This is a genomic window from uncultured Shewanella sp. (assembly GCF_947497935.1).
Lineage (GTDB): Bacteria > Pseudomonadota > Gammaproteobacteria > Enterobacterales > Shewanellaceae > Shewanella.
The window spans coordinates 402,905-460,575 of sequence record NZ_CANMIO010000001.1; the positions used below are offsets into that span (position 1 = coordinate 402,905).

A 57,671-nucleotide genomic window follows, 5' to 3' on the forward strand; every position below is an offset into this window, starting at 1 on the left:
CATTCAATGCCTACCACTTTGCCATCAAGGGTTTTAATTTCACTGGGTTGACGGTTAAATAGAAACTCTACGCCCTCCTCGCGAGCATTTTGCACTTCACGGCGAGAGCCTGGCATGTTTTCTTCATCACGACGATAGGCACAAGTGACTTGAGTTGCGCCTTGACGCACTGCTGTGCGAACGCAGTCCATTGCGGTGTCACCACCGCCAAGTACTACAACACGCTTGCCCTCGAGGCTAAGATACGGGTTATCAACACATTCGGTACCCATTACGTTATGGGTGTTACCGATAAGGTAAGGCAGAGCCTGATGCACGCCATCTGCGTCTTCACCTTTGAGGTTGGCTTTCATTGCGGTGTAAGTCCCCATTCCGAGGAATACAGCGTCGTACTCTTCAATCAATTGTTTAAAATCGATATCTTTACCGACAGTGACGCCAAGCTTGAATTCGATGCCCATACCCTCAAGTACATTGCGGCGAATCTGCATGACTTCCTTATCAAGCTTAAATGATGGAATGCCGTAGGTGAGTAGACCTCCTATCTGCACGTTTTTATCAAATACCACAGCTTTTACGCCATTACGGGCAAGAATATCGGCGCAGCCAAGTCCAGCAGGGCCTGCGCCAACAATCGCGACTCGCTCTTTACGCGGCGTGACTTTCGACATATCCGGGCGCCAGCCCTGTGAGATAGCGGTATCGGTTATGTATTTTTCAACATTACCAATAGTCACAGCGCCAAACTCTTCGTTAAGGGTACAGGCTCCTTCACAGAGCCTGTCTTGTGGGCAAACACGGCCACAGATCTCCGGTAGGGTATTAGTCTCGTGGACTAAGTCGGCCGCCTCCATAATGCGTCCCTGTTTGGCTAGTTGCAGCCAGTTAGGGATATAGTTGTGCAGTGGGCATTTCCATTCACAATAAGGGTTACCGCAATCTAAACAGCGGTCAGCCTGCTCTTTTACTTGTGGTTGGGCAAAAGGCTGATAAATCTCAATAAACTGCGTCGCACGCTGTTTGGCGGCGTGTTTAGTTGGGTCTTTACGACCAACCTCAAGAAACTGAAAATCATTGCTCATTTTGGTATTACCCCGCTATTACTGCTAGTGCAGGTTCAGGTTGTTCTAACTTCAACAGATCGCTCAGTTCAACATTTTTAGGTTTGACCAAGATGAAGCAATCCAGCCAGTTTTCAAAATCACTTAAGATCATTTTGGCATGTTCACTATTAGTCTCTTTAACATGTTGTTCAATCAAGTCGCGTAAATGTTGTTGCTGAATCGGCGACTGGACTTTATGGGTGTCGACCATCTCGGTATTAACCCGGCGGCTAAAGCGGCCAAATTGGTCAAATACGTAGGCGAACCCGCCAGTCATACCCGCGCCGAAGTTAACCCCTGTTTTGCCAAGCACGACAACGATACCGCCTGTCATGTATTCACAGCCGTTATCACCTAAGCCTTCAACAACGGCAATCGCACCTGAGTTACGTACGGCGAAACGCTCACCGGCTTTACCCGATGCGAATAATTTGCCGCCAGAGGCGCCGTATAAACAGGTGTTGCCCAGAATCGCAGAGCGTTCGCTCCTAAATGGGCTGCCTAGCGGCGGGTAGACACAAATTTTACCGCCTGACATGCCTTTGCCCACATAGTCGTTGGCATCACCGCAGAGCATTAGCTCAAGCCCAGGAGCATTCCACACCCCAAAGCTTTGGCCTGCGCTGCCGTTAAACTTCAAGGTGATAGGCGCCTTGGCACCGTCACGGCCAGCATGAGTGGCAATGAAACCTGAAAGGCTAGCGCCAACAGAGCGGTCGGTATTGTTGATATTAAACATCTCACAAATCGACACTCCAGCTCTTACTGCTTCTTTGCAATCGGCGACCAGGCGCTGATTTAGCAGGCCTTTGTCTGAAGGCTGGTTGATTTCACGCCAAGTGACAGCTGAGCTTTCTGGTACCTCAGGGCGATATAGAATAGGCGCTAAATCTAAGCTTTGCTGCTTGGACGTTTCGCCTTCAACTGTCGCTAACCAATCGCTACGACCGACTAGTTGTTCAAACTCGGTAACTCCTAGAGCCGCCATATATTCACGGATCTCTTGAGCGACAAACTCAAAATATGTCATTACCCGCTCAGGTAAGCCATGATAGTGCTCGTTACGTAGCTTTTGGTTTTGCGTCGCTACGCCAGTCGCGCAGTTATTAAGGTGACAAATACGCAGATACTTACAACCAAGGGCAATCATAGGCACGGTTCCGAAACCAAAACTTTCGGCGCCAAGGAGTGCGGCCTTGATAACGTCTTTGCCGGTTTTTAATCCGCCATCAACTTGTAGGCGGATTTTATGGCGCAGACCGTTTGTCACCAGTGCTTGATGAACTTCGGCAAGTCCAAGCTCCCAAGGGCTACCTGCATATTTAACCGAGGTAATTGGGCTTGCCCCTGTGCCGCCATCGTAACCGGATATGGTGATCATGTCGGCGTATGCTTTAGCCACACCAGTAGCGATTGTTCCGACACCGGGTTCAGAGACCAGTTTGACTGATACCAATGCCTTGGGATTGATCTGTTTTAAGTCAAAAATTAGCTGGGCCAAATCTTCGATGGAGTAGATATCGTGATGTGGCGGAGGAGAGATCAGCGTAACACCCGGGCGTGCATTACGCAGCGCGGCAATTTCTACACTGACCTTGTCACCGGGTAGTTGTCCACCTTCGCCAGGTTTTGCGCCCTGAGCGACCTTAATCTGTAATACTTCCGCATTGACCAAGTAATGTGCGGTAACCCCGAAACGTCCCGATGCGATCTGCTTGATGGCAGAGTTGCCTTCGGTGCCAAAGCGGCGCGGATCTTCTCCGCCTTCGCCGGAGTTTGAACGCCCGCCTAAGCGGTTCATGGCGACAGCTAAGGCTTCATGTGCCTCGGGGCTGAGTGCTCCAATGCTCATCGCCGCACTGTCGAAACGTGGGTAGAGGGTTTTAGCCACTTCTACCTCTTCAAGTGTGACAGGAGCAAGTTCACCTTTGACTTCAATTAAGTCACGCAATGTTGCTACCGGACGATTATCCACAAGCTCAGCAAATCGCTTATAGGCGGGGTAGTCCTGATCTCGCAAGCTTGCTTGTAAGCTATTAACTACATCTGGGTTAAAACAGTGATACTCGCCGCCTTCAACATACTTAAGTAAACCACCTTGAGACAATGGTTGATGGGCTCTAAAGGCATGCTTGTGGAGCAACTGCTGATCTTGTTCTATTAGTTCGAAGCTGGCCCCTTGAATACGGCTAATTACACCGTTAAAGCAGAGTTCAACTACTTCATCTGCAAGGCCTACTGCCTCAAACTGTTGGCTACAGCGATAAGATGCAACGGTACTAATACCCATCTTAGACATGATCTTACGCAGCCCCTTGTCTATGCCGTAGCGGAAGTTAAGCATGAGATCGCGGGTATTTTCGACACCGTTACGCTGAGCGAGATCGGAGATGCACTCATAAACAAGATAGGGATAAATCGCCGTTGCGCCAAAGCCGAGTAGCACGGCGAAATGGTGTGGATCTCTTGCCGATGCGGTTTCCACTATGATGTTGGTGTCACAGCGTAGACTATTATTGACTAAAACCTGCTGCACGGCGCCGACAGCCATAGCTGCTGGGATCACTTGCTTTGATTTGGCGGTAGCGCGATCTGATAACACTAGCAGCGTGGTACCGGAGCGAGCTAAGCGATCGGCTTCGTCACAGATGCGCTTCAAGGCCGCTTCTAGCCCTTCGCTGAGGTCATAATTCAAGTCAACTGTGTTGGCCCGATAATAAGTACTATCGAGAGCCATCAGCTGGTTGAAATCACTAAATAGCAACACTGGCGAATTAAACATTACCCGATACGCATGGCCTGTGGTTTCGTTAAATAGATTCTGCTCACGACCGGCGCAAGTGGTCAGTGACATCACATGCTTTTCACGTAAAGGATCGATAGGTGGATTGGTCACCTGAGCGAACTTTTGACGGAAGTAGTCATAGATGGTGCGAGACTTCTTGGAAAGCACTGCCATAGGAGTGTCATCACCCATAGAGCCTGTGGCTTCTTCACCCTTTTGGGCTAGCACCCAGATTATCTGTTCGAGCTCTTCCCGTGAGTAGCCAAATTGCTTTTGGTATTGCAGCAGCTGAGCGTCGTTAAACTCGCGCTTGCCTTGCTCATTTGGACCAAACTCTTCGGCAGGCTTGAGCACTTTACTGTTTTTGGCCATCCATTCCTTGTAAGGGTGGCGACGTTTGAGGTCGTTATCGATCTCAAACGACGAGTAAAGTTGGCCATTCAAGGTGTCCAGAACCAGTAGTTCTCCTGGACCGACACGGCCTTTTTCTATCACCTCATCGGGGCCGTAGTCCCAAATTCCGACTTCTGATCCTAAGGTTAAAATCCGGTCTTTGGTAATGACATAGCGTGACGGGCGTAGACCATTTCGGTCCACAGCGCAGGCCGCATGGCGGCCATTGGTCATTACGATGCCCGCGGGTCCATCCCAAGGCTCCATATGCATAGAGTTAAAGTCATAGAATGCCTTGAGCTCTTCATCCATCTCTGGGTTACTCTGCCACGCTGGTGGAATAAGCAGACGCATGGCTCGGTACAAGTCCATTCCGCCAGCTAGCAGCATATCTAGCATATTATCGAGTGATGAGGAGTCTGACCCCGTCTCATTTACGAAGGGAGCGGCTTGTTGTAAGTCGGCAAGTAGTGGCGCAGTAAACTTATAAGCACGGGCTCTTGCCCATTGGCGATTACAGGTAATGGTATTGATTTCACCATTGTGAGCTAAGTATCTCAATGGCTGAGCCAATGGCCACTTAGGTGAGGTATTGGTAGAGAAGCGCTGGTGGAATAAACAGATCGCACTCTGCAAGCGTATGTCTGCCAAGTCGCCGTAAAAAGCGGGCAGATCCGCCGGCATCATCAGACCCTTGTAGACGATGACTTGGCCTGAAAGACTGGCAACGTAGAAGTCTTTATCGTGGGTGAGCTGCTGCTCTACTCGGCGCCTTGCCATATATAGGCGGCGCTCTAAATCTTTTTCTCGCCAACCGATAGGGGCGTTAATTAACACCTGTACGATCTGTGGCTGGCTGGCTTTACCTATGGGGCCTAGTACGCTGCTATTAACAGGTACATCTCGCCAGCCCGCGACACTTAAGGTCTCTTTCTGCAGCTCCTGTTCTATTAGTTGCTTGGCTTGCGATGCTAAAATGGTATCTTGGCTGAGAAACAGCATTCCCACTGCAAAACGACGGCTAAGGTGCCACTCATTTTCTTCAGCAATCGCTTTGAAAAAATTAATCGGTAATTGCATCAATAGCCCGCAGCCATCGCCAGTGCGACCATCTGCTGCGATACCACCACGATGCTTCATTCGGTCTAGGCCGTGGATAGCGGTACGTACAATTCGGTGACTCGGTTCACCGTCCATCTGGGCGATTAAGCCAAAGCCACAATTGTCCCGCTCAAAACTTGGATGATATAAGCTCATTACTACACTCCCTAACCTCGACTGATACAACTCGGGAAATAAAGCAAAAATATCTATAGATATGCACCCGAATCAATCAAATTAACCCCATGAGTGGTAAAGGTCAAACCTATTTATTGCATAAAAAATAACTTAACGGTGCCGTTTCATACGCTCGTATTACTTGGTTTACCTTAACGTAAACTGTAAAATCGCACGTATAACCTTATGAATAAAAAGAATTTTAAATTAATGCCTTTCTGTTGTTTACGGTTTTGTAACAAATTGGTTGATTGTGCTTGATTTCAGTAAAGTGATTTTTATTGCAAATACAGTGAAATGATAATCACTTTGGCTTGTGAGTATTTATGCATTAGTGAGTGACTTAAAAGTCGCTAGTGTAATTGTTCGGTATTACGGTTATTTGAGCTAGCGCTAATTAATGTTTTTTAGAACTGGTTAAAATAGTGCAAATTCTTTGGCTAGGTGATATGGCAGTTGGGACTGGATAGTTACGTAAATACCTTCGGTGGTGTGTGTAAGCAAAAATATGGCGAGCGGATCCGTAAGCTGACAATTGATGCAAAGTTTACTTGCCCGAACCGTGATGGCACTTTGGGAAAGGGCGGTTGTACCTATTGTAATGTGGCATCTTTTAGTCACGAGCATAAGACCGAGCTATCTATTCAAGAGCAACTGGCTCAAGGCAGAGAGCGATTATCTTCTAAATCATCCAAGTACATCGCTTATTTTCAGGCTTATACCAGTACCTATGATGAGTACCTAGTATTAAAGCAAAAGTACGATGAGGCTATTCAAGATAGCGACATTGTCGGTCTTTGTGTCGGCACTCGCCCTGACTGTGTTCCCGATGAGGTGCTAGAGTTATTAGTTGGCTACCAAAACGATGGTGTTGATGTTTGGTTGGAGTTAGGGCTGCAGTCGGCTAATGATAAGACGCTGAAGAAGATCAATCGCGGTCATGATTTTGCCGCTTATGAAGATACGGTTATTCGTGCCCGTAAGCTTGGCATTAAAGTGTGCACTCACTTGATCTTGGGCTTGCCGGGAGAAGGCCATGAAGATTATCTGCAAACACTTGATAAGGTATTGAGCGTTGGTGTTGATGGAATGAAGATACATCCATTGCACATTGTTGAAGGCAGCACCATGGCTAAAGCTTGGCGCAATAATAAGATGAGCCTGCTTGAGCTAGAGGACTATGCTTATAGCGTCGGTGAGTTAATTCGACGAACCCCTAAAGAGGTGATATTTCACCGTGTGACGGCTTATGCGAAAAAGCCAATGCTATTAGGGCCAGATTGGTGTGCTTATCGTTGGAATGGCCTCGTAGCTATTGTTGACGATCTTGAAGCGAAAGGTGGTCAAGGGGCTTATCTTGAGATAGGGCAAGAGCCCGCGGCTTAACATTCTTGAGTGAAAAACATTCATCATTGGCTAGTAAATCGTAAGCCTTATAGTGATTTTGTTTAACTCAATGTTGTTAAATTGTTAAATTCGCGGGAATTTTAGACTCATGTGACACTTGTTGTTGCGCCTAAGATTTTAGCGGGTATTATGTGGTAAAATCGAGTTTTTGTATACACGACAATATTTTGAGAGGTGCCTAAATGGCAGCAGCTGAATTAGAATCAATCTTAGATCTTAATACACTGGAGCAATACTGCAGTGCAATTGGTGCAGGTACGCTACTTAAAAGCGTCGTTTTGTTTGAACAACTTATGCCTGAATACGTAGGCAATTTAGTGAGTGCCCAGCAGGCAAATGATAAAGATACACTTTGCAGCGAAGCGCACAAGTTTAAGGGCGCAGCGGGTTCAGTAGGTCTTAAGCGTATTCAACAGTACGCTCAGCTACTACAGCACGGCGAACAAGCGACTTGGGAACAAGAACACGCAGCATGGTTAAATGAAATTGTTGAATATGCATCGAAAGATCTACAGCAATTAAAAGAATATTTAGAGTCTAAGGTTTAACTAAACTGATTCTTATATTCGATAGCGCAGCTTGGGAACACCACTGCGCTATTTTTTTATCCAAAATTCGCTTTAGATAGTCGATTATCTTGTACATTTTTGATTCAGTTCACAAACTAATCAAGCCATCTCAAGGTTCACTTGGAGATTTATGGTAGAGTTAGATTGAACGATTAGATAAATAATGTCATTGGTAATCTATTTTATGAAACATCTCCCCAGTTTAAAAAACCTGTTCTATTTGGTGAACCTGCATCAAGAGCAGAACTTCAATAGAGCCGCCAAAATCTGCCATGTTAGTCAGTCGACCTTGTCTAGCGGAATTCAAAACCTTGAAGAGCAGTTGGGGCACCAACTTATTGAACGTGATCATAAATCATTTATCTTCACCGCTATTGGCGAAGAGGTGGTGATGCGTTCGCGCAAGTTATTGACCGATGTTGATGATCTTGTCGAATTGGTTAAACACCAAGGCGAACCTATGACTGGGGAGATCCGTTTAGGTTGTATTCCAACGATTGCGCCTTTTCTGCTGAGTAATGTAGTCCAACATTGCAAACAGGTTTACCCTGATCTGACGCTGTTTTTAAAAGAAGACACCACAGATAGATTGATAGATGCGTTGGGCAAAGGTGAGTTAGATCTGTTGTTGCTAGCCCTTCCTGTGGATACTAGCGGCTTTCATAGTATGAAGGTGGGTATCGACCCGTTCAAGATGGTGGTACATAAAGATTTAACCGATGAGATCCACGAGCCGATTGACTACCAGGATCTGCCCGACGAAAGCATCTTCCTACTGCAAGCAGAGCACTGTATTACTGGACATGCGATTACGGCATGCCAGTTAGGGGAGAGTGTTAAGATTAATCCGTTTGCGGCTACGAGTTTGCATACTCTAGTGCAGATGGTGAACTGTAAACTCGGAACCACCTTCTTGCCACAAATGGCGATCGATGCGGGTATTTTAAATAATACCGAACTGACGACCATGGCTCCTCCGGGCGAAACCCCTTATCGAGACATCGGCTTAGTTTGGCGTCAGACGTCGAGCCGGATCCTGACCTTTAGAACCTTGGGGTTAGAGATCCAAAAGCTGTTGGATCAAGACGACTCACAATGAAAACAAAAAAGCCGATATGATTATCGGCTTTTTTGGCTATATGTTTTAGGCATTGATGAATTAGGTATTTTTAGGCGAAACACCAAAGACTTCGATGGAGTGCTGCTTGCCCTTAAACTTAATAGGGCCTAGGCTGCTTAGGTTATATTGTGAGTCACTATATTCGAGTCTAGATTGTAATGACCCAGAAATAAGCATGCGCTGCCCTAGAGGGTTACACTGATCTTGTAGTCGCGCTAACGTATTAAGTACATCGCTAAAGAAGCTAATCTCTTGCTTCTGTACGCCCACCACTGCAGCAACGACTTGTCCACAGTGAGCCGCTGCCTTGAATTTAGGCACGAAGCCGTACTGCTCTTCAAAATACTGTCTCTGCCAACTAAGCTGCTGGCTAAACTCATGATAGATGTTGAAGCAGCGATCTTCTTTAATACCATCTTTTAGTGGCCAGTGGATCAATACCGCATCGCCCATATAGCGATATATTTCAGCTTCATTATTAGTGACTGTATCGGCTAAAAGACTAAAGCTATCTTGGATTAAACGGCTAAAACGATAATCACCAAGAGACTCGGCATGAGTGGTTGAGGCCACCATATCTAAATAAAGAAACAAGCGCTGCTCATATCTTGGTTTATGGTATTTACCTAAGCCGATATTAAATAACACTCTTGGGCCAACGAGTAGCGCCATCTGTTCAATAAAAGCGAGGCCAACACGAACCACAACCAAATAGACAATCAGTGCTTGGAATGAAGGACTGTAAAGAATGTGCGCAGTTAGCATTTGGCGCAAGGTTGTCATGTGATTCTCAATGGCCCACATGTTGAGATACTGGGTAATATAGGCCAGAGTCGTCGCACCGAGCAGTAAGAAAAGTCCTTTAAAGACGACAGAGAAAACGTAAGGTAAGCGATTGATAGCACTAAAGTCAGCGATCAAGTTCGACATCCAGTGAAGGCTGCCAAAAATAATACCCATATAAATAGAAAGCGTGGCTAAGTCAGCGGAACCAATGGCCCACTGTGGAAGTTCAGGAGTTTGTGCGTATCTAAAGAATACGAAAGCCGCCATGGCTACAGTCCAAGCGAACATAGCAAAGGCTAATTTCTTCGCTTGTATATGTGCTTTCACTATTAAGGGGGTATCCAAATGCTACATAATTTTAGGAGGCGCCATTTTATAGAATATCCCCCTACTTTTACCAGTAGTATTTGTGATCTAAGTCAAATGAGTGTGACTTTTGGAACAAAAACGGCTTAAAGCAGCTGTGAAAGTATTTTTTGGGTAAATTGGGTTTTTAAATAAAATCCTCTAGGGTTGGTTTGGGTGAGCTCCCCATCCCGTCCAATGCTATCCGTTAGTACCTGACTATTTGCTGCCTTTGGCCTTAGCTGCAACACTTCACCATGTCGAGCGGTGACCCTATCGACTTGTCCCATTGAGATAAACTCCATTATCTCTTCCCAATCCTGCTTGAGCAGCTCGCTCTCTTCAACCGATGGCTGCCATAGGATAGGTGAGCCGATTTGGCGTTCAGATAAGGGGATCTCCCGATCGCCTTGTACTGGGATCCACAGAACCTGTTGTAGCTTATGGCGAACAACACTTTTTTCCCAGGTCAGGCCTTGAATATTGGTAAGTGGAGCGACAGTGACATAGGTCGTTTCCAATACTCTGCCTAGACGGTTGACTGGAATCGTTTTTAGCTCTACACCCAAATGTACAAAATCTTGTTCAGGTTTTGAACCTGCCAAGGCACCGAGTTCGAGCTCTATTAACTGACCAACCCATCCTTTATGACGTTTTAAATCTTTAGGCATCTCGATGCCATGATATTGCGCGAGTTGGCCTAAGGTTAAACCTGCCATGGATTCTGCGCGTTGCATCAACTCTTCGATGCTGTTTGGAGAGTGGAGTGATTTCTTCATAGGGGTAATTTTACCTGAGTGGCGCCATTAATCAAACAGAGTGAAAAATGAACAGGCATTTATTTTATTGAGAATAACTTAAGAACTGTTGTCTAAACGTTTGAATTATTGAGTGTTCCTATTTTTGTGGCAATGCTTTTAGTCGTTTGCTGTAGAGTTACACCACTGCTTTCCCGCTTTTTCCAACATAGTTATCCACAGATTTGTTGGATAACTCCAATTTAATGAGTCGCTACTGAAATAAATGTGATCTGTCAATGCAATTATTTAGCGCATTTTGGCTTTTTTATAGGGTTAAACTATTGCACTTGTGAATAACACCTTTTACTCATTTGTCAGTTTATAGGATTTAATTTGTCTGTATAAAAAGTAACCATCAAGAGGCTTGTTAGCTATTCTCATTTTCTTTTGGTTGTGTAAGTGATTGTTTTTATGGTTTTAAGAGGGTGTTTGTTTATCTGCTTTAAATTAATAAATTCGAACCAAAAGTGTAAGTTATTCGACTTTAATCGAGTTTCCAACAGAGATATCCACAGTTTCTGTGGATATCATGAGTTATTCATTGGCCGCTCTGTTGATAAGGTTGGTATCAAAGAGGATTTATCCAAAGGTTTGGGACTAACAGATATTTGCCGCCGGACACGCTTTGTGAAACAATCAAAAGATTAATAGTTAATAGTTCGGAGTCCATGTGATTGATAGTGACGGCTTTCGCGCAAATGTGGGCATCATTATCTGTAATCGCTTTGGGCAGGTTATGTGGGCAAGACGATTTGGCCAACATTCCTGGCAATTTCCTCAGGGTGGCGTTGACGATGGAGAGTCAGCAGAAGAGGCCATGTATCGTGAGTTATACGAAGAAGTAGGATTAAAGCCAGAACATGTGCAAATTCTAACATCGACGCGATCATGGTTACGCTATAGGCTACCTAAGCGGTTAATCAGACAAGATAGTAAACCCGTGTGTATAGGGCAAAAACAGAAATGGTTTTTGCTACAATTGAAAAGTGCCGAAAATGCCATAGACCTTAACGCAAGTGGCCATCCAGAGTTTGATGATTGGCGTTGGGTGAGTTATTGGTATCCAGTAAGACAAGTCGTTTCTTTTAAAAGAGATGTTTACCGAAAAGTCATGAAAGAGTTCGCGGTGACCACTTTACCTCTACAGGTTAAAGAGTCGAATAACAGAAGACGAGGTATGCGTAGAAGTTAAATAGGGAGGTTTGCGTTAGTGCTCAAAACACTTAGAGATATCACTCAAGCAGTTGCTTCAGCTCGCGATCTTCAATACGCGTTAGAGTTGCTGGTTACGCAAACCAAACAAGCTATGAAGACCGAATGTTGCTCTATCTATATTATAGAAGAGCAACATCTTGTTCTCTCTGCGACAGATGGCCTAGATCCTTCGGCTGTTAATCGTGTCAAACTACCTATCACTCAAGGCTTAGTTGGGCTTGTTGCTCAGCGTGAAGAAGCCATTAACTTAGCCGATGCGGCTTCACATCCTAGATTTAAGTTACTCCCAGAAGTTGCCGAAGAAGCCTATAACGCCTTTCTTGCTGTGCCTATCGTTTATCAAAAATTAGTGATTGGTGTCATTGTTGTGCAGCAAGTTCAAGCGCGGCAATTTAGTGAAGGTGAGGAAGCGTTTTTAATGACGCTCGCGGCGCAACTCGCCGTGGCTATCAAGGGGCTGACTCATAGGGGGAAGTCTGGCGATAGTCTACAGCAGCGTTATTACACTGGTACTCAGGCATCAAAAGGTATTGCGATAGCTAAGGCGCTTGTGCTCGGCGGGCAGATCTCCTTTGAGCTTGTAGAGCAAAAAGCCCAATCAATCGCAGCGGAGTTGCTGCGTCTTCAAGAGGCCATGAATCGCTGTAAAGACTTATTGGTTGGTTTATCGCAGCGTTTTGATAGAGAGAAAGATGAAGAAGCCGCGTCAATATTTAACGCCTTGTTACTGTTGCTTGAAAAAGGAAGCCTAGGCGGCGAGTACATCAAAGACGTTAGTTCAGGTTGGTGCGCTGAAACGGCAGTTTGTCGTGTATCAAAACGCTATATCAAACACTTTGAGGCGATGAGTGATCTGTACTTAAAGGAGCGGGCTAGTGATATAAGTGATCTGGGGCAAAGAGTACTTAGGCAGCTGATTGAGCCTAACAAGATTTTTTTAGAGCCAGATACCCCAGTGATCCTCATCGCTCGGGAAGCTAATACCACGCTGTTAGCTGAATTTCCAAGGCAAAAGCTTGCAGGCATAGTAACCGAATTTGGTGGGGCTAACTCCCATGCCTCTATTCTCGCCCGCGCTATGGGAGTCCCTGCGATAATTGGTGTCGATGGGATCTTAAGCGCCAATATTGAACAGTCACAGATCATCATTAACGCGAATCGTGGCCAAGTGATTATCGAGCCGACTGCGTTTGTACTGTCTGAATATCAGAGCTTAATCGCAGCACAGGTAGAGCAGCAACGCCAGTATGCCCAAGAACTATCCTTAAAAACCGTCACCTCAGATGGTAAGCGAATCTATCTCTATATTAATAGTGGGTTACTCTCCAGTGTGGACTCTGAAACTGGCAGTGACTCAGATGGTATCGGGCTTTATCGTACCGAGATCTTATTTATGCTCAAGCAGTGCTTTCCGGGTGAGATTGAGCAACTTGAGATTTATAGAAAAGTCCTGAAAGCGGCGGGCGACAAGCCTGTAGTGATGCGAACTCTTGATGTGGGGGGGGATAAACCCCTCGACTACTTCCCTATCGTAGAAGATAACCCGTTTCTAGGTTGGCGTGGTATTCGGTTGTCACTGGATCACCCAGAGCTATTTCTGATTCAGCTTAGAGCTATGTTGCAAGCTGCGATAGGCTCACAGCAGTTACATATTCTTCTACCTATGGTCAGTAGCCTTGAAGAGGTGGATTTAGCGCTGATCTATTTGGATCAAGCCTGTCAGGAATTAACCGCCGAATTAGGCAAGCAAATTTCTATGCCAAAAGTGGGGATCATGCTGGAGGTTCCTGTACTCTTGTATCAGCTCGATGAAGTCGCTAAACGTGTAGACTTTGTCTCTGTGGGCTCGAACGACTTAACTCAATATTTGTTGGCTGTCGATCGAAATAATCCAAGTGTGAGCCCCTTGTTTGATAGCTATCATCCGGGGGTACTCAGAGCGCTTAAGTTTGCCGTTGAACGATGTAACGAGCATAAGCTACCGATTAGCGTCTGTGGAGAGCTGGCAGGGGAGCCTCTAGGTGCAATTTTGTTAATTGCCATGGGTTATGAGCAACTGAGCATGAACCAAGCGAGTTTGGCACGTATTAATTACCTTTTAAGGCGTGTTTCCCAAGCTGAGCTGAATCAGTTACTGGATGACGTATTAAGGCTTAATAGTGGCGAAGAGGTTAGAATACTCGTCAGCCAATATTGTGAGCAAAAAGGTCTGGCATCGGTGTTAAGTTAAAAGCGCCAATACTCTATGAACTCCAACTTGATTGCTTTAAGCTTGTTAAATAATAACGATTAAAGGTAGCGCTTGTGGAAAGCTGGCTATATATATTGTGCATTTGCCTAGTTTTAGGTGCTGGGATCGGCTTTATGGCCGGGCTACTAGGGATCGGGGGCGGTCTAATTGCGGTTCCTGCCTTGCTGCATATTCTCCCACAGATCGGCGTTGCGTCTGAGAGCTTACCCCATGTTGCGATAGCAACCTCTTTAGCCGCAATTATTCTGACTTCGCTTTCTTCTGCTCGTGCTCACCATAAGCGGGAAAACATTCCTTGGCCGTTATTTAAATCCATGCTGCCAGGCTTCGTATTAGGAGCAATGTGCTCAGGTTTTATCTCTGAAATGATACCCGCAAAATCATTACAGCAAATCTTTGCACTCTTCGTTATCTTGATGGCCGTACAGATGGCATTCCCGTTTAAAGCAGAATCGAATCGAGCCATGCCGGGCCCGATAAGCTTATTTTTTGCCGCAACAAGCATTGCGATTATTGCCGCGCTGATGGGGATTGGTGGTGGAGTACTCTTAGTCCCATTTTTGACTTGGTGCGGCCTACAGATGCGTTATGCTGTTGGTTTTTCGGCGGCAACAGGGTTGTTGATTGCCTCGTTCGGCAGTATTGGTTATACACTCGCTGGCTGGAATGCGACGAGCCTACCGGATTGGACTCTAGGGTATATCTATTTACCTGCCTTAATTGGTATTGTGTCGACGTCTATGTTGATGGCACCTGTGGGGGCGAGGGCTGCAACTAACTTGCCAACGGCTAAATTGAAGCGTTTTTTTGCCGTATTCCTTGCGCTTGTTGGCCTTAAACTTGTTTTAGCATAATGTTCTACTAAGCGATTATTGCTAGTATTTCTTCGTTTGGCGCTGGGAGTAAGCTCAGCAACTCTTTTTATAGGTAGATAATCATGAAACAGTATTTAGATCTTTGTCAGAGAATAATTGATGAAGGAACTTGGGTGGAGAATAGTCGAACGGGTAAACGTTGCCTCACCGTGATTAATGCTGATTTGGTCTATCATGTGGATAAAAATGAGTTTCCACTTATTACTACCCGTAAGAGTTTTTATAAGGCGGCAATTGCCGAGCTGCTTGGCTACATTCGTGGTTACGACAATGCAGCCGATTTTAGAAAAATTGGTTGTAACACCTGGAACGCCAATGCTAACGATAATCAAGCATGGCTAGATAATCCGCATCGTAAAGGCATCGATGATATGGGGCGTGTTTACGGTGTTCAAGGCCGCGCTTGGAGTAAGCCTGATGGTGGCTGCATCGATCAGTTGCGTAAAATTGTTGATGACTTATCAAAAGGTATTGATGATAGAGGCGAGATCCTAAGCTTTTACAATCCAGGTGAATTCCACATGGGCTGTTTGAGACCTTGTATGCACACGCATAACTTCTCGTTAGTCGGTGATACTCTTCACTTAACCAGTTTTCAGCGTTCATGCGATGTTCCACTAGGGCTGAACTTCAACCAAGTTCAAGTCTTTACGCTACTGGCGCTAATGGCACAAATTACTGGCCATAAGGCAGGAACAGCATTTCATAAAATTGTGAATGCACATATATATGAAGATCAGTTGGAGCTGATGCGAGATGTACAGCTTAAACGCGAGCCTTTTGCTTCCCCTAAACTTGTCATTAATCCTGATATTAAGTCTCTTGAAGATCTCGAGACTTGGGTGACAATGGATGACTTTGAGGTGACAGGTTACGAGCACCACGAAGCGATTAGCTATCCATTCTCTGTGTAGTTCTCTTTACCATAAACTAGGCTTTAAAAAACTCGCCCAATGGCGAGTTTTTGTTATCAACCTCTTAAGTTCTCAAAATCACCTCATATATATTCCAGCCTTAACCTTAATTTTGTCTGTAAAAAACTCCTATCATTTTGGTGGTTTAAGTCTGCTTTCAGTTTCGCTTCATCTATCCAGTGCTGGTAAATTGAACGATCGATCGTTATTTTCGAGTCCTTAAGAGTTTGTTATTTAAGCTCTCATTTTTAACGAAAAGTAGACTTGCGATATAGACGACCATTTTACTTGCTAAAAAAGTGTGATCTTCAGCACTTTATTGTTATTGTGAGTTTTTAAAACGTGATTATTCTGTTGATGTTTGATATTTATTCTTACTAGGACTAGACTCGATACTTCGGATATTCCGATGTTTGTAGCTGAAGCAAACGATTATTCAGGTTAATCGTATTCAGCTAAACTCGAAGTATTGAGATTTTATGGAGCGTATTAATGGAACGGGCAATTAGGAATTTTCTAAGCCAGGAATCGGCAGGCGGTATTCTTTTGATGATATCCGTCGTGATAGCGATGATTTTTGCAAACTCACCTTTATCGGGTATGTACCAAGGGTTTCTGGAAACAGAAATGCAAGTGCGTGTTGGTAGCCTAGATATCGATAAGACACTTATTCATTGGATCAACGATGGCTTAATGGCTATCTTCTTCATGCTTATCGGCTTAGAGGTGAAGCGAGAACTGCTCGAAGGCGCCTTGTCTAGTCGAGCACAGGCATCTTTACCTACGTTTGCGGCGATTGGCGGTATGGTTTTCCCTGCAGCCGTGTACCTTATTTTTAACTACTCAGATCCGATAACCCAAGCTGGTTGGGCTATTCCGGCTGCGACAGATATTGCGTTCGCATTAGGTATTATGGCGTTATTAGGTAGCCGTGTGCCTGTGGCGTTAAAAGTATTCTTATTAGCTCTTGCGATTATCGACGATCTGGGTGTCGTAGTGATTATTGCGCTTTTCTACAGCACAGATTTATCGACCATCAGCTTGATCATTGCAGCGGCTGCGATTCTTGGTTTGATAGGATTAAACCGTAAAGGGGTAACTTCTTTAGCGCCATATGGTGTTGTGGGTCTTATCCTCTGGATTGCAGTACTAAAATCAGGCGTACATGCCACACTAGCTGGCGTAATTATCGCCTTCTGTATTCCGCTTAGAGCGAAAGACGGCTCGTCGCCATCAGAGAGTTTAGAGCACAGCCTGCACCCATGGAGCACGTTTGTCATCTTACCGATCTTTGCCTTCTCAAACGCAGGTGTAGACTTGAGTGGTATGAGCCTAAGCTCACTATTGTCTCCTGTACCATTAGGCATTGCTCTAGGGCTACTCGTTGGTAAGCCACTTGGTATTATGTTGTTTAGCTTTATTGCAGTAAAACTTAAGTTGGCTGTATTACCTGAAGGTATGGGCTGGAGACACATCACCCCTGTCGCAGTGATGTGTGGTATCGGCTTTACTATGTCTATGTTTATCTCATCTCTTGCCTTTATCGGTGAAGGGCAGATGTACGGAGACTACGCAAGATTAGGGATTTTATTGGGATCACTAGCATCGGCACTCATAGGTTATTTTTGGTTGTCTAAGGTGCTACCTGAAAAAGGAGCAAAAGCATGAGATTAGGAATTGTTGCGTTAGTTATTGGTCTAGGTTTTTCCTCAGTCGCATCAGCAAAGCAGATCGACGTTTGTAATCAAGATATTAACAGTATTGTATGCCAAAACTATCTTGAAGGCGTGGTTGATGGTGCTTTGATGTATAAAGGTGCCGCCGTTGGCCAGAGACTCGAAAGTGACGGTTATGAGTCGCGAGCCCTGAAATATCGTGGTGGTAAGCGTTTCCAGGAAGCAAACCGAACTTTCTGCCAGGACAACCTACCTGACAGAGATGCATTGGTAGCGGGATTATCGGAGGCATTTTCTGCCAACGAAATCAAAAATGTAGATGATTTAGCCACCGCAATGTCAGGTTTATTAGACTGTCAGCGTCTTAAGTAAATCAAACTAAGTTAATGAGGCAACTGAATAAGTTGCCTCTTTTTTATTTATAAAACAGTAGTATTTATTATGGCTAATCTAAACTACAACCATCTCTATTACTTCTGGATGATCCAAAAGAAGGGAACTGTAGCTAAGGCTGCAGAAGCGTTATGCTTAACCCCTCAAACGGTAACTGGGCAAATTCGGGTATTGGAGGCCAGTCTTAAGGGAAGCTTGTTTAAGCGAGTCGGTCGTTCATTGGAGCCAACCGAACTGGGTGAATTAGTATTCCGTTATGCCGACAAGATGTTTAGCCTCAGTTACGAAATGTTAGATCTGCTGAACTATCAAAAAGATGAGAATATTTTATTTGAGGTAGGAATAGCGGCGGCGCTATCTAAAGCGTTAACGAGTAGAGTGTTATTATCTGTCGTGCCGAGTGATGGCTCAATGCACCTGGCTTGTTATGAGGCGACACACGAAGATCTGATGACAAGGCTGCGTGAGCATAAATTGGATATGATTTTATCGGATTGTGCTGGGGAAAGTTTGAAGTATCCTGAGATCTTATCCAAACAACTAGGTGAGTCTGGGGTCGCTTTCTTCTCTTCTGAAACTTACTCAAAACCCTTCCCGCAGTGTCTAGAACAGGGAAAGTTACTCATTCCTGGAAGACGTACTTCACTAGGGCAGCAGCTGGTGCGATGGTTCGATGAAAAAGCCTTAAATGTCAGTATTCTTGGTGAATTTGATGATGCGGCAATGATGAAATCGTTTGGATTCTTTAAGCAGGGGATCTTTGTTGCTCCATCGATTTATAAGCAGGATATTCTTGCTCATGGTATGACTTTATTGGGTGAAACATCCGAAGTGAAAGAGGTCTATCATGTGATGTTTGCTGAGCGTATGATTCAGCACCCTGCGGTTAAGCGCTTGTTAGAAACTGATTTTACAGAGTTGTTCGCAGGAAAGGATTTATCTGTTCAACAGTTATAGCATACTGTTGACCTGCGGGAGCGCTAGCTAATAGTAAAGTTCTAATATTCAATGATTGTAGTGAACGACTGTGACGCGTTATTTCTTAGCTTGTGTTATCAATATCGACATAAAGACTCGGCAACTGATACACTAAGGTTACTACAAAAAACGATAAAAAATTGGAGCGTTCACGTTGTCTGAATCAAGCCAAGAACCAATGAAGTTACCTAGAGTTAAGTGGGCTTGCCGCAGAGGCATGCTAGAGCTGGATGTCTTATTCCAGCCTTTTGTTGAGCAGCAATATGAAAGTTTATCGGTAGAAGATAAAACCGTTTTTGTTGAGCTGCTTGAATGCGAAGATCCAGAATTATTTGCTTGGTTTATGGGTCATGAACAGTGCCCAAATCCTGCGTTTGCCGAAATGATTATTAAAGTTCGTGGACGTCCAGCAGCATAGCTTTGACCTGAATTCATCAAACGGTCAGCGAATATCTCTGACCGTTCTTTCCCTTATCTGTTTAAGCTCTTTCCTTATTTGGCCTTATGCCGAAAATACCATTTATATCTTGCTCAAATTGCTATTGTTCAGTGCCTGCTGTGGCTTTTTTATTTGGCAGATTTATCGATTAAAGCACTGGCAATGTCAATTTATGCTTAAAGCTGATGGAGCTGGTAAATTTAAAAATGGTACAGAGTTTGTTTTACAGGGCAAGCCCATAATTACACCATTTGCGGTGATGTTTGATATCACTTTTACGGGGGGGAACAAAAGACTCGTGCTATGGGCGGATATGTTAGACGACACAAACTATCGACACCTGTGTCGTCTATTACAGTTAGCTAGTCAGAGATAAAAGATTACCTCTGATTAACGAACTACAGTTGTTACTACTGCTGTTAACCATGTGGTTAATCAGGCTGTAATATGGTTGGCTTTGGTGATGCATCCTTGTTTGGATGATCGATATTGTAGTGCAGGCCTCGACTTTCTTTACGCTCCATTGCACAGCGAATGATAAGCTCAGCTACTTGAACTAAGTTACGCAGTTCTAGCAGGTTATTACTGACTCTAAAGTTACTGTAATACTCTTGGATCTCTTGCTGCAACATCACGCAGCGTCGAAGAGCACGCTCAAGACGTTTATCAGAGCGAACAATGCCAACGTAATCCCACATAAACAGACGTAGCTCATGCCAGTTGTGAGCAATCACCACTTCTTCATCTGAGTTAGACACTTGGCTTTCATCCCAAGCAGGCAATGTGCCCGGCATAGGGATTTTATTTAACTGGCTTTCAATATCTTCGGCAGCAGCTCTGGCAAACACTAAGCACTCAAGTAGCGAGTTACTGGCTAAACGATTGGCACCATGCAGACCAGTATAGGCCACTTCACCAATAGCATACAGACCGTTAAGGTCGGTTTGACCGTGTAAGTCAGTCATCACGCCGCCACAAGTGTAGTGGGCTGCAGGTACGACAGGGATCGGGTCTGTGGTGATATCAATTCCTAACTCCAAGCAACGCTTATGGATAGTCGGGAAGTGCTTAATAATAAAGTCTGCTGGCTTATGGGTAATATCAAGGTAAACGCAGTCTGAACCTAGGCGCTTCATTTCATAGTCGATTGCGCGGGCAACGATGTCGCGCGGGGCGAGTTCTGCACGTTCATCGAAGTCTGGCATAAAGCGGGTTCCATCAGGGCGACGTAAAAATGCGCCTTCGCCGCGTAGTGCTTCAGTGAGTAGGAAGTTACGTGCATCAGCATGGTATAAACACGTTGGGTGGAATTGATTAAATTCCATGTTTGCTACGCGGCAACCTGAGCGCCACGCCATGGCAATGCCATCACCTGATGCGATATCAGGGTTAGAGGTATATTGATAAACCTTGGAGCTACCGCCTGTTGCTAAGGCGACGAAACGCGCCTTAACGGTTTCAACATGCTCTTCATTTCTATTCCAAATATAAGCACCCTGAACACGGTTACCAGGACGATTTAATTTTCGTGTAGTAATCAAATCGATGGCGTTGTATCTTTCAAGTACTTGAATATTTGGGTGGTTACGAGCTCGGTCTTGCAAGGTTACTTGCACTTCTTTGCCAGTTGCATCTGCGGCATGCAGAATACGTCGGTGACTATGACCACCTTCACGGGTTAAGTGATAAGGTGCTTCAGCGGTACTTCCGGCCGGCACTTCTTCTTTGTCGAAGGCGACGCCGCAAGTAATTAACCATTGCATTGCTGCTTTGGCATTCTCAGCCGTAAATTTAACAACAGGTTCGTCGCAAAGCCCTGCTCCGGCAACTAATGTGTCGGCAACGTGAGACTCAATTGTGTCACCTTCATCGAATACTGAGGCGATACCGCCCTGTGCATAATAGGTTGAGCCTTCGCTTAGTGGTCCTTTGGAAAGCAAAATAACTTTTGATTTTTCAGCAAGATGCAAAGCTAAAGTGAGACCGGCGGCACCACTGCCGATAACCAAAACGTCAGATTGGTGTTCAACTACTTGTTTCATCAGGTATCATAGAGTTATCTGGGAGTCCGACTATGTTAAACCATGACGTCGAATATGGATACTTTCATAGGTCGCATATAAAGAAATCAAAGATTCCGTAAAAGAAAATCACATCTTTGCAAATTTTTTTAGAACTTTTTTGAAACTCGCTAGTCTACATAAGTGAATATGATTCGAGCGGCTGAGAAATCAGTATTAGATTTAGGAGTAGTCGGCTCGGATGAGTGGACAAATAAGTGATCAACAATTAGTTGAGCGCGTACAGCGTGGAGACAAAAACGCTTTTAACCTTTTGGTGCAGAAATATCAAAATAAGGTCGCGAATCTGATATCTCGTTACGTACGAAATCAGGCCGATGTTGCCGATGTTTCTCAGGAAGCTTTTATTAAAGCTTACCGTGCGTTACCAAACTTTCGCGGTGAGAGTGCGTTTTATACTTGGTTGTACCGCATTGCAGTCAATACTGCGAAGAATCATCTGGTCGCTCAGGGGCGTCGTGCCCCAGCGAATGATGTCGATGCTGAAGAAGCCGAATACTATGATGGCAGTGACGCCCTAAAGGAGTTTGCCTCCCCAGAGCGTCTGGTTTTGTCAGATGAGATTCAAAAGGTTGTTTTCGACACTTTAGACACGTTGCCAGAAGAATTGAAGATGGCTATCTCTTTGCGAGAGCTCGATGGTATGAGTTATGAAGAGATTGCCAATGTCATGGATTGCCCTGTAGGGACTGTAAGATCACGGATCTTCAGAGCCCGAGAGGCAATCGATAAAAAGCTTAAGCCGTTGCTAGAACGTTAGCATCTTAATTAGATAGGTGAATAATGGATAAGTTAGGTCAGGAATGGGTATCTGCTGCTGTCGATGGTGAAATTGACGAGCACACGTTAGCTGAATTAGTCGCTGACGCAGATTCACATGAACAGTGGCGTGATTATCATTTAATTGGTGATGCGATGCGTGGTGAGTTACCAAAGGCAATGTCTTTGGATCTTAGCGCAAGCATTATGGCTGCCATCGATGATGAGCCAGCGATTGTGGCACCTCAGCCAACAACTGCGGTGAAAGCATCTGAGAGTGCGTCAAGTGGGAAGGTCATTCCACTATTTAAGCAATTTGGCCAGTACGCGATAGCTGCAACTGTCGCAATGGTGGCTGTAGTCGGTGTGCAGAACTACAACCAAGATACGTTAATGGATAATTCTCCATTACCTGTGCTTAATACGCGTCCATTAATTGGTAGTGCTTCACCTGTAAGCCTACAAACCGGTGCGGTACAACAGAGCCAAAGCTATACCAATGATCAGGTTGCTGATCAGCGCCGCCGTATCAATGCCTATATTCAAGATCATATGTTGCAACAAAGATTGAATAATGGAGTGAATATCGACGACAATAGCGAGGTCGATACTACACCTGTTGCTCAATAATGAGGAGTTAGCTTGCGTCTGATCCTATTGGCTATTATAGCCATGAGTTTTCCCGCGATGGCGCGGGAAGATATGCCCGCCAAAGCTTGGCTAGAAAATATGAGCCAAGCCCTGCGTGAACAAGAATTCAAAATTTCCCTTATCCAACTTCAGGCAGATCATATCCGCCCTCTGGTTTATATACACGGTAAAGTCGAAGACGAAGAAGTGGCCTTTTTAGAACACCTAAATGGACCACCTAAAAATGCTGTGCGTGTGGGTAATACCGTGACCTTTATTGAGCATGATCAACCTGCCTATAGCGTTCATTCTAATCGCATTCAGGGGGTTATCCCTGGAGCATTAGCGGGCGATGTGTCTAAGCTTGAAGAAGGCTATCAGTTCGTGTTGGGCGGGCGTAGTCGAATTGCCGGTCGACCAGGACAACTTGTACGCATTATTCCAACTGATGACAATCGTTATGGTTATCAAGTTTGGCTGGATATGGATACTTATTTGCCGTTACGTTTCGACATGATTAGTGACGACAAGCAGCTATTAGAACAGTTGTTAGTGGTCGAGCTATTAGTACTCGATGAAGTCCCTGCGATTTTAAAAGAAGCCTACAAGCAGGAGTGGCCTCCTGTGTTGTCACAATCCGACAGAGACGGCGGTGAAGATTGGCAGTTTAGCTGGTTACCAGCAGGTTTTAAGGTGCTGATTAAAGATCAACACAGACTGATTGGCAGTAAAGAAGCAGTTGAGTACATCGCCATTAGTGATGGTCTAGCTCATATCTCGGTTTATGTTGCCAAGGCGGGTGAGGCGCCACTGCCTGACGAATTAGTGACTCGTAACGGATTATCACTTGCTACAGAACGAGTCGGTAATGCAGAAGTGGTTGCAGTGGGTAAGGTTCCTGCTGAGACCTTGAGCCGTATCGCCAAGAGTATCATGTTACAGTAATGAAGGTTTCGTCATGATGGAAGAGGTCGCCAGAGTTGTCGCCAATAGCAACTCTGGTTGGGTAGTCGTAGAAGTTGAGATGAAGAGTGCTTGTAATCATTGTGAGAGCGGTGATTCTTGTGGCACATCTGCTGTTTCAAAAGCCTTCTCACCTAAGGTGCAACGTTTTTCTATTCAAAGTGATAGGCAGTTTGTTAAAGGCGAACGCTTAAAGCTTGGTTTGCCTGAGAGTGTTATCTTAAAAGCGGCAACTTTAGTGTATATACTTCCCCTTGTTGGCCTTTTTATTGGTGCATTTGGCGGAAATCAAATAGCAAACTTATTGGGTAACTATTCAGATTTATTATCCATTTGTGGAGCCGTTTTCGGCGCCTTTGTTTTTTGGAGTGTAGGAAAACGAGCGGCCAAGAAATTAGAAGTCGAGGCTCAGCCCGTTATCATTAAGTCTTTAGGTAGGCCTATCGAGATAGCGAGTTAGTGCCCTCTTAAGACACACTCGTTAATTTTTCCTCAGTTATCACATTATAAAAATTGGTATTAAAGCTGCAATCGGGTACAATTCTGCACTTTAAAATTTTTATCAACTTCGAGTTAAGTCATCCCAGCATAATGAAGCATATTAGAAACTTTTCAATTATTGCCCATATTGACCACGGCAAATCAACACTATCAGATCGCCTTATTCAAGAATGCGGTGGCTTAACCGATCGTGAAATGGCTGCGCAAGTTCTTGACTCAATGGACATTGAGCGTGAGCGTGGAATTACCATTAAAGCGCAAAGTGTAACTTTGGACTATTTAGCGAATGATGGTGAAACTTACCAGCTAAACTTCATCGACACCCCAGGTCATGTTGACTTCTCCTATGAAGTATCACGCTCACTTGCTGCTTGTGAAGGCGCTCTGTTAGTTGTCGATGCAGGTCAAGGCGTTGAAGCACAAACTCTAGCGAACTGTTATACGGCGCTAGAGATGGATATGGACGTTGTTCCTGTTCTGAATAAAATCGATTTACCGCAGGCTGACCCTGATCGCGTAGCGGAAGAAATCGAAGATATCGTGGGTATCGAGGCGACTGATGCGGTTCGATGTTCGGCCAAAACCGGTATCGGTATCAAAGATGTTCTAGAAGTGATCGTAGAACAAATTCCACCACCAGAAGGTGATACAGAGGGACCGCTTCAGGCCCTAATTATCGACTCTTGGTTCGATAGTTACTTAGGCGTTGTGTCGCTAGTACGTATTAAAAATGGCGTACTGAAAAAAGGCGACAAGTTCAAGGTTATGTCTACAGGACAAAACTATAACGCTGATCGTGTTGGTATTTTTACGCCTAAACAAACCGATACCACTGAGCTTAAAACTGGTGAAGTAGGTTTCGTTATCGCGGGTATTAAAGAGATCCATGGTGCACCAGTGGGTGACACCTTGACTCATTCTAAGCACGGTGCAGAAAAGCCGCTTGGCGGATTTAAAAAGGTTAAACCGCAGGTTTATGCGGGTTTATTCCCAATCTCTACCGATGATTACGAAAACTTCCGTGAAGCACTGAACAAGCTAAGCTTGAATGATGCGTCATTGTTCTTCGAGCCAGAAACCTCATCTGCGTTAGGTTTTGGTTTCCGTATCGGCTTCTTGGGTCTACTCCACATGGAGATCATTCAAGAGCGTCTAGAGCGTGAATACAACCTAGAGCTAATTACTACAGCTCCAACAGTAGTGTATGAAATCGTCCAGACGAATGGCGAGATTATTTATGTTGATAACCCATCAGATCTTCCTGCGGTTAATAACATTGCAGAGATGCGTGAGCCAATCGTTGAAACTAATATTTTAGTTCCAAAAGAATACCTAGGTAACGTTATTACGCTATGTATTGAAAAGCGTGGCGTACAAACAAACTTGGTATATCACGGCAACCAGGTAGCCTTGACTTACGAACTGCCGATGGCTGAAGTGGTCATGGACTTCTTCGACCGTCTTAAATCAACCAGTCGCGGTTATGCTTCTCTTGAGTATAACTTTATCCGCTTCGAACCTGCCGACATGGTGCGTTTAGATATCTTGATTAACGGCGACAGAGTCGATGCGTTAGCGATGATTATTCATAAAGGCTTGATCCGTACTAAGGGTCTAGCGCTTGTGAATAAGATGAAAGAGCTTATTCCTCGTCAAATGTTCGATATTGCGGTACAAGCAGCTGTTGGTAGTCAGATTATTGCGCGTTCTTCGATTAAAGCGATGCGTAAAGACGTAACGGCTAAGTGTTACGGTGGTGACGTATCTCGTAAGAAGAAACTACTGAACAAGCAGAAAGAAGGTAAGAAGCGTATGAAGCAGGTTGGTAACGTTGAGGTGCCGCAAGAAGCATTCTTAGCGGTACTAAAGCTTAATGATTAAGCTGAATCGTTAAGAATTGTTAATATATCGCTAGACTGAGCGCCGCAATTTGCGGCGCTTTCATTACTGGCGTATAACCATTAATGACTTTGGCGCTATCGCCATAAAACCGATTATGTTTGGCAGGAGTTTATTTAATAATGGCAGCCTATTTTTCTCTAATATTGGTGTTGGTTACCTTAAGTAGCGGCTTAGTGTGGATGGCCGACGCTCTGTTTTTTGCGCCTAAGCGCCGTGAGAAGTTGGCAATGGCTCAAGCTGCACAAGCAGATTTGAGTGAAGAGAGCGTCGAAAAGATTATGCGTGAATCCGCAATTGTCGAAACATCGAAGTCTATCTTCCCTGTTATCGCTTTTGTATTGATTTTACGCTCGTTTATTTACGAACCATTTCAAATTCCATCAGGTTCAATGATGCCAACTTTGCTTGTTGGCGATTTCATCTTGGTAGAGAAATTTAGTTACGGTATTAAAGATCCTGTCTGGCGTACTACGCTTAAAGAGACGGGTAAACCTGAGCGTGGCGATGTGGCAGTGTTTAAATATCCTGTTAACCCACAAGTTGATTACATTAAACGCATCATAGGTTTACCGGGTGACCGAATTATTTATCGCAACAAAGAGCTTTATATTCAACCGGCGTGTACAGAGGGGCAAAGCCCTTGCCCAGAGCTAAAGATGGTTGATAGAGCCTTGGTTAACCGTGGTGAGTTCTCGCAAAATGGTACGGCTTTGCTTCGTTATAAAGAACAGGTCGGAGACGTGAGTCATGACATTTTAATCAATCCATCTCGTCCAGATATGATCAGTCACTTTTTCCGTCAAGAAAATGTTCCTCTAACTGAATTTGTTGTACCAGAAGGTCAATACTTCGCTATGGGTGACAACCGTGACAACAGCCAAGACAGCCGATACTGGGGCTTCGTTCCAGAACAGAACCTAGTAGGTAAGGCTGTAGCTATTTGGATTAGCTTCGAGTTTGACAGAACGCCTGCAGACTTTTTACCGACTTGGATCCCAACAGGGGTTCGCTTTAACCGTGTAGGCGGAATAGTTTAATATGGAACCAATTAAGAACATTCCACGTTTGTGCCGAACTTTAGGGTATGAATTTAGTGAACAAGGCTTTTTAGACCAAGCCTTGACCCATAGAAGTGCCTCTAACAAGCACAACGAAAGATTGGAGTTTCTAGGAGATTCAATCTTATCTATCGTGATCTCTGATGCCCTTTATCATCAGTTTCCAGCGGCCACCGAAGGTGACTTAAGCCGCATGCGTGCAACACTTGTTTGCGGCAAGATGCTGGCTGAAATCGCTATTGAATTTAAGCTTGGTGACTACCTAAAGCTAGGTCCTGGAGAATTAAAGAGTGGCGGCTTTAGACGAGAGTCAATTCTGGCCGATGCGGTAGAAGCGATTATCGGTGCAATTTATCTCGACTCTGATATTGAGAATTGCCGTAAGTTAGTCCTTAACTGGTACGAATCGCGTTTAAAGGTTATTGAACCGATAAACCAGAAAGATCCAAAAACTTTACTGCAAGAGTATTTGCAGAAGTTTAGAAAACCACTGCCTGTTTACAGGGTGGCCCATACTGAAGGTGATGCTCACGAGCAGACTTTCACCGTTGAGTGTATTGTTGAAGACTTGAGCCAGGCCGTCGTTGGAGTAGCCAGTTCGCGCAGAAAAGCGGAACAGAGTGCTGCTGCTCAAGTGTTGGAGTTGATTAAGAAATGAGTGACAACAAAGATTTACCTGAAAGCCAAGAGCCAAGTTTAGACGAACTACTGGCTAATATGAACAATCCGTCGTCAGCGGTTAAGTACGCGGTGACCTATTGCGGCATGGTGGCGATCGTTGGTCGCCCAAACGTGGGTAAGTCAACGCTTCTTAATAAGCTCTTAGGCCAAAAGATTAGTATTACCTCTAAGAAGCCGCAAACAACCCGTCATCGTATCATGGGTATTCATACAGACGGTCCACGTCAGGTGGTGTTTATCGATACCCCTGGTCTTCATATTGAAGAGAAGCGTGCGATTAACCGTTTGATGAACCGCGCTGCGGCGAGTTCGCTAGCAGAAGTGAGCCTAGTGGTATTTGTTGTCGACGGTATGAACTGGACGCCAGACGATGAAATGGTGCTGCGTAAATTGCAGAGCCGTGATGATGGTCGTAAGACGATTCTAGCGATTAACAAAGTCGATAACATTAAAGACAAAGAAGCGTTATTCCCGCACCTTGAAGAGCTATCGAAGAAGTTTCCTTTTGATGAAATTTTGCCGATTTCAGCGACTCAAGGCACTAACGTACAGCGCATCTTAGATATGTCAGTAGCCTCAGTACCTGAGTCACCACATTACTTCCCAGAAGATTATGTGACAGACAGATCGCAAAAATTTATGGCATCTGAAATCGTGCGTGAAAAGCTAATGCGCTTTTTAGGTGACGAATTGCCATACGATTGTACGGTAGAGATTGAACAGTTTAAGATGATGGAAAACGGCGTTTATCAGATCAATGCTTTGGTGCTGGTTGAACGTGAAACCCAAAAGCGTATGGTGATTGGTAATAAAGGCGAGCGCATCAAGAAGATCAGTTCTGCTGCCCGTGTTGATATGGAAGTCTTGTTTGATAACAAGGTTTTCTTAGAAATGTGGGTTAAAGTTAAGTCTGGCTGGGCAGATGACGAACGCGCACTGCGTAGCTTAGGTTACGGTGACGAATAGTCGCAACTAGCTTGATAGCGAATAATGCCTCTTTTTAGTGATAAGAAGGGGCATTTTTATTAGTTATCATTTTTTATGTTTTTACTGCCTATATTGATCATAATAAGATGGTCTTACTGAATTGGAATCGTAAGTATGGAACGTGGCTACGTTCTTCATAGCAGGCATTTTCGTGATGGTAGCGTCATAGTTAACTTACTAGTAGATGGTAAGGGACGGGTTGATGCTGTAGCACGCTTAGGTGGCGCTAAAAACTCCATTCGTAGCATTATCCAGCCTTTCCAGCCGATTATTTTTCAACTGCAGGGTAAAACCGATCTCAAAAACCTTAAACAAGTTGAGGCGGCTAGCCCCGCAGTACCGTTAACGGGTGACTGCTTGTATTCAGGGCTTTACCTTAATGAACTGTTAATTCGTTGCTTAAGCGTGCAACACAGCGCCGAGAATCTGTTTTTTGATTATCATCGTACCTTAATTGCCATGGCGACTGAGTTTAATCAAAGCCAACTCAGATACTTTGAGCATGCGCTTTTGAAAGAGCTTGGTACTATGCCATCGCTGGATTTTGACCCGAGTGATGCACCGATAACAGCGAGTGGCTTTTACCGCTTAGATCAAGACCACGGCTTTACGCCTGTTATCGCGACAGCCTTTAATCAGCATAAGTTTTTTACCGGTGAGATGTTGGTGGCATTAAATCAGCGTACATTGACGGTAGAGCACTATCTAGAAGCTAAGAAATTAATGCGACAGCTATTAGCTCCAGTCCTCGGTGATAAACCGCTGCACTCCAGAACCTTGTTCGCTAAAAAACCTAAACTTTAGGCCGTAACAGGTAAGAGTCACTCACAATAAATTCATCACAGTTTAGTCGACTATACTGGCTAAACCGCAACCCTATCAGTACAATATCGTCTTTTATTTCTGCTTACTTTTTAAGGAACAATCATGAGCCGGATCTTATTGGGCGTTAACATCGATCATATTGCGACTCTACGTCAGGCACGCGGGACCAATTATCCAGATCCAGTTCATGCAGCAGCCGTTGCAGAGCATGCTGGTGCAGAAGGCATTACGATTCACTTACGTGAAGACCGTCGTCATATCATCGACCGCGATGTATATACACTGGCAAAAACCTTAAAGACTCGTATGAACTTTGAGATGGCGGTTACCGAAGAGATGCTTAATATTGCATGTGATATTAAGCCTGCTTACGTGTGTTTAGTGCCTGAGAAGCGTGAAGAGCTGACTACTGAAGGCGGTCTTGATGTGGCTGGTCAACAAGAGAAGATAGCTGCCGCTGTAGCGCGTCTGACTAAGCTTGGGATTAAGGTCTCTCTGTTTATCGACGCCGACCAGACTCAGATCGATGCAGCTGTTGCTGTTGGCGCACCGGTTATTGAAATTCATACCGGTTGTTATGCCGATGCAGAAACGGATAGCGAGCAAGCTGCAGAGCTTAAGCGCATTAGCGAAATGGCGACCTACGCTCATGGCAAAGGTCTAGTGGTTAATGCAGGTCACGGTTTGCATTATCATAATGTTAAAGCAATTGCTGCGATTCCAGAGCTTTATGAGCTCAATATTGGCCATGCGATTATTGCTCGCGCCGCTATCGATGGATTAGATAAAGCCGTACGTGATATGAAGCAGCTGATGCTAGAAGGTCGACGCGGCGAATAAGTTGTGGCTATTATTGATGCTATTAAGCCGAGACATGAGTGCTCGGCTTTTATTTATCCCTTTGAGAGCTGGTAAAAGTGATATTAGATAGAGAGTCATTATGATTGTAGGCTTAGGTACAGATATTGTGGAAATAGCTCGGATTGAAGAGCGTATTCCAACGGCAGGTGATGAAGCATTATTAAGTTGTCGCTTAGCCAAGCGTGTATTAACCGAAACAGAGTTCGCACTCTTTGTAGGCTCAACTCAACCTGGACGCTATCTGGCTAAGCGCTTTGCCGCTAAAGAAGCGGCGGCAAAGGCACTGGGTACAGGCATTGGTCGTGGGGTATCTTTTCAGCATATTGAGATCAGTAATAATGACAATGGCGCGCCACAGCTTGCCTTTACTAATGGTGCTGCAAAAAGGCTGACAGTACTTGGTGGTAGCCGGATCCATATATCCATCGCTGATGAGAAACATTACGCTACGGCTACCGTTATCTTAGAGAATTAAGCTATTTCACTATGTGTCTACTCGTGCTCAAATTGTGCTAAAAAAGTTTGAGATGGCATAAAGAATAAACAACCTGTCTTGGCTTCAACAAAGTCGAGTAAACGATCATAGTGGCCGTTATCATCAGCGTTAATCATTTGACTTAAAGAGGTTTCAATAATTGATGGTGTCGCGGCAAAGCCTACAAACATGGTGCCATGCTCCATTGCATTACCATAAGGGCGGTTTTGCCTAAGCATCTTTATCTCTTCTCCATCAATTTCGACTTTACTCTTAGCGTTGTGTGCCCAAGCAGGTTTGACGTCATCATTGAGCTCTACGTTATCCATTTTAGTGCGACCAACAACTTGCTCTTGATATTCAGTTGTCTGTTTGTCCCACAGGCCTTGACGGTCGATATAGCGCTGCACATGCAGATAGCTGCCACCACGGTGCAATTCAATATCATCAGTAACCAATACCGCTTCGACTCTTTCATCACCATCTGGATTCTCAGTACCATCGACAAAATCAATCATGTCGCGGTTATCTAGATATTTATAGCCTTGTATATCTTCTGTAAGAGTGGCGATATCAGCCAGGCTGTTACGTATGTACTTTGCCGCTTGGAAGTTTAGATCTATGCGCTCAGACTTAATCATCACAAAGATGTCGCCAGCAGTAGCAGGAAATACGCGTTCGCCATTACTCATGGCGGGAAAAGGGTGTAACTCAGCCGGTAAGGGATGGTCGGGGAAAAGTTGCGGCCAAGCGTTTACCGAGAACCCAACAGAGATATTGAGGCCAGCGCTGAGATCTTTGTGGTTTATAGACTTTTCAATACCGCCAATTGCAGCAATGCAATCGTCAATAGCATCAGAGGGTGCTGAGCTAGGTTTGAGGCAAAAAGTGAGGTACTCAACATGGGAGGTAGGATTAGATAACACCCCTGGTTGTGCGAGTGAGCAAAGCGCTGTCATTAAAGTTTCCCCGTCTGAAAAGGTTAGCTATGGTAGAACCGTCAATATCTGTTGCAGGAGTACATCCCAAATCAATACCTCTTGTTAAAGAGATGACAGAACTGACTGGAGTACTTAAAAACTATACGCCTTTAATTATAGATGTGAAATTAACTAGCGTTAATCATTGCCTAGAAGAGCTAGAGGGGAGGTATTTTGACTGGGTTTTATTGAATACAGTGACGTGAGTTAAGAAATTGGCAATAAAGTCAGCGCTGTTGGCAAGGTAATTTGAGAACCCAGTTAACTCTGTGTATTGTGCTGCTATTTAAGTTGATGTTTTATCTACGTGTTTTATTTTTTTTGCATTAGGCTTGCCAGCCAAATACCTCTAACCACATTGAGTAATGATTATGCTGTACACCCAAAGATTAAAGCGAGTAACGTCCCTATTCATGCTGCTGATAAGTGTTTGGTTACTATCGGCATGCGGCAATGATATACAGCTTCCGGTTAGTGAGGACGATTTAGATCAAACTCGCTGTGGCGAGAAATATCAAAGTGATTGCCCAGAGACTTATCGTGGCAAGTTGTTTACTGGTATTGCGACCAATTATGCTTATGGCAAGGCGTTTTATAGAGCGACTCAGTATCAAGATGGACTCGAGTACGGCTATAGCTTCTCGACGCTAAACAATCAACTCAATGAAACGGCTTGGTATAAGGCGGGTAAGTTAGATGGAAAACAGATCAGTTATCACTTTTCGACCACTGGAAAGCCGCAATGGGTGAGGCTTTACCAAGCAGGCGTAAAAACGGATCATTGGCTTTATGATGAGCAGGGCGTAATCCTCAGCTATAAGCGATTCGAAGGCGACAAAGAAGTCGAGAGTATCAGTTATGAAAAAGGCCGAGAATGGCGCCTGTATTATTTTGTTGATGGTGAAAAGCGCCAACGCCACAAGGACTATTATGCAGATGGCCTGCTTGAGAGCGAGAGTGAATTTATTTATGCCGATTATAAAAAGCTCAATGAGAAAACTTACTATCGTAATGGTCGCTTAAGAAGCAAATTTAACTACGACAGGGTAACCAATACCGGCATATTAGAAACCTACGGATCAGATGGCAAACGGCGATCAGAGCAGCATTATGGCTATAATCCACTCAATACCCGCCATGGGGTGCAGTTAACCTTTTGTGGTGAAAATGGTCGGGTTGATTCTCGCGAGCATTACAACATGGGCGTAGAAGATGGTGAGTTTGCTAAATATCACTGTAATGGCCAGTTAATATCCAAACGTACTTATGTAAACGGCGTAGTGACAGATAAACAGATTAAAGTCTACGATGAGAATGGCCTGGCAGTGGTGATAAAAAAGCTTGATGGCAAAGGTAACATCATCCAAGAAAGCTACTTTGATGAAGACTTATCTAAATGGGTCACTTATTCAACATCAGACTAGTTGCTAGTGGACAATCCTTTTGCGAAGAGGGCGGCAACTTGGCATAAGCTGCTTTATAGCAGAGTAATGCAGCTTAAAGGGCTAATTTGAACTTTTACTCTATTAAAATGCGACAAGATCCATTAGGTTAATATTTAGTTAAATCAGACGAGCTTTATAAGGTGGCAGTATTTTTGTTAGCTGCAACAGCGCTTTTAGCTACTGGCTAAGGTTGATAGCTTGTCAAATTACTGACTTAAATTGACTTTATGAAGTGCCTATAGAGAGCGCTTAAAATGGAGAAGAGCAGATGAAATCCGCCGAAGAACAGCTATCAACCTACAAAAGTGTGCATTTAAATCCGAAAAACATTAAGACCCATTTTGTCGGGATCCCGCTGATTATCTGGTCACTCTTTTTATTATTAAATCTAATACCATTAAACTTTGCCGTATCCAACGATCCTGTTGTTAGTTTTAATGTGGCCACTATTTTCACTGTTGGCGTGCTTATCTATTATTTTTTACTCCATGCGAGGCTGGCGGTAGGTCTAACGCTGTTTATTATTCCTGTGCTCTATACATCGGGCCTTGTGGCGCAAATGACCAATGCTATTTGGATAGCACTGGCGGTATTTTTTGTTGGCTGGATAATTCAATTTATTGGCCATCATTATGAAAAAGCCAAGCCTGCTTTTGTCGATGATCTGAATCAGCTGTTGATTGGACCATTTTTCTTGATGGCTGAAGTTTATTTTATGCTTGGTATGGAAAAAAAGTTGTTAGACGACATTACGCCAATGGCTCGAGAGAAGCGTAGAGCATTAGAAGCTGCCAAAAGTGCGGCTTAATAAAGGTGGGATAAATAAAGGCGCTAATAGCGCCTTTTTTTAATAGAAACTGACTTTAGTCCCGAGTTCTTTCGACATTATACTTCGGGCCTTTTAGGGGCTTTATAGTGTTGTGGCATGACTCTTACCGTTTTAATCATGTTGTCAGCAACATCAACCACCTCGAGTGGATAACCGTATAGACGCATTGAGGTATTAGGTTCTGGGATCTCCTCAAGGTATTCCAGCACTAAACCGTTAATCGTCTTAGGTCCGTCAATCGGAAAGTGCCAAGCCATCTCTTTATTTAGTTCGCGAATGTTGATGCTAGCCTCAACCAGATAGCTACCATCTTGTTGCTGATTGATATCTTCACTCGGTGTGGTCACCATAGAGGTGGTAAAATCACCGACGATCTCTTCTAAAATATCTTCTAGTGTTACTAAGCCCTGAATATCGCCATATTCATCGACAACCAGACCGATACGCTCTTTGTTCTGTTGAAAGTTGGATAGCTGCACATTAAGCGGTGTTGCTTCAGGAATAAAGTACAGCTCTTTAACTGCGCGCAGTAGGGATGACTTACTAAACTGACCTTTAGATTGCAGCCTTAATGCGTCTCTTAGGTGAACAAAACCTACAGCATCATCGATGGTGTCGCGGTAGAGCAACACCCTTGTGTGCGGGCTTTGGATCACCTGCTTATTGATGCTCTTAAACTCATCGTTAATATTGATGGCATAAAGATCAGAGCGTGGGATCATGATGTCGTCTACCGTTACCTTTTCAAGGTCCATAATTGATAGCAGCATTTCTTGGTGACGCTGGGGGATCAGGGCTCCCGCTTCATTTACAACGGTACGCAGTTCTTCTTGGCTTAAAGCATCATCGGCTTTAACCGAGCGAATACCCAGTAAGCGTAAAAACGTAGAGGTAATGAAGTTAACGACTTTGACTAAAGGAGAAAGAACAACTAACAGAACACGTAAAATAACACTAGAGGGGAAGGCGATACGTTCAGGATGAAGGGCGGCAACGGTTTTGGGGGTGACTTCAGCAAACACAAGGACGACGAGCGTTAACACACCGGTCGAGATGGCGACCCCCACGTCACCAAATAAACGTATACCAATAATGGTTGCGATAGCTGAGGCTAAAATATTAACTAGGTTATTGCCAATCAAAATCAGTCCAATGAGACGATCTGGGCGCTCAAGCATGACGATAGCGCGTTTAGCACCTTTATGGCCGCTATTCGCCAAGTGTCTAAGGCGGTAGCGATTGAGTGACATCATGGCGGTTTCTGAGCCAGAGAAGTAGGCTGAGAGCAGAATTAAGACGAACAGAATAGTTAAAAGTACGCCAGTGGATATATCGTCCAAACGTTGGAACTCCGCTGTTGTTTAAAGAAAGGGCGAATAGTAAAGCTGAAAAAGCACTATGAAATTAGTAATTACAGAACTTTCAAGAGGGTGTCAAGTTTGACCCACCACTATAGGATGGGTCAATTAACAATGTGTGCAGCTTAGTTGAGGATTAACTCTTTAACAACACGGGCACCAAAATAGGCTAATGATAACAAGACGCCACCGGTTAACGTGTAAGCTACCGCTGCTCTAATTCGACAGCCGACCCAATATTGCTGAGCTAACATGGCTATATAGACGCACCAAGCCATAATCGATAGTACAGCTTTGTGGCCCTTGCCTTCCTCAAACATATCATCGAGGAAGATAAAGCCCGTAGCCAATGACAAACTCAATAAAATTACGCCAACTATCACTAAGTGATAAAGCTGCTTTTCTACTGTCATCAGTGGTGGCATAGCAGAGGTCATCACCAGCTTCTTACTCTTAAGGCGGTTTTGAATAATGGCCAGTTGGATAGCGTAAAGAGCCGCGATCATCAAAGCACTATAAGCCATAAGTGACAATACCACGTGAACTAAGACGTCTGGGTGGAGCTCGAAATGAATAATGTATTCAGGAGGCACTAACCAAAGTAGAGCGACAGAAATGACCGAACAAGCATAAACCACAGGTAAAACCACAATGACTTTAAGCCTAAACAGCAAAATGGTGAAACTGAAAGTAATAATCCAGTTAACCATAGAGATAACATTGGTTAGGCTGAAGTTCTGGCCATCTGAGGTGACGATGGCTTGCGACAGTGCTGCTGCATGCAGTACTACACCAATCGCAGCTACGCCAGCAACTAATTTTCTGTTTGGACCGTCAGCGTGAAAAAGTCGGCTGGCGACGAGAACCAGAGCAATACTGTAAAACAACATGGCTGAAGCTGAAAAAATGACCATTGAGTATTAACCTATTTGTTTTTGAACTTGATGCGCTAACACATGCTCTTATGTATAAGTAAAACTGACCAACAACTTGCATACTAGCGTGATTCAAACAGGAGTTAAATTACTGAGTGAACAAATATATCGAGTCAATTTTAGGTACGAAAGTCATTTAGACTTTAAACGTTAAGTTAGCATGTAACATTATGGTGTAGAATAGCATGAGCTAATGGGCTTTGGGCAGTGACCTTGGTTGCAAAAATAGGTCGATTTTTTGTCTAATTACCAATTTTTAGTCACTTTTTACGTTTCACGACCCTTAGTTGTAAAAGTAACTTGCGTCATTCTGTAGCATAATATCTGGGCATCGCTATAATACAGCCCCATCAATGTAAATTTTAAACGGTAAAGAACTGGATAATGTTTGAGAACTTAACTGACAGATTGTCACGGACTCTGAAAAATATCAGTGGCCGTGGTCGCTTAACGGAAGAAAACGTTAAGGAAACCTTACGCGAAGTCCGCATGGCACTTCTTGAGGCCGATGTTGCCTTGCCTGTGGTTCGTGAATTCGTAAATAGCGTTAAAGAACGCGCTGTTGGACAAGAGGTTTCTAAGAGTCTAAGTCCAGGCCAAGCCTTTATTAAGATCGTTCAAAGCGAACTTGAAAATGCGATGGGTGAAGCGAATGAAGCTTTAGACCTATCTGCGCAGCCGCCTGCAGTGATCATGATGGCGGGTTTGCAAGGTGCGGGTAAGACCACCAGTGTTGCAAAACTGTCTAAATTCTTGCGTGAGCGCGAGAAGAAATCTGTTCTTGTTGTGTCTGCCGACGTTTATCGTCCAGCGGCGATCAAGCAGCTAGAAACCTTAGCAGGTGAAGTTGAAGTTCAATTCTTCCCATCAGACGTTAGCCAAAAGCCAGTCGATATCGCTAATGCAGCGATTGCTCACGCTAAGCTAAAATTCATTGATGTGGTTATTGTCGATACAGCAGGTCGTTTGCATGTCGATGAAGCCATGATGGATGAGATTAAAGAGCTTCATGCTGCAGTAAAACCAGTTGAGACTCTGTTTGTGGTTGACGCCATGACAGGTCAAGATGCGGCCAATACAGCTAAGGCCTTTAACGAAGCGTTACCGCTAACTGGTGTGGTACTGACCAAGGTTGACGGTGATGCACGTGGTGGTGCCGCGCTGTCGATTCGTCATATCACAGGTAAGCCAATTAAATTCTTGGGTGTGGGTGAGAAAACCGACGCGTTAGAAGCGTTCCACCCTGATCGTGTTGCTTCACGTATTCTAGGTATGGGCGACGTGCTGTCTCTTATTGAAGAGGTTGAGCGCGGCGTTGACCAAGAAAAGGCGATGAAGCTTGCTGCTAAAGTAAAGAAAGGCGGAAGTTTTGATTTAGAAGATTTCCGTGAGCAGCTGCAGCAGATGAAGAACATGGGCGGCATGATGAACATGATTGAGAAGCTGCCTGGTGTGGGTCAATTACCACCTGAGGCTTTAGCTCAAGTTCAAGACGGCAAGATGACAGGGCAGATGGAAGCGATTATCAATTCTATGACGCCAGGTGAACGCCAACGTCCAGATATCATTAAAGGTTCTCGTAAGCGCAGAATCGCGATGGGTTCAGGCACGCAAATTCAAGACGTGAACCGTTTACTTAAACAGTTTACGCAAATGCAGAAGATGATGAAAAAAATGTCATCGAAAGGCGGCATGAAAAAAATGATGCGTGGTATGAGCGGTATGCTTCCACCAGGCATGAAAATGCCGGGCCGCTAGGCTATCTTTCAATTCTGCAAAGCTAATTTTACAGACTAGAGTGAAACTCACCCTGGTCTGTTAATCGTTTTAGGCGTAAAAAACGCCGATTACGGTTGCATTCGTCGGTCAGTCAGGTAAAATCTGCCGGCTTTCTATCTGGGGCTCTCCGCGAACACGGAGTTTCAGTTTTTATTTTTGCTTGATAAAAAGCAAATCATTAGAGGATACCAAACGCATGGTTACCATTCGTTTAGCTCGTGGCGGCGCAAAAAAGCGTCCATTTTATAACATCGTTGTAGCTGACAGCCGTAACGCCCGTGACGGTCGTTTCATCGAGCGCGTTGGCTTTTTTAACCCAGTAGCACGTGGCCAAGAAGAAGCTCTACGCTTAGATCTTGACCGTGTTGAGCATTGGGTTGCTAACGGTGCTGCTACTACTGATCGTGTAGCAAAATTGATCAAAGACGCTCGTAAAGCTGCTGCTTAATAGCGTTAGGGTATAGATTGATGAGTAGTAAACAAGAACCCGTCATCCTTGGCAAAATCGGTTCAAGTTATGGCATTAAAGGTTGGTTGAAGATCACTACCTATACCGACTCTGTTGAAGGTATCTTTGACTATTCACCTTGGCTTATTAAAGAGCAAGGCGAATGGCGCGAGGTTAAAGTCGCCCAGTGGCGTTTCCAAGGTAAAGCAGTTGTTGCTTGTCTTGAAGGCGTATCAACACGGGATGAGGCACAAGCGCTTACTAATTGTGAGATTGCGGTGCCTGCTGAGCAGATGCAAGAGCTTCCAGAAGATGAATTCTACTGGCGAGATCTTATAGGCTGTGAAGTCACTAATACCAAAGGCTACAACATGGGTACAGTTCAGGAGATCGTGGAAACAGGATCGAATGACGTACTTTTAGTTAAAGCAAACGCAAAAGATGGCTTTGGCAAAGCGGAACGTATGATTCCCTTTGTTACTGACCAGTTCATCCAAAAGGTGGACTTGGCAGCAAAACAGATTTTAGTGGATTGGGATCCGGACTTTTAAGTCGAGGTACAACATATGTGGTTAGGGGTAGTAACCCTGTTTCCCGAGATGTTTCGTGCCGTAACAGACTTTGGTGTAACGGGTCGTGCAGTTAGTAAAGGGTTACTAGAGTTGCAAACGTGGAATCCTCGAGATTTCACCCATGATAAACATAAAACTGTGGATGACCGCCCTTATGGTGGTGGCCCAGGAATGTTGATGATGGTGCAGCCTCTACGTGATGCCATCCATGCGGCGAAAGCTGCAGCTGGAAAAGAGGCAAAGGTGATTTACCTTTCTCCTCAAGGCCGTAAGCTGACACAGCAAGGCGTTGAAGAGTTAGCAAAATCATCCAGTTTGGTTTTAGTGTGTGGTCGATACGAAGGTGTTGATGAACGCATTATTCAAACTGAAGTGGACGAAGAGTGGTCGATAGGGGATTACGTGCTTTCGGGCGGTGAACTCCCAGCGATGACTCTGATTGATTCAGTTTCAAGATTGGTTCCTGGCGTACTAGGAAAACAAGCTTCCGCAGAGCAGGATTCCTTCTCTGATGGATTACTGGATTGTCCCCACTATACGCGTCCTGAAAGTTTGGATGGACTGGATGTTCCAGCCGTATTGCTAAGTGGCAACCACGAACATATTAGACGCTGGCGTTTACAGCAAAGCCTAGGTAGGACTTTGTTGAGACGACCAGAATTACTTGAAAATCTAGCTCTGACTGGCGAACAAGAGAAGCTATTAGCCGAATTTGTTGACAACATCAAACAAGATGATTAGTCGAAGCGCAGTTATTACTAGTATGGAGTTTATTTAATGAATAACATCATCAAAATGCTCAACGAAGAGCAAATGAAAACCGACGTACCACAATTTGGTGCCGGTGATACAGTAGTTGTTAAAGTACGTGTTGTAGAAGGCGGTAAAGAGCGTCTACAGGCGTTTGAAGGCGTTGTAATCGCTAAGCGTAACCGCGGCGTTCACTCTGCATTCACAGTACGTAAAATCTCTAATGGTGAAGGTGTTGAGCGTGCGTTCCAGACTCACAGCCCAATCATCTCTAGCATCGAAGTTAAGCGTCGCGGCCGTGTTCGTCGTGCTAAGCTTTACTACCTACGTGATCGTTCAGGCAAGTCTGCACGTATCCGTGAGAAGCTTGCTACTAAGTAATTTAGTACTCGCTAAAAAAAAGATGCAGTGTTCGCACGAGAAACCGCCTATATGGCGGTTTTTTGTTGCCTAAAATAAGTTAAAACTAACAGAGCTGTCTGTTTTGGCTCAAACAGCCACCTCCTCGTTTTGTTCTCTTTCCTTTAGCTTGCACTGCTGGATTAGAATTTTTCATTTATTTAAATTGCACTTGATCTTATATCGCCGAATAGGCATAGTGCTTACAAGGTGTAATGGTGTACCGTTACAATGTTACTTTGGTAGTTTGATTCATATGAGTTGAGACGTTCTTCTGTGTAGAAAAGGTCGTTGACGCGGGAAGCGGATTAGAGATAAGCAGGTGGTTATTATGCAACAAGATACAATTAACAATGTCCATATCAGTTCAGAACAAGTGTTAGTGACTCCAGAAGAGCTAAAGCGTGAATTGCCTCTGTCTAAGCATGCATACCAATATGTACTGAATGCGCGTAAAACTGTATCAGATATCGTGCATAAACGTGATAATCGCGTATTGGTGATCTCAGGCCCTTGCTCTATCCATGATATTGATGCCGCAAAAGAGTACGCGCTTAAGCTTAAGAAGCTACATGATGAACTCGGTGGTCAGTTTTTTGTACTGATGCGTGTTTACTTCGAAAAGCCACGCACTACGGTTGGCTGGAAAGGCATGATCAACGATCCTGATATGGATGAATCGTTCGATGTAGATAAAGGCTTGAGAAAAGCTCGCGAACTGATGATCTGGCTGGCTGAACTTGAACTGCCTGTAGCTACAGAGGCGCTTGATCCTATTAGTCCGCAGTACATGTCAGAGCTTATTACTTGGTCTGCGATTGGTGCACGTACCACAGAGTCGCAAACTCACCGTGAAATGGCATCGGGCCTTTCGATGCCTGTAGGTTTTAAGAACGGTACTGACGGTAAGCTTGGCGTTGCCATTAATGCACTAGAGTCAGCGGCAAGTAGTCATCGCTTTATGGGCATTAACCAACAAGGTCAAGTCGCACTATTGCAAACCGCAGGTAATCCTGACGGGCATGTGATTTTACGTGGCGGCAAAACACCAAATTATGATGCTGAAAGCGTGGCTGAGTGCGAACAGCAACTACATGCTGCAAAGCTTAATGCACGATTGATTGTAGATTGTAGCCATGGCAACTCGTCAAAAGATCATAATAAACAAAAGCCAGTATGCGAAGATGTCTTTAATCAGATAGCGGCGGGCAATAAATCCATCATAGGTGTGATGCTCGAAAGCCACCTCAACGCGGGTAAGCAGAGTAGTGATTTACCTATGGATAAATTAGCCTACGGTGTATCGGTAACCGATGCCTGCATTGATTGGGCGACGACAGAAGCCTTATTACGGACAGGTGCTAGCGAGTTAGCATCGGTATTAGCGACAAGATTTGATATGCTCAAAGTAGCAAACGGCTGATGGAAGAAAGATTGATGAATGAGAAGAGTACAGCAGAGCTTGAAAACCTCAGAGGCTTGATTGACGGAGTCGATCAGCAATTACTGCATCTACTAAGAAAGCGTCTAGATCTTGTTGCACAGGTTGGTGCAGTAAAGCACGGTGCAGGCTTACCTATTTACGCGCCGCAGCGCGAAGCTAACATGTTAGCTAAAAGGCGTGAAGAAGCCAAAGCGATGAATGTGGCGCCGCAACTGATTGAAGACATTTTACGTCGCCTTATGCGTGAGTCCTATCTCAATGAAAAGGATGTGGGCTTTAAACAAGTCAAAGCTGACTTAGGCCATGTGGTGATTGTGGGTGGTGAAGGTAAGCTCGGTGGTTTGTTCTCACAAATGCTAACGCTTTCCGGTTACCAAGTGAAGACCCTCGATAAAGATGATTGGGTAAACAGCGAAAGCATCTTCGATGGTGCAGGTTTAGTCATTGTCACAGTACCAATTAATATTACCTGTGAATTAATTGCCGAGAAACTAACAAACTTACCTAAAAATTGCATCTTGGCTGATTTAACATCCATTAAGGGCGCGCCAGTTGAAGCAATGCTTACCGCGCATTCAGGCCCAGTGCTCGGCTTACACCCTATGTTTGGTCCCGATGTTGGCAGCTTAGCCAAACAAGTGGTTGTGGTGTGTCATGGCCGTGATAGCGATGCTTACCAATGGCTAATTGAGCAGATTGAAATCTGGGGCGCTCGCATTGTTGAAGCCGAGCCAAGCAAACACGATAAAGCCATGCAGTTAGTGCAAGCGATGCGACACTTCTCCTCATTTGTATATGGCTTAAACCTATACAAAGAAGAAGCCGATATTGAGTCATTACTGCAATTTAGTTCGCCAATTTATCGTTTAGAGCTGGCGATGGTAGGGCGCCTATTTGCCCAAAGCCCTGAGCTATACGCCGATATTATCTTTGCTCAAGAGGAAAGCTTAGTCGCAATTAGTGATTACCTAGACAATTACTCTCAGGCGTTATCTATTTTAAAGTCTGGCAATCGTGATGCCTTCGTGGCTCAGTTTGCAGAAGTGTCTCGCTGGTTTGGTGACTTTGCGCCACAGTTCCAAAGAGAGAGTCGGGCGATGTTGCAATCAGTTAATGATATGAAAACGGGCTAATAATAACGGCTAAGGTTAGCACTGGTTGTTAGAACCAGTTTTCAGCAGAATTAGTACATATGACAAAAGGCGCTTAGGCGCCTTTTTTGTGTTTTGCTTATTAAATCACGCTGCTTTTGATAATGGTTATCAGTACCGAATTATTTCACCTCTGGCAGAGCTTTTTTAACTATTAGCGGTTTCAATATTATCTGTTATTAGGGTTAACTATTGATAATAAGTGCTTTTATATCTTACTTACCCCACTTTTAAAGTATTTATTAGTGAACACTTAAAGTGATCTCTTTCATAGTTTCAGCCTTTAATCATAGAAAGTCCTTTTGCAAATTCTCAAGAAGCGTAGACTAACCTTAAAACATGCAAATAAAATGCATGATATAAAATATAGGAGTTAGTGTCGTGTTTTGTATTCAATGTGAGCAAACAATTAGAACACCTGCGGGTAACGGCTGTAGCTATACCCAAGGTATGTGCGGTAAGTCTTCAGATACTTCAGATTTACAAGATCTTCTTATCTATATTCTACAAGGTGTATCGTCTTACGCGGCGCTTGCTCGCGAAGTCGGCATCATCGACCATGAAATCGATACATTCGTACCTAAAGCATTTTTTGCAACCTTAACTAACGTTAACTTCGATGATGAACGCATCATTGCGTACACGACTCAAGCTGAAACCTTCCGTAATCGCTTAAAAGCGGCTTATGAAGCTAAGTGCAGTGAACTAAACATTGAAGCCAAACCAATGAATGCACCTATGCAATTGGTACTGGGTGCCACTAAGCCTGAAATGTTGACTCAAGCGCTTCAGGCTGTGCCTAACCGTGGTAAAGATGAAGTGCATGAAGATATCATGGGTTTACGTCTACTGTGCTTGTATGGCCTTAAGGGCGCCGCAGCCTATATGGAACATGCTCGCGTACTTGAGCAAACAAGTGATGAAGTTGCCGGTGAGTTTCACCAGATCATGGCGTTCTTGGGCGAAGATTCTGTTGATGCAGATAAGCTATTTAATACTGCCATGCAGATTGGTCAGCTTAACTACCGAGTAATGGCGATGCTAGATGAAGGTGAAACTCATGCCTTTGGTCACCCAGAGCCAACGCAAGTGAACACTAAGTCAGTAAAAGGTAAGGCTATCTTAGTGTCTGGTCATGACATGAAGGATCTTGAGCTAATTCTTGAGCAAACCGAGGGGAAGGGCATTAACGTTTACACTCACGGTGAAATGCTACCTGCTCTTGCTTACCCTGAACTTAAGAAATATCCACACTTAGTCGGTAACTACGGCAGCGCATGGCAGAATCAGCAAAAAGAGTTTGCCACATTCCCAGGCGCAGTTGTAATGACATCTAACTGTATCATCGACCCAAATGTTGGTGATTACTCAGATCGTATTTTCACCCGTAGTATCGTTGGTTGGCCTGGTGTAACGCACATCATTGGCGAAGACTTCAGTGAAGTGATTGCTAAAGCTGAATCTTTAGAAGGCTTTATTTATGATGAGATCCCCCATCTAATCACCATAGGTTTTGCCCGTAATGCGTTAATGGCTGCGGCGCCTACCGTAATTGAAAATGTGAAGAGTGGTGCAATCAAGCATTTCTTCTTGGTAGGGGGCTGTGACGGTGATAAGCAAGAGCGTGGTTACTTTACTGATATTGCGACTCAGGCACCGGCTGACTCCGTTATTCTAACCCTTGGTTGCGGTAAGTATAAGTTCAACAAACTTGAGTTTGGTGACATCAACGGGATCCCACGTCTATTAGATATCGGTCAGTGTAATGATGCCTATTCAGCCATTCAGTTAGCTATTGCATTGTCAGAGGCCTTTGAGTGTGACATCAATGAATTGCCACTGACCTTAGTGCTTTCTTGGTTTGAGCAAAAAGCGATTGTAGTACTGCTAACGCTATTATCACTTGGGGTGAAGGACATTATGACTGGCCCAACGGCACCAGCGTTCTTAACACCTAACTTAGCTAAGGTGCTTGAAGAGAAGTTTGGTCTTCGTAACACCACAACTGTTGAAGCAGACTTAAACCGCATCCTTAATGTGGCGTAACTGCAAGGTTATTGGTGATAAGTAAGTTGAAAATGGCCACCAATGTGTGGCCATTTTTAATTTTAAAGTTAACAGGCTTAGTTTGATAGGTAGGTATCGCGTGAATATGGCAATGAATAAGCAAGCTTCAAATTTGGAATCATTTTCAGCACAGCAATGGCAATCGGGTGAGCATCAACTGGTTTGTGTTGAGAAGTGGAATGAAACCCATGATGTAATGAGTTTTCGCTTTCAAGGCACTACACCCGTTAAGTTTCACTTTAAACCGGGGCAGTTTTTAACTCTGTTACTTGAGATTAATGGCCAGAAAATCGCACGGAGTTACACCATTAGCTCATCACCCTCTCGCCCATATTCTATCGTGCTGACTATCAAACGTATTGAAGGCGGCAAGGTGTCGAACTACTTAGCAGATAACCTTGAAGTCGGTCATATGGTGCGAGCACTTGGTCCTGATGGCGCATTTAACCTTGTTGATATCCCTGCTGATAAGTACCTATTTTTAAGTGCTGGCTGTGGTATTACTCCTATGTTTTCAATGTCGCGCTGGTTAACCGATACCGAAATGGGTCCGGATATAAGCTTCCTGCACAGCGCAAAGTCTAATAAAGATCTGATTTTTGAATCAACCATTGCACAAATGGCCGAGCGCAGTAGCGAATTCAAGCTTAACTATATTTTAGAAGAGCTTGGCATTTTTGCTAATGTTGGAATAAGCGGTAAGTTTACCGACAAGCAAGCAGGGCGCTTAAATGCTGAAAACCTAGCTCGCCTAGTGCCTGACTTTAAAACGCGTACCGTGTTTGTCTGTGGGCCTGAGCCATACATGAATGCCGTTAAAGCATTACTTGAATCGTTAGATTTTGATATGTCGCAGTTTCATCAAGAAAGCTTTGGTAGCTTTAAAGGTGATAGTGCCGAGCTAAGTGCAGCGAAAGAGCAAAATACCAATACTGGCGATCATTTAGCTGCCAATGGCTTTATGCTCAGTATCGGCGATAAAAGCCGTAACTTGGCTGCTGAGCAAACGGTATTGGACGGTATTGAGGCCGAGGGGTTACCGATTATTGCTGCATGTCGTTCAGGTGTTTGCGGCGCATGTAAATGTAAGGTTGTTGAAGGTGAAGTCGAGTCATCAAGTCAAATGGCATTAACGCCAGATGAGATAGCTCAAGGATATGTACTTGCTTGCTCAACAAAATTAAAGTCAGATGTGACACTAGAGTTATAGTTGTATTTTCGCTAAATAGGCGATGACATTAGTATTAAAATTTGAAATAAACCAGATGTGAAAGTTGCACAACTCACAATGAGAACGTAAGGTTAAAGGCAGGCCGCGATGGAATTGCGCCTGTCTTTTATCTTTCTACGGAGTGGCGCATGGCATCAACATTACATTCTCAACCGCTAGCATTAGAAGACAGGAGCCTTGCTCACCTTCTGTACGGGCTTATGGCCTGCTTTCCACTTTTTCTGGTTCCCGCAGCGCTCAGCCTGCTCATTAATATCTACCAGCCACAACAAGATTCAAATAGCACTATGGCAGTGCATCTGCGTTGGCAGCGCTGGTCTATCGTCGGTCTGTTTACTGTTATTCTCGTAGGTTATCTAGCTAGCCCGCAGTGGCTCAGCACAACACTTTATGTTGCTGGTGCTGTGTGGTTTGCTGGCCGTGTGTTTAAAGGCTGGCTCAGCTTAATTGAAGGCCGCAGTATTTAATCTTTTCTATAACTTTCAATCGAGACTAGCTTGTGACCAGTTACGAAATCCTCTGCCTGTTATCTGCACTCTCTCTCGCTATTTCACTTATCTCTTCACGTTTACACCGTTGGCAACAAACGATCACCATTACCGCATTAGCTTTAGGCTTAAGTTTAGTTATTTTAATTGCAGGTAAAATTTTTGGAGTGGAACTCTATTCCACTTTAGTGACCGATTTAGAGCAACTCGATTTTAAAGCCTTACTACTCAACGGAATGTTAGGTTTCTTGTTGTTTGCAGGGGCTTTGCAGATAAAGCTCAATGTCCTCAAACAACAGAGGTGGGAAATTTTTGTTCTGGCCTTTGTTGGCACTTTGCTCTCCACCGTCATTATCGGCGGTTTGCTATATGTACTTTCCGGCTTCTTAGAGCTACAGCTCAACTTTAGTTACTGCCTGTTGTTTGGTGCGTTAATATCTCCTACAGACCCTATCGCAGTATTGGCAATCATTAAACAGCTTGGTGCACCTGAGGACATTGCTATTCAGGTTGAGGGGGAGTCACTGTTTAACGATGGTATCGGCTTAGTTATTTTTGTCGCCATCTCTCAGGTGGCGTTTTCAACCGAGCCGTTAACCTTTGCTAGCGTCACCGAGTTATTTATTCGTGAGGCTATTGGTGGTGTGATCTATGGCGGGGTATTGGCGGCGGTTTTACACGGTATGCTGCATCTATCGGAGGAGCGAACTCAATATTTATTAATGACATTACTGGTACCGAGTGCCGGTTATGTGGTTGCTGATATGCTTGGCGTCTCAGGGCCTTTAGCTATGGTAACTTCGGGGATCATTATCGGCAATGTGAGCGTGCCTAGATTACTTAAAGAGTCTGAGTGGGCGCACCTTGATAGCTTTTGGTTATTGATAGAATCTTTCTTCAACTCACTACTCTTCCTACTATTAGGGCTCTTACTGTTACTGATCCACTTTGACGTAGAACTATGGTGGTTTATGTTGCTTTCTGTACCAATTGTGCTCATTGGGCGAACTATCAGTATTTACTTGCCTTACATGGGGTTCAGGCGCTTTAGGCGTTACAACTCATACGCTGAGAAGATCTTGGTATGGGGTGGGTTACGAGGGGGATTAGCACTTGCGATGGCGATGAGTTTACCGACGGGGGTATTGATTATATCTGGTAGCAATATTGATTTGCGTGAACTACTTATGGTGATGACGTATGCGGTAGTGGTGTTTTCTATACTCGTTCAAGGAACCACAATTCCAAGCCTAATTGATAAAAGTAACGCTGAGCATGCTGCTCAGCGTAACCCTTAATCTGCACTCATTTTCGCCAGCTCGCAATTACCTGCTCTCACTCATCCTTGTTGCAGGTAATGAAGAATGTCGGCTAGTGGTACAAGTTACCTAATACCGCTTTAACGAGCTCGCCTGGGTGACCTTGACCAGCAGTATCTATCGCGCTTAGATTCATCATGACACCGTCACCTTTAAGCTGCTTAATGGCTTTAGCAAATGTAGCTAGCTGATCGGCATCAATGGCATAACTAGGGTTAACAACAACCGGTAAGTGACTCAGCGCTTTTAGCTCAACCAATGCAGCCAAATCTAGCGATGGTTTACCTGAATTGTTTAGTGTGGTTACGCCTGACTCACAAAGTATAAGTTGCTGATTGCCTTGGCTGAGAACTTCTTCAGCGGCATTAAGCAAGTCATCTACACTGGCCATAGCATTCCGCTCTAAAATCACAGGAACCAGCAAACTACCGAGTTGACTTAGTATGGCTTGGTTATACATCAAATTGCCTGCAAGCATCACCACATCGGCAAATTGGATTGCCATGCTTAAATCTGTTTCGTGTTCAATGGCTAACACACAAACGAGATTAAATTGGTTCAAAGCATGCTTAAACTTCTCTATCGAGCTAATAAGATCACTTTGTTGACTCAAGCCCTGAATAACCACGGCTTGGAATCCAGACTCCTTAAGCTCTTTTGCCATTTGTTCAAATTGCAGCAGATCAAGTGGCAGTTGCACCTGAGCTATAGCGCCTAGATTACCATCGCCGAGGCTAAGTTGGCCGCAAATCACTTGAGTTGATTTACTCTTGTACTGCTTACTGACGCGCATCTGTTTACTCGGCGGAGTAGCGGTAACTGTGGTCGACTTAGAAGTATCAGGCTCTATCATTAATTGGCTATTGCTGAGCTGAGTGGGTTTAACTGTTTCACATGGGTAGCAGCCAAGCACCTTGATAAAGCGCGTGGTTTTCTCCAGCTCTTTTAGCGCTGCTTGCATTGGCTCACTAGAGAGGTTCGCGTCAATATCTAAGTAGAACATCTCCTCCCAAGGAGTCCCTGGAATAGGGCGAGATTCCAGCTTGCTCATATTCAGGTTACGGGCTTTAAGTACCAGTAAGGCCTCAACCAATGCGCCTGGCTTTTGTCCTGTAGCCATAATCAAGGTGCACTTTGCTGGTAATTGTGACGGCACTTCGACTGCTTTTCTTGCTACAACAATAAAGCGACTTTGGTTGATTTTTTGATTGGCTAAACCTGTTTCAACGGCTTCCAATTGATATAGAGCGCCACCTTCAGCGCTGCCGATTGCAGCAACGCTGTTATCATTGGCATTACAGACCATTTCCATTGCTTCGGCGCTGCTAGAGCAATACTCGAGTTTAAACTCGCCGTGTTGACTCAGGTAGCGGCTGCACTGACTTATTGGCTGCGGGTGTGCGTAAACGGTTTTGATATCATTAATAGTGCTGCCGCTATTTGCTAATAAACAATGGCCAACCTCGATAGTTGTCTCACCTACGATGGCAAGGCTTGTATGTTGCAATACATCATAAACTTCGTTGATTGAGCCTGAAGAGGTATTTTCAATTGGTAGGAAGCCGTAATCTGCATGTCCGGACTCGACGGCTTGCACTATCTCATCAAAACTTTGACAGCCGAGATCTTGCATTTTTACTTGGCGTCGATCGCAGTAGCGGCTGGCGGCTAGGTAAGAGTATGAGCCTCTGGCACCAAGGTATGCGATGCAATATTGCTGCAATTGTGTTTCTGGATTTGCGCGGCCGTGCAGATAGGCTTGTTGATTCAGTACAGAGTCTTCGATAATGCTTTGATAAAGAGAGATCACATAGTGGGCATCTAGACCTTGCTCTCGGCCTTGTTTCACCAAGCGTGATAACAACTCTTTCTCGCGGACCGTATCGCGTATAGGTCTGACATCTACTTCTTTACTGCGGGCAACATCCAAACTTAATTCACGGCGCTTAGCAAGCAGGGCCAGTAGTTCATTGTCGAGGCTAGTGATCTGCTCTCGAGTGTGATTTAAGGGTTGTGGTTTACTCATCTTAGCCTCTGAATCAATTTCTAATATCCGTAGCGACAAGCATGAAAAGCCTCGCTTATCTTTGCTGATATAAAAAAGCCTCCCATGTGGGAGGCTTTGGAATTTTTACTTTCGTTTTTACACCAAAGTTCCGCCTCCGAGGGTGGGGGACATAAAAAAGAAAGTAAAAAGTATAGTATGGATTTTGCTCATGGAATTAAAACTAAAGGGGTGGAACCAGAGTGTCAATCAAAACTTGGTCTAATTGAGTTTTTTGCATAAAAAAGCGCACCCGAAGGTGCGCTTTGCGTGTAAATTTAACAATGATATCAAGCTGCGTATTCCTCCTCTAAGTTATCATCAAAGTCGTCATCAATGGCATCATCTTCTATTTTAAGTGTTGCGTGACGTTGACTCTCTGGTTTATGAGTCAGGCGATTTAGCTGTTTCTCCAGCTTTTGTCCCATTGCATTAATTGCTGCGTAAAGGTCGTCATGTTTCGCCTGGGCAAATAACTTGGCACTTGGTATGCCCACAGAAGCTTCAATCTTAAACCCTTGCTTCTCCTGTTCAATAATAACGTGTGGATTAATTAGCTGTACATCGTGTCTTGCTAATTTTTCTAATCTGGCTTCAATACGTTCGCGGATAGATTCAGTAACTTCGAAATGCTTGCTAGTAATCTTTATCATATATCGAACCTTTTGTTGTTTCCTTGAGTTCAGACTACCAATCTCAGGTAGGAAAGTCGTGATCTAAATCACGTTTTATAGGCTCTTTTAGACTGTTCGGCTTTTATTTGATCACTTAGACAAATATAGCCAATAATTGGCCAAATTTCCTTGAAAACCGATAAAAAGCAGGTCATATTGGATTGGATAAGTTAGCTCTATTTTTAGTTTTTCCGCAAAAAAATCTGTGTTAATAAGCTCATAGCCCTATCGTAATTCCCCCTTTATAATGGTCAGCCTAAGATAAATTAATTTTAAAGAGTGGCTGAACATGGAACAAAATTTAGTCAAAGTTAAGGTTTGGGATATTCCAACACGGATTTTCCATTGGGGCATGTTGTGTCTGCTAGGTGGATTATGGTGGACAGCAGATGCCGGGGAGATGGAGTGGCATCAGATTTTGGCTTATGCTCTGATGGTGCTAGTTGCCGTTAGACTGATCTGGGGCATCATCGGCAGTGATACTGCACGCTTTAGTCATTTTGTTCATTCACCTAAAACGGTGATTAACTATCTTGGTAAAACTCGGCGGGAGGGGATTTCTTCATCAATAGGCCATAATCCGGTTGGCGGTTATATGGTGATCACCCTGATTACACTGATTTGTGTTCAGCTTATTAGTGGCTTATTTGCAACCGATGAAATTTTTACTGAAGGGCCACTGTATTCTTTCGTAAGCTCAGATACTGCAAGTTGGTTAACTTGGTTACATAAAAAGAATTTTGATCTCATTTTAGTCTTAGCCACAGTGCACGTATTTGCGGTTGGAGTGCATATGATGAAAGGTGACAAAATTTTAGGTGCAATGTTTAGTGGCTATAAGAAGCTACCAAAATCTAAGCTTGTCGAAAGTAATATAGAAGAGCTCACATTCGCATCATTCTTTAAAGCAATTGTGTTAGCCATGGTTGTGGGTGTACTGGTGGTGAACTACTTGATGTTACCCGTTATCGAGATGCTGTAGTTCTCGCAAAAGAAAAAGCCTGTTGTGAAACAGGCTTTATTAACTCTTTAACAAGACTTAGTCTTTCTTGTAAACGTCATGGCAGCCTTTACAGCTTTTACCCGTGTTGCCAAAAGCTTTTTTAATCTCTTTTTTGTCGCCTTTAGTTGCTGCAAGAGCAAGAATCGCGGCATTTTCTTGGAATGTTTTCATCTTTGCGTCAAAGTCAGCTTTATCGCTCCAGATTTTAGATAAGGCTTCAGTGTCACCTTTATCTGAACCAGCAACAAACCCTTCTAAAGGCAGCTTTGAAAGTGCAGCTACATTTTCAGCGCGCACAGCAAAAACGTCTGCATTGTATTCTTTCTTACCTTTTAGCATTGCGCCCATATCGCCAAAGTTATAAGCGATCATACTAAATGCTGATTGGCGGTAATGGATGGCATCATCAGCTTCTTTAAAGTTATTTGCCTGTACGCTTGTGGCTAACGTTGCTGTTGCAAGTAGTGCGCTAAGGCTCATGATTAATGTCTTTGTCATATTGAATCTCACGTTTTTATTATGTTGTGTGAACTTAGTCGGCTCATTGTAGCCAAATTTATCCTACTGACTCCAATCGTTTTTTACTTTCGTTACGCTTAGTTACAAATGACTGTTTTGGTAGCTTGATTCTGGAAAAGCTAATAGAACCTGTAACTATGTATGCGAGGCCTGATTCTTGTTACACTTACCGTAATGACGCACTAGTACGTGATTGTTGTTTATTTGTGGTTGTAAATAGGAGTTGGAATGCGAGCAGAGTGGGATTCAGTTTTAGAGAAAGTCTTATTACAGCAAGATCTACAGAATTTAATCGTATTATTTGAGCTATTGCTTACAGAAGAAGAGCGCAGTGCCGTTGCAGGTAGGCTAAAGGTTTTTCAAACCCTATTACAAGGTGAGATGAGTCAGCGCCAAATTGCTCAAGAATACCAGATAAGTATCGCGACCATTACTCGCTGCTCCAACTATCTTAAGCACATGAGTTTGCAGCAAAGAGAAAGTGTTAAGCAGTTAATCTTATAAGGGTTAGCTGCTTAAATTAGGTTTCTAAAAAGTCTATTCTATTCACTATCGACGCTGGGTGTTAGCGACACCTTGTATCAACTGTGCGGTGACGGTTTTGTGTTTGCGGTACATGGCGCGGCTGATAACAATGTATAGCGCGTAGCTTATTAACACTATGCTAAACACTGGAGCGAGTTTTGAGTCGAGCTTTAACAGCAATAGCGCAGCGAGTATGTATATATACGGTATGTGTTCGTAGATAAATGCTGGCAATAGCCCTTTTCTTCGGCGCTTTTTAGGATCGGTACGGCGGTTAATTGAGCGTAATGCATAGACTCGACTTCCCATGAGAAATAATAGAATAGAGAACAGTTGGGCATAGGTTTGCTCAAGCATCATGACACTGATACTACCGATAGCTAAATAAGTGTAGGGTAGGGCTTCGTAAACAGGTTTAGATAACATTTGCAGTTCCTTTGCAAAAGAGGATACCAAGCAGCTCCGCTGCTGAACTTCGAATTAATCGCTAACAACTGCAGTGTAGAGCAAAAAAAAGCCCGCTTCACTCTAATCGGTGAAACGGGCTTAAATTCATTCTAAAGAACTAGAAGGATTTAGTGTCTGCAGCCACAGCCGCCATTGCCGTCACAGCCTTCTTTAGCTTCTTTTGTTTCGTCGTCACTACAGCAACCACCTTCATGGCCGTGATCGTGTCCGCCGCCACAACAGCCGCCTTCATGAGAGTGACCATGGCTACCACATCCACCGCCATGAGCGTGAATATGACCGTGAGCAATCTCTTCTTCTGTTGCTGCGCGTACTTCAAGTACTTCAACGTTGAAGGCTAGAGACTGGCCTGCAAGAGGGTGGTTACCGTCAACAACAACGACATCGTCTTTAACTTCTGTCACTTGAACTGGGCGTTGGCCCATTTCAGTTTCTGCGATAAAGCGCATACCTGGAACGATATCTTCGATGTCGCCAAATGCTGACATTGGTACTTCTTGACGAAGACCGTCATGATATGGACCGTAGCCTTGCTCTGCATCAACTGTTACATCAAGGATGTCACCTTGTGCTTTGCCTTCAAGCGCTGCTTCTAAGCCTGGGATCATGTTTTCTGCACCATGCAGATAGATCATTGGCTCGCCTTCAAAAGAACTTTCTACAAGCTGACCTTTCGCATCTGATAATCGGTAATGGATGCTAACAGCACATTTTTCGGTGATTTTCATATTGGCTCCAATCGGAAATTTGCGCGCATTCTAGCCTGCTTTAAAGGGATTTGCGATAGAAGGAATGCACTTCTGCTACCTAAGCCACATCTTTGATTTCGGTAAATAGCGCTGACTCGAACAAGTTTTGCTTTTGATATCGATTTTTATTGGTTATTGGCAATTTAATCCAGATACGAGATTAAGTTAAAACAGGTTACTTTATTTGAGTGAATTTGTTGAGAATGTCGGCTTGATGGCTGTTTTGATGTGAGCCAATGACTATATTCAAATTGCTACTTGGAGACGACTGTTTTGTGGTTTTTACTTATTAATTATTAATGAGTTACATCTTGTTGGTGTTTTTGTTTACGTAAACGTTACTTGGTTTTTCGCATGTAACTGACTCGGTGGAAGATCATAAATAGGTATTTATGAGCACTTTGTCTTGAGATTTTGATTGTAAGCTTATTAATAACATTAAACTTGTATTTAGGGGTTGACACTCACGGGTGAAAAAGGCAATTCTGTTAGTACACAAATTATTCCATTTGGATAACTACAAATTTTTATGTTTAGCCACGTTTTAATGATCACCACCATTATTACAACCACCACGATTACCAACGTGGGGGCGGGCTAAGCACAACCTGATATAAGTAAAATATCAAGCCCGCTCCCCCTAAAGGAGCGGGCTTTTTTGTTTCTTAGGTGGCGCGGTAAAAGGAGTTTTTGATGAAAGTTATGAAGTTTGGTGGTACCTCGCTTGCTAATTGGCAGCGTTTTAAAGGCGCTGCAGAGATTGTTAACCAGTCAGCAAAACTAGAACCAACTGCTGTGGTTCTGTCCGCGCCTGCTACGGTCACAAATGGCCTGATTGAGATGGTTGAGGTTGCTATCAATGGTGGCGATTACCGCGCCGTGTTAGCCAAGGTTGAGAAGGTCTTTGACGATTTGTATGGTGCTGCTGCGGTAAGTTTAAACCCGGAGCAAAACGCACTTTTACTCGAAAAATTCAAGCAACAGCTTGGCTTTTGGCAGAGTAAACTTGAAGGAATGAGTTTACTGGGTGAATGCCCAGAAAGTGTTGAAGCGCAGATTTTAGTTGGCGGAGAGAAGCTGTCTTCTGCATTAATGGTCGAGGTCATAAAATCCTTTAACCATAGTGCTGAACTATTACTACCAGAGTCTTTACTATTAGGCTACGGGCCACGTCTTGAGTCTGCAGTGGATATTGAAGCCAGTAAACTCCGCTTTAACGCTGTGGATTTATTAGCAGCAAGGGTTTGGGTAATGCCTGGTTTTACTGCCGGCGATGCCCAAGGCAATATCGTGACACTTGGACGTAACGGCTCTGATTATTCTGCAGCGGTATTATCGGCTTGTATTGGTGCAAGTTGTTGTGAGATCTGGACCGATGTCGACGGTGTCTATAATACCGACCCAAGAGTCGTTGCCGACGCAAAACTGCTATCTCAGCTGAGTTATCAAGAAGCGATGGAAGTTTCATATTTTGGGGCTAAGGTTTTACACCCTAAGACTGTGGCCCCGATCGCTCAGTATCATATTCCTTGTTATATCCGTAATACCTTTAATCCAGAAGCCGTGGGCACTTTAGTATCGGATCAACCAGATGAAACTGGTCTGCATGTAAAAGCGATTTCCAATCTCGATGACCAAACAATGTTTGATGTGTCAGGCCCAGGCATGAAGGGGATGGTCGGCATGGCGAGTCGCACACTCGGCGCCATTTCTCGCTCGGGGGTTTCGGTATCTTTAATTACCCAGAGCTCATCTGAATATAGCATCAGTTTCTGTGTTGCCACTGAAGATGCGATAAAGGCTAAGTTTGCTCTAGAGCAAGAGTTTGAGCTTGAGCTAAAAAGTGAGATTTTAGAGCCTGTCGAGATGCGTCATAACTTAGCGATTGTATCCTTGATTGGCGATGGTATGCGCACTCATAAAGGCGTAGCGGCAAAGTTTTTCCAAGCGCTTGCTCAGGCAACGGTTAATATTGTTGCGATTGCCCAGGGCTCTTCAGAGCGTTCAATTTCAGCGGTGGTTGAGCAGCGTAAGACTAAGCATGCTATCTCGGCCTGCCATCAATCATTCTTCGATGTTCAGCACTATTTAGATGTCTTCCTTGTTGGTTGCGGCAACGTGGGTGCCGGTTTGCTTGAACAGATAAAGCTGCAACGCAGAATGTTAAAAGAGCAGCATATTGCTATTCGTGTCTGCGGCATAGTTAACTCTAAAAAGATGTTGTTAGATGCTCAAGGTGTCGACTTAGCTAATTGGCAAGGGTTATTGGCCGATTGTGAACAAGAGGTCGATCTTGATGCCATGCTCAAATGGGCAAAAGAGCAGCAATTACTCAACCCTGTGCTGGTGGATTGCACCTCGAGTGAACTGGTCTCCAACAAGTATCTCGATGTGATGAATGCTGGTCTACACGTGGTGACGCCTAATAAGAAGGCTAATACTCGCGATATGGCTTATTACCAAGACTTGAGAAAAACAGCGCTTCAGCAGCGTCGACAGTTCTTGTATGAGACAACGGTTGGTGCCGGTTTACCTGTCATCGATAACCTGAAGAAGCTACTGTTTGCAGGTGATAAGTTGCTGCGTTTTAACGGCATCTTGTCGGGAAGTCTGTCATATATCTTCGGTATGCTAGATGAAGGTATGACACTGTCTCAAGCAACCTCAATCGCCAGAGACAAGTGTTTCACAGAGCCAGATCCTCGTGATGACTTAAGCGGTATGGACGTGGCGCGTAAGGTGCTTATTCTTGCAAGAGAAGTCGGCATGGATCTTGAACTCAGTGATATTCATGTTGAGTCTGTACTTCCTGAGTCATTTGACGCCTCTGGTGATGTTGAACAGTTTATGGCTAATTTGCCTGCTTTAGATTCTGCTGTAGCTCAACGTATCGAGGCGGCTAAGGCGCAAGGAAAGGTATTGCGTTATGTCGGCCAGATTGATGATGAGGGCTGTAAAGTTAAAATTGCCGAAGTCGATGCAAGTGATCCGCTATACAGTGTAAAAGGCGGTGAGAACGCACTGGCTTTCTACAGTCGCTACTATCAGCCAATCCCATTTGTGCTTAGAGGTTATGGCGCTGGTACCGATGTAACTGCTGCAGGGGCATTTGCCGATATATTACGTACTTTAAACTGGACTCGTGAGGTTGGCGTATGAGCGTAACTATTTATGCCCCAGCGTCTATGGGCAATGTAGGCGTAGGCTTTGACTTACTCGGTGCAGCGTTAGCCCCTATCGATGGCAGTTTGCTAGGTGATAGGGTAAGGGTTGAATCTGCCGAGCAAGGGCTATCACTGGTTCTTGAAGGTCACTGGGCGAGCAAGCTGCCACAAGATGAGCGAGAAAATATTGTTTATCAATGTGCGGAGTTTTTCTTAAGTCATCTAGATCAAGATGTGGGCCTTAAGTTGACCCTTGAGAAGAACTTGCCTGTAGGCAGTG

At 44.3% G+C, this 57,671-nt stretch carries 53 protein-coding genes and 1 other annotated feature (2 of these 54 running past the window's edge); of the genes, 40 read left to right on the forward strand and 13 right to left on the reverse strand.

What is annotated here, in order from left to right:
* Positions 1-1,082, reverse strand: partial view of an FAD-dependent oxidoreductase gene (locus Q1A86_RS01730; RefSeq protein WP_299802093.1) — the 5' portion only. The gene continues 328 nt to the left of window position 1, outside the view; 1,082 of the gene's 1,410 nt are visible here — the first part of the coding sequence; the start codon lies at positions 1,080-1,082; its stop codon lies off the left edge, out of view.
* A 7-nt stretch (positions 1,083-1,089) separates the two neighbouring features.
* Positions 1,090-5,538 carry a glutamate synthase large subunit gene (gene gltB, locus Q1A86_RS01735; protein ID WP_299802094.1) on the reverse strand — a complete coding sequence of 1,483 codons (4,449 nt, stop codon included), beginning with the start codon at positions 5,536-5,538 and terminating at the stop codon, positions 1,090-1,092.
* Positions 5,539-6,015: 477 nt separating this feature from the next.
* On the opposite strand from gltB, the gene Q1A86_RS01740 reads away from it, so the two are divergent.
* The 3 genes from Q1A86_RS01740 (at position 6,016) to oxyR (ending at position 8,634) form a co-directional block, all read left to right on the forward strand.
* Complete coding sequence (locus Q1A86_RS01740; RefSeq protein ID WP_299802096.1) at positions 6,016-6,945, forward strand: TIGR01212 family radical SAM protein; 930 nt, start codon at positions 6,016-6,018, stop codon at positions 6,943-6,945.
* Positions 6,946-7,148: 203 nt separating this feature from the next.
* On the forward strand, positions 7,149-7,514 hold the full coding sequence (locus tag Q1A86_RS01745) for an Hpt domain-containing protein (RefSeq protein WP_299802098.1): 366 nt from the start codon (positions 7,149-7,151) through the stop codon (positions 7,512-7,514).
* Positions 7,515-7,719: 205 nt separating this feature from the next.
* Complete coding sequence (gene oxyR / locus Q1A86_RS01750; RefSeq protein ID WP_299802099.1) at positions 7,720-8,634, forward strand: hydrogen peroxide-inducible genes transcriptional activator OxyR; 915 nt, start codon at positions 7,720-7,722, stop codon at positions 8,632-8,634.
* Positions 8,635-8,694: 60 nt separating this feature from the next.
* On the opposite strand, the gene Q1A86_RS01755 is transcribed toward oxyR, so the two are convergent.
* Both Q1A86_RS01755 and mutH read right to left on the reverse strand, forming a co-directional pair.
* Positions 8,695-9,768 (reverse strand): adenylate/guanylate cyclase domain-containing protein, encoded by a 1,074-nt coding sequence (locus Q1A86_RS01755; RefSeq protein WP_299802100.1) that lies wholly within the window; start codon positions 9,766-9,768, stop codon positions 8,695-8,697.
* Between the two features lie 125 nt (positions 9,769-9,893).
* Positions 9,894-10,565, reverse strand: coding sequence for a DNA mismatch repair endonuclease MutH (mutH, locus tag Q1A86_RS01760; protein ID WP_299802101.1), 672 nt, complete (start codon positions 10,563-10,565; stop codon positions 9,894-9,896).
* A gap of 691 nt (positions 10,566-11,256) precedes the next feature.
* Between mutH and rppH the strand changes: the two genes are divergently transcribed.
* From rppH to Q1A86_RS01805, 9 genes are all read left to right on the forward strand, one after another.
* Positions 11,257-11,778, forward strand: coding sequence for an RNA pyrophosphohydrolase (gene rppH / locus Q1A86_RS01765; RefSeq protein ID WP_299802102.1), 522 nt, complete (start codon positions 11,257-11,259; stop codon positions 11,776-11,778).
* An 18-nt stretch (positions 11,779-11,796) separates the two neighbouring features.
* Positions 11,797-14,031: a phosphoenolpyruvate--protein phosphotransferase gene (ptsP, locus tag Q1A86_RS01770; RefSeq protein ID WP_299802103.1), complete on the forward strand. Its 2,235-nt coding sequence runs from the start codon at positions 11,797-11,799 to the stop codon at positions 14,029-14,031.
* 74 nt (positions 14,032-14,105) lie between these two features.
* Positions 14,106-14,906 carry a sulfite exporter TauE/SafE family protein gene (locus Q1A86_RS01775; RefSeq protein ID WP_299802104.1) on the forward strand — a complete coding sequence of 267 codons (801 nt, stop codon included), beginning with the start codon at positions 14,106-14,108 and terminating at the stop codon, positions 14,904-14,906.
* 83 nt (positions 14,907-14,989) lie between these two features.
* Positions 14,990-15,841 carry a thymidylate synthase gene (locus Q1A86_RS01780; RefSeq protein ID WP_299802105.1) on the forward strand — a complete coding sequence of 284 codons (852 nt, stop codon included), beginning with the start codon at positions 14,990-14,992 and terminating at the stop codon, positions 15,839-15,841.
* Between the two features lie 492 nt (positions 15,842-16,333).
* Entirely contained in the window at positions 16,334-17,509 is a 1,176-nt protein-coding gene (nhaA, locus tag Q1A86_RS01785) for a Na+/H+ antiporter NhaA (protein ID WP_299802106.1), read from the forward strand.
* On the forward strand, positions 17,506-17,889 hold the full coding sequence (locus tag Q1A86_RS01790; RefSeq protein ID WP_299802107.1) for a hypothetical protein: 384 nt from the start codon (positions 17,506-17,508) through the stop codon (positions 17,887-17,889). Before nhaA ends, Q1A86_RS01790 begins: the two co-directional genes overlap by 4 nt.
* Positions 17,890-17,958: 69 nt before the next feature.
* Positions 17,959-18,867, forward strand: coding sequence for a transcriptional activator NhaR (gene nhaR / locus Q1A86_RS01795; RefSeq protein WP_299802108.1), 909 nt, complete (start codon positions 17,959-17,961; stop codon positions 18,865-18,867).
* Between the two features lie 199 nt (positions 18,868-19,066).
* Entirely contained in the window at positions 19,067-19,306 is a 240-nt protein-coding gene (locus Q1A86_RS01800) for a succinate dehydrogenase assembly factor 2 (RefSeq protein ID WP_299802246.1), read from the forward strand.
* Positions 19,287-19,703 (forward strand): protein YgfX, encoded by a 417-nt coding sequence (locus Q1A86_RS01805; RefSeq protein ID WP_299802109.1) that lies wholly within the window; start codon positions 19,287-19,289, stop codon positions 19,701-19,703. The genes Q1A86_RS01800 and Q1A86_RS01805 overlap by 20 nt, the downstream gene beginning before the upstream one ends.
* 55 nt (positions 19,704-19,758) lie before the next feature.
* Here the strand turns inward: Q1A86_RS01805 and nadB are convergent, their stop codons facing one another.
* Positions 19,759-21,369, reverse strand: a complete 1,611-nt coding sequence (gene nadB / locus Q1A86_RS01810) for an L-aspartate oxidase (RefSeq protein ID WP_299802110.1) — start codon at positions 21,367-21,369, stop codon at positions 19,759-19,761.
* Positions 21,370-21,589: 220 nt separating this feature from the next.
* On the opposite strand from nadB, the gene rpoE reads away from it, so the two are divergent.
* From rpoE to acpS, 11 genes are all read left to right on the forward strand, one after another.
* A complete protein-coding gene (gene rpoE, locus Q1A86_RS01815; RefSeq protein WP_202720438.1) occupies positions 21,590-22,168 on the forward strand; it encodes an RNA polymerase sigma factor RpoE in 579 nt (192 codons plus the stop codon).
* 23 nt (positions 22,169-22,191) lie between these two features.
* Positions 22,192-22,797, forward strand: a complete 606-nt coding sequence (locus Q1A86_RS01820) for an RseA family anti-sigma factor (RefSeq protein WP_299802112.1) — start codon at positions 22,192-22,194, stop codon at positions 22,795-22,797.
* Between the two features lie 12 nt (positions 22,798-22,809).
* Positions 22,810-23,742 (forward strand): MucB/RseB C-terminal domain-containing protein, encoded by a 933-nt coding sequence (locus Q1A86_RS01825; RefSeq protein ID WP_299802114.1) that lies wholly within the window; start codon positions 22,810-22,812, stop codon positions 23,740-23,742.
* A 13-nt stretch (positions 23,743-23,755) separates the two neighbouring features.
* Positions 23,756-24,220, forward strand: a complete 465-nt coding sequence (locus Q1A86_RS01830; protein ID WP_299802116.1) for a SoxR reducing system RseC family protein — start codon at positions 23,756-23,758, stop codon at positions 24,218-24,220.
* A 131-nt stretch (positions 24,221-24,351) separates the two neighbouring features.
* Positions 24,352-26,142, forward strand: a complete 1,791-nt coding sequence (gene lepA / locus Q1A86_RS01835; protein WP_299802118.1) for a translation elongation factor 4 — start codon at positions 24,352-24,354, stop codon at positions 26,140-26,142.
* Between the two features lie 140 nt (positions 26,143-26,282).
* Positions 26,283-27,200 (forward strand): signal peptidase I, encoded by a 918-nt coding sequence (lepB, locus tag Q1A86_RS01840; RefSeq protein ID WP_299802120.1) that lies wholly within the window; start codon positions 26,283-26,285, stop codon positions 27,198-27,200.
* Position 27,201: 1 nt separating this feature from the next.
* Positions 27,202-27,879 (forward strand): ribonuclease III, encoded by a 678-nt coding sequence (rnc, locus tag Q1A86_RS01845; protein WP_299802121.1) that lies wholly within the window; start codon positions 27,202-27,204, stop codon positions 27,877-27,879.
* Positions 27,876-28,868 (forward strand): GTPase Era, encoded by a 993-nt coding sequence (gene era / locus Q1A86_RS01850; protein WP_299802123.1) that lies wholly within the window; start codon positions 27,876-27,878, stop codon positions 28,866-28,868. Before rnc ends, era begins: the two co-directional genes overlap by 4 nt.
* A gap of 135 nt (positions 28,869-29,003) precedes the next feature.
* Entirely contained in the window at positions 29,004-29,693 is a 690-nt protein-coding gene (gene recO / locus Q1A86_RS01855; protein ID WP_299802125.1) for a DNA repair protein RecO, read from the forward strand.
* Positions 29,694-29,816: 123 nt separating this feature from the next.
* Positions 29,817-30,554 carry a pyridoxine 5'-phosphate synthase gene (gene pdxJ, locus Q1A86_RS01860; protein ID WP_299802127.1) on the forward strand — a complete coding sequence of 246 codons (738 nt, stop codon included), beginning with the start codon at positions 29,817-29,819 and terminating at the stop codon, positions 30,552-30,554.
* A 100-nt stretch (positions 30,555-30,654) separates the two neighbouring features.
* Positions 30,655-31,050, forward strand: a complete 396-nt coding sequence (acpS, locus tag Q1A86_RS01865) for a holo-ACP synthase (RefSeq protein ID WP_299802129.1) — start codon at positions 30,655-30,657, stop codon at positions 31,048-31,050.
* A gap of 17 nt (positions 31,051-31,067) precedes the next feature.
* Here acpS and Q1A86_RS01870 read toward each other — a convergent pair whose 3' ends face one another.
* Positions 31,068-32,009 (reverse strand): Dyp-type peroxidase, encoded by a 942-nt coding sequence (locus Q1A86_RS01870; RefSeq protein ID WP_299802131.1) that lies wholly within the window; start codon positions 32,007-32,009, stop codon positions 31,068-31,070.
* Positions 32,010-32,401: 392 nt separating this feature from the next.
* Between Q1A86_RS01870 and Q1A86_RS01875 the strand changes: the two genes are divergently transcribed.
* Together Q1A86_RS01875 and Q1A86_RS01880 are read left to right on the forward strand one after the other, a co-directional pair.
* The gene (locus tag Q1A86_RS01875; RefSeq protein WP_299802132.1) at positions 32,402-33,454 is read left to right on the forward strand and encodes a hypothetical protein; all 1,053 of its coding nucleotides are present in this window, start codon (positions 32,402-32,404) and stop codon (positions 33,452-33,454) included.
* Positions 33,455-33,743: 289 nt separating this feature from the next.
* Positions 33,744-34,283, forward strand: coding sequence for a DUF962 domain-containing protein (locus Q1A86_RS01880; protein WP_299802134.1), 540 nt, complete (start codon positions 33,744-33,746; stop codon positions 34,281-34,283).
* Positions 34,284-34,360: 77 nt separating this feature from the next.
* On the opposite strand, the gene Q1A86_RS01885 is transcribed toward Q1A86_RS01880, so the two are convergent.
* Together Q1A86_RS01885 and Q1A86_RS01890 are read right to left on the reverse strand one after the other, a co-directional pair.
* Positions 34,361-35,644, reverse strand: a complete 1,284-nt coding sequence (locus tag Q1A86_RS01885; protein ID WP_299802135.1) for a CNNM domain-containing protein — start codon at positions 35,642-35,644, stop codon at positions 34,361-34,363.
* Positions 35,645-35,787: 143 nt separating this feature from the next.
* On the reverse strand, positions 35,788-36,576 hold the full coding sequence (locus tag Q1A86_RS01890) for an inner membrane protein YpjD (protein ID WP_299802137.1): 789 nt from the start codon (positions 36,574-36,576) through the stop codon (positions 35,788-35,790).
* A gap of 405 nt (positions 36,577-36,981) precedes the next feature.
* Between Q1A86_RS01890 and ffh the strand changes: the two genes are divergently transcribed.
* From ffh to Q1A86_RS01945, 11 genes are all read left to right on the forward strand, one after another.
* The gene (gene ffh, locus Q1A86_RS01895; RefSeq protein ID WP_299802139.1) at positions 36,982-38,355 is read left to right on the forward strand and encodes a signal recognition particle protein; all 1,374 of its coding nucleotides are present in this window, start codon (positions 36,982-36,984) and stop codon (positions 38,353-38,355) included.
* Between the two features lie 217 nt (positions 38,356-38,572).
* Positions 38,573-38,824: a 30S ribosomal protein S16 gene (gene rpsP / locus Q1A86_RS01900; RefSeq protein ID WP_012154307.1), complete on the forward strand. Its 252-nt coding sequence runs from the start codon at positions 38,573-38,575 to the stop codon at positions 38,822-38,824.
* A gap of 20 nt (positions 38,825-38,844) precedes the next feature.
* Positions 38,845-39,375 (forward strand): ribosome maturation factor RimM, encoded by a 531-nt coding sequence (rimM, locus tag Q1A86_RS01905; protein WP_299802141.1) that lies wholly within the window; start codon positions 38,845-38,847, stop codon positions 39,373-39,375.
* Between the two features lie 15 nt (positions 39,376-39,390).
* A complete protein-coding gene (trmD, locus tag Q1A86_RS01910) occupies positions 39,391-40,137 on the forward strand; it encodes a tRNA (guanosine(37)-N1)-methyltransferase TrmD (RefSeq protein WP_299802143.1) in 747 nt (248 codons plus the stop codon).
* A 36-nt stretch (positions 40,138-40,173) separates the two neighbouring features.
* Entirely contained in the window at positions 40,174-40,527 is a 354-nt protein-coding gene (gene rplS, locus Q1A86_RS01915; RefSeq protein ID WP_012276214.1) for a 50S ribosomal protein L19, read from the forward strand.
* Between the two features lie 349 nt (positions 40,528-40,876).
* Positions 40,877-41,968, forward strand: a complete 1,092-nt coding sequence (locus Q1A86_RS01920; RefSeq protein WP_299802145.1) for a 3-deoxy-7-phosphoheptulonate synthase — start codon at positions 40,877-40,879, stop codon at positions 41,966-41,968.
* A 14-nt stretch (positions 41,969-41,982) separates the two neighbouring features.
* Positions 41,983-43,122: a bifunctional chorismate mutase/prephenate dehydrogenase gene (gene tyrA, locus Q1A86_RS01925; protein WP_299802147.1), complete on the forward strand. Its 1,140-nt coding sequence runs from the start codon at positions 41,983-41,985 to the stop codon at positions 43,120-43,122.
* Between the two features lie 399 nt (positions 43,123-43,521).
* Entirely contained in the window at positions 43,522-45,186 is a 1,665-nt protein-coding gene (gene hcp, locus Q1A86_RS01930; RefSeq protein ID WP_299802148.1) for a hydroxylamine reductase, read from the forward strand.
* A 106-nt stretch (positions 45,187-45,292) separates the two neighbouring features.
* Positions 45,293-46,417 (forward strand): hybrid-cluster NAD(P)-dependent oxidoreductase, encoded by a 1,125-nt coding sequence (locus tag Q1A86_RS01935; protein WP_299802150.1) that lies wholly within the window; start codon positions 45,293-45,295, stop codon positions 46,415-46,417.
* A 149-nt stretch (positions 46,418-46,566) separates the two neighbouring features.
* On the forward strand, positions 46,567-46,905 hold the full coding sequence (locus Q1A86_RS01940) for a hypothetical protein (RefSeq protein WP_299802151.1): 339 nt from the start codon (positions 46,567-46,569) through the stop codon (positions 46,903-46,905).
* Between the two features lie 32 nt (positions 46,906-46,937).
* The gene (locus Q1A86_RS01945) at positions 46,938-48,224 is read left to right on the forward strand and encodes a sodium:proton antiporter (RefSeq protein WP_299802152.1); all 1,287 of its coding nucleotides are present in this window, start codon (positions 46,938-46,940) and stop codon (positions 48,222-48,224) included.
* Positions 48,225-48,297: 73 nt separating this feature from the next.
* Here the strand turns inward: Q1A86_RS01945 and pheA are convergent, their stop codons facing one another.
* Together pheA and raiA are read right to left on the reverse strand one after the other, a co-directional pair.
* Positions 48,298-50,271 (reverse strand): prephenate dehydratase, encoded by a 1,974-nt coding sequence (gene pheA / locus Q1A86_RS01950; protein ID WP_299802154.1) that lies wholly within the window; start codon positions 50,269-50,271, stop codon positions 48,298-48,300.
* Positions 50,272-50,339: 68 nt separating this feature from the next.
* Positions 50,340-50,458: a sequence feature (Phe leader region), on the reverse strand.
* A gap of 121 nt (positions 50,459-50,579) precedes the next feature.
* Entirely contained in the window at positions 50,580-50,942 is a 363-nt protein-coding gene (gene raiA / locus Q1A86_RS01955; RefSeq protein ID WP_299802155.1) for a ribosome-associated translation inhibitor RaiA, read from the reverse strand.
* Positions 50,943-51,252: 310 nt separating this feature from the next.
* Between raiA and Q1A86_RS01960 the strand changes: the two genes are divergently transcribed.
* Positions 51,253-51,945, forward strand: a complete 693-nt coding sequence (locus tag Q1A86_RS01960) for a cytochrome b/b6 domain-containing protein (RefSeq protein ID WP_299802156.1) — start codon at positions 51,253-51,255, stop codon at positions 51,943-51,945.
* A 57-nt stretch (positions 51,946-52,002) separates the two neighbouring features.
* On the opposite strand, the gene Q1A86_RS01965 is transcribed toward Q1A86_RS01960, so the two are convergent.
* Entirely contained in the window at positions 52,003-52,464 is a 462-nt protein-coding gene (locus Q1A86_RS01965) for a cytochrome c (RefSeq protein WP_299802157.1), read from the reverse strand.
* A 249-nt stretch (positions 52,465-52,713) separates the two neighbouring features.
* Between Q1A86_RS01965 and trpR the strand changes: the two genes are divergently transcribed.
* Positions 52,714-52,989, forward strand: a complete 276-nt coding sequence (gene trpR / locus Q1A86_RS01970; protein ID WP_299802158.1) for a trp operon repressor — start codon at positions 52,714-52,716, stop codon at positions 52,987-52,989.
* A 45-nt stretch (positions 52,990-53,034) separates the two neighbouring features.
* Here the strand turns inward: trpR and Q1A86_RS01975 are convergent, their stop codons facing one another.
* Positions 53,035-53,436 carry a hypothetical protein gene (locus Q1A86_RS01975; RefSeq protein ID WP_299802160.1) on the reverse strand — a complete coding sequence of 134 codons (402 nt, stop codon included), beginning with the start codon at positions 53,434-53,436 and terminating at the stop codon, positions 53,035-53,037.
* A gap of 149 nt (positions 53,437-53,585) precedes the next feature.
* Positions 53,586-54,206, reverse strand: coding sequence for a peptidylprolyl isomerase (gene slyD / locus Q1A86_RS01980; protein WP_299802161.1), 621 nt, complete (start codon positions 54,204-54,206; stop codon positions 53,586-53,588).
* Positions 54,207-54,920: 714 nt separating this feature from the next.
* Between slyD and thrA the strand changes: the two genes are divergently transcribed.
* Both thrA and thrB read left to right on the forward strand, forming a co-directional pair.
* Positions 54,921-57,386 carry a bifunctional aspartate kinase/homoserine dehydrogenase I gene (gene thrA / locus Q1A86_RS01985; RefSeq protein WP_299802163.1) on the forward strand — a complete coding sequence of 822 codons (2,466 nt, stop codon included), beginning with the start codon at positions 54,921-54,923 and terminating at the stop codon, positions 57,384-57,386.
* Positions 57,383-57,671 carry the 5' end (the start) of a homoserine kinase gene (thrB, locus tag Q1A86_RS01990; RefSeq protein WP_299802164.1) on the forward strand. 647 nt of this gene lie beyond the right edge of the window, so only the first 289 of its 936 coding nucleotides appear in the window; its start codon is at positions 57,383-57,385; its stop codon lies beyond the right edge, outside the window. The genes thrA and thrB overlap by 4 nt, the downstream gene beginning before the upstream one ends.

Coding starts and splice junctions, on each gene's coding strand:
- nhaA (WP_299802106.1), top strand. CDS start 16,334: ATGGAACGGGCAATTAGGAATTTTCTAAGCCAGGAATCGGCAGGCGGT.
- Q1A86_RS01820 (WP_299802112.1), top strand. CDS start 22,192: ATGGATAAGTTAGGTCAGGAATGGGTATCTGCTGCTGTCGATGGTGAA.
- rimM (WP_299802141.1), top strand. CDS start 38,845: ATGAGTAGTAAACAAGAACCCGTCATCCTTGGCAAAATCGGTTCAAGT.
- nadB (WP_299802110.1), bottom strand. CDS start 21,369: ATGAAACAAGTAGTTGAACACCAATCTGACGTTTTGGTTATCGGCAGT.
- lepA (WP_299802118.1), top strand. CDS start 24,352: ATGAAGCATATTAGAAACTTTTCAATTATTGCCCATATTGACCACGGC.
- Q1A86_RS01780 (WP_299802105.1), top strand. CDS start 14,990: ATGAAACAGTATTTAGATCTTTGTCAGAGAATAATTGATGAAGGAACT.
- Q1A86_RS01880 (WP_299802134.1), top strand. CDS start 33,744: ATGAAATCCGCCGAAGAACAGCTATCAACCTACAAAAGTGTGCATTTA.
- raiA (WP_299802155.1), bottom strand. CDS start 50,942: ATGATAAAGATTACTAGCAAGCATTTCGAAGTTACTGAATCTATCCGC.
- rpoE (WP_202720438.1), top strand. CDS start 21,590: ATGAGTGGACAAATAAGTGATCAACAATTAGTTGAGCGCGTACAGCGT.
- rplS (WP_012276214.1), top strand. CDS start 40,174: ATGAATAACATCATCAAAATGCTCAACGAAGAGCAAATGAAAACCGAC.
- Q1A86_RS01940 (WP_299802151.1), top strand. CDS start 46,567: ATGGCATCAACATTACATTCTCAACCGCTAGCATTAGAAGACAGGAGC.
- pheA (WP_299802154.1), bottom strand. CDS start 50,271: ATGAGTAAACCACAACCCTTAAATCACACTCGAGAGCAGATCACTAGC.
- recO (WP_299802125.1), top strand. CDS start 29,004: ATGGAACGTGGCTACGTTCTTCATAGCAGGCATTTTCGTGATGGTAGC.
- era (WP_299802123.1), top strand. CDS start 27,876: ATGAGTGACAACAAAGATTTACCTGAAAGCCAAGAGCCAAGTTTAGAC.
- nhaR (WP_299802108.1), top strand. CDS start 17,959: ATGGCTAATCTAAACTACAACCATCTCTATTACTTCTGGATGATCCAA.
- lepB (WP_299802120.1), top strand. CDS start 26,283: ATGGCAGCCTATTTTTCTCTAATATTGGTGTTGGTTACCTTAAGTAGC.
- pdxJ (WP_299802127.1), top strand. CDS start 29,817: ATGAGCCGGATCTTATTGGGCGTTAACATCGATCATATTGCGACTCTA.
- trpR (WP_299802158.1), top strand. CDS start 52,714: ATGCGAGCAGAGTGGGATTCAGTTTTAGAGAAAGTCTTATTACAGCAA.
- Q1A86_RS01890 (WP_299802137.1), bottom strand. CDS start 36,576: ATGGTCATTTTTTCAGCTTCAGCCATGTTGTTTTACAGTATTGCTCTG.
- tyrA (WP_299802147.1), top strand. CDS start 41,983: ATGAATGAGAAGAGTACAGCAGAGCTTGAAAACCTCAGAGGCTTGATT.
- thrA (WP_299802163.1), top strand. CDS start 54,921: ATGAAAGTTATGAAGTTTGGTGGTACCTCGCTTGCTAATTGGCAGCGT.
- acpS (WP_299802129.1), top strand. CDS start 30,655: ATGATTGTAGGCTTAGGTACAGATATTGTGGAAATAGCTCGGATTGAA.
- Q1A86_RS01830 (WP_299802116.1), top strand. CDS start 23,756: ATGATGGAAGAGGTCGCCAGAGTTGTCGCCAATAGCAACTCTGGTTGG.
- oxyR (WP_299802099.1), top strand. CDS start 7,720: ATGAAACATCTCCCCAGTTTAAAAAACCTGTTCTATTTGGTGAACCTG.
- Q1A86_RS01965 (WP_299802157.1), bottom strand. CDS start 52,464: ATGACAAAGACATTAATCATGAGCCTTAGCGCACTACTTGCAACAGCA.
- ffh (WP_299802139.1), top strand. CDS start 36,982: ATGTTTGAGAACTTAACTGACAGATTGTCACGGACTCTGAAAAATATC.
- Q1A86_RS01960 (WP_299802156.1), top strand. CDS start 51,253: ATGGAACAAAATTTAGTCAAAGTTAAGGTTTGGGATATTCCAACACGG.
- mutH (WP_299802101.1), bottom strand. CDS start 10,565: ATGAAGAAATCACTCCACTCTCCAAACAGCATCGAAGAGTTGATGCAA.
- slyD (WP_299802161.1), bottom strand. CDS start 54,206: ATGAAAATCACCGAAAAATGTGCTGTTAGCATCCATTACCGATTATCA.
- Q1A86_RS01790 (WP_299802107.1), top strand. CDS start 17,506: ATGAGATTAGGAATTGTTGCGTTAGTTATTGGTCTAGGTTTTTCCTCA.
- Q1A86_RS01870 (WP_299802131.1), bottom strand. CDS start 32,009: ATGACAGCGCTTTGCTCACTCGCACAACCAGGGGTGTTATCTAATCCT.
- Q1A86_RS01975 (WP_299802160.1), bottom strand. CDS start 53,436: ATGTTATCTAAACCTGTTTACGAAGCCCTACCCTACACTTATTTAGCT.
- rpsP (WP_012154307.1), top strand. CDS start 38,573: ATGGTTACCATTCGTTTAGCTCGTGGCGGCGCAAAAAAGCGTCCATTT.
- rnc (WP_299802121.1), top strand. CDS start 27,202: ATGGAACCAATTAAGAACATTCCACGTTTGTGCCGAACTTTAGGGTAT.
- trmD (WP_299802143.1), top strand. CDS start 39,391: ATGTGGTTAGGGGTAGTAACCCTGTTTCCCGAGATGTTTCGTGCCGTA.
- Q1A86_RS01920 (WP_299802145.1), top strand. CDS start 40,877: ATGCAACAAGATACAATTAACAATGTCCATATCAGTTCAGAACAAGTG.
- Q1A86_RS01935 (WP_299802150.1), top strand. CDS start 45,293: ATGGCAATGAATAAGCAAGCTTCAAATTTGGAATCATTTTCAGCACAG.
- Q1A86_RS01875 (WP_299802132.1), top strand. CDS start 32,402: ATGCTGTACACCCAAAGATTAAAGCGAGTAACGTCCCTATTCATGCTG.
- Q1A86_RS01745 (WP_299802098.1), top strand. CDS start 7,149: ATGGCAGCAGCTGAATTAGAATCAATCTTAGATCTTAATACACTGGAG.
- gltB (WP_299802094.1), bottom strand. CDS start 5,538: ATGAGCTTATATCATCCAAGTTTTGAGCGGGACAATTGTGGCTTTGGC.
- Q1A86_RS01800 (WP_299802246.1), top strand. CDS start 19,067: ATGAAGTTACCTAGAGTTAAGTGGGCTTGCCGCAGAGGCATGCTAGAG.